52 protein-coding genes (2 of these 52 cut by a window edge) are annotated in these 57,150 nt (G+C 72.1%); 18 read left to right on the top strand and 34 right to left on the bottom strand.

The features are described from left to right. The 3 genes in view from scpA to L2K70_RS14285 are tightly spaced (at most 23 nt apart) and all read left to right on the top strand, a layout consistent with a single transcriptional unit that may run on beyond the window. Positions 1-1,685, top strand: partial view of a methylmalonyl-CoA mutase gene (gene scpA / locus L2K70_RS14295; RefSeq protein WP_236402852.1) — the 3' portion only. 514 nt of this gene lie to the left of the window's left edge; 1,685 of the gene's 2,199 nt are visible here — the last part of the coding sequence; its start codon lies beyond the left edge, outside the window; its stop codon occupies positions 1,683-1,685. Next, positions 1,678-2,700 carry a methylmalonyl Co-A mutase-associated GTPase MeaB gene (meaB, locus tag L2K70_RS14290; RefSeq protein WP_236402851.1) on the top strand — a complete coding sequence of 341 codons (1,023 nt, stop codon included), beginning with the start codon at positions 1,678-1,680 and terminating at the stop codon, positions 2,698-2,700. Before scpA ends, meaB begins: the two co-directional genes overlap by 8 nt. Positions 2,701-2,723: 23 nt before the next feature. Continuing rightward, a complete protein-coding gene (locus tag L2K70_RS14285) occupies positions 2,724-3,914 on the top strand; it encodes an amidohydrolase (RefSeq protein WP_236402850.1) in 1,191 nt (396 codons plus the stop codon). Here L2K70_RS14285 and L2K70_RS21730 read toward each other — a convergent pair. Continuing rightward, positions 3,903-5,042, bottom strand: a complete 1,140-nt coding sequence (locus L2K70_RS21730) for a sensor histidine kinase (protein ID WP_236402849.1) — start codon at positions 5,040-5,042, stop codon at positions 3,903-3,905. The genes L2K70_RS14285 and L2K70_RS21730 overlap by 12 nt on opposite strands. A gap of 115 nt (positions 5,043-5,157) precedes the next feature. Here L2K70_RS21730 and L2K70_RS14275 point away from each other — a divergent pair, with 115 nt between their 5' ends. Next, positions 5,158-5,814 carry a Type 1 glutamine amidotransferase-like domain-containing protein gene (locus L2K70_RS14275; protein ID WP_236402848.1) on the top strand — a complete coding sequence of 219 codons (657 nt, stop codon included), beginning with the start codon at positions 5,158-5,160 and terminating at the stop codon, positions 5,812-5,814. A gap of 4 nt (positions 5,815-5,818) precedes the next feature. Here the strand turns inward: L2K70_RS14275 and L2K70_RS14270 are convergent, their stop codons facing one another. The 4 genes from L2K70_RS14270 to L2K70_RS14255 all read right to left on the bottom strand — a co-directional run bounded on the left by L2K70_RS14270 (position 5,819) and on the right by L2K70_RS14255 (position 11,221). Further along, complete coding sequence (locus L2K70_RS14270; protein ID WP_236402847.1) at positions 5,819-7,123, bottom strand: ABC transporter permease; 1,305 nt, start codon at positions 7,121-7,123, stop codon at positions 5,819-5,821. Then, the gene (locus L2K70_RS14265) at positions 7,120-8,382 is read right to left on the bottom strand and encodes an ABC transporter permease (RefSeq protein ID WP_236402846.1); all 1,263 of its coding nucleotides are present in this window, start codon (positions 8,380-8,382) and stop codon (positions 7,120-7,122) included. The genes L2K70_RS14270 and L2K70_RS14265 overlap by 4 nt, the downstream gene beginning before the upstream one ends. After that, entirely contained in the window at positions 8,379-9,902 is a 1,524-nt protein-coding gene (locus tag L2K70_RS14260) for an ABC transporter ATP-binding protein (RefSeq protein ID WP_236402845.1), read from the bottom strand. Before L2K70_RS14260 ends, L2K70_RS14265 begins: the two co-directional genes overlap by 4 nt. A gap of 191 nt (positions 9,903-10,093) precedes the next feature. Further along, on the bottom strand, positions 10,094-11,221 hold the full coding sequence (locus L2K70_RS14255) for a BMP family lipoprotein (protein ID WP_236402844.1): 1,128 nt from the start codon (positions 11,219-11,221) through the stop codon (positions 10,094-10,096). 168 nt (positions 11,222-11,389) lie between these two features. Here L2K70_RS14255 and L2K70_RS14250 point away from each other — a divergent pair, with 168 nt between their 5' ends. Then, on the top strand, positions 11,390-11,860 hold the full coding sequence (locus tag L2K70_RS14250; RefSeq protein WP_236402843.1) for a cytidine deaminase: 471 nt from the start codon (positions 11,390-11,392) through the stop codon (positions 11,858-11,860). Next, positions 11,860-13,143, top strand: coding sequence for a thymidine phosphorylase (locus tag L2K70_RS14245; RefSeq protein ID WP_236402842.1), 1,284 nt, complete (start codon positions 11,860-11,862; stop codon positions 13,141-13,143). Before L2K70_RS14250 ends, L2K70_RS14245 begins: the two co-directional genes overlap by 1 nt. Positions 13,144-13,150: 7 nt before the next feature. On the opposite strand, the gene L2K70_RS14240 is transcribed toward L2K70_RS14245, so the two are convergent. Then, positions 13,151-13,603, bottom strand: coding sequence for a MaoC family dehydratase (locus L2K70_RS14240; protein ID WP_236402841.1), 453 nt, complete (start codon positions 13,601-13,603; stop codon positions 13,151-13,153). A gap of 38 nt (positions 13,604-13,641) precedes the next feature. Here L2K70_RS14240 and L2K70_RS14235 point away from each other — a divergent pair, with 38 nt between their 5' ends. Next, positions 13,642-14,727 (top strand): adenosine deaminase, encoded by a 1,086-nt coding sequence (locus L2K70_RS14235; protein WP_443689311.1) that lies wholly within the window; start codon positions 13,642-13,644, stop codon positions 14,725-14,727. Here L2K70_RS14235 and L2K70_RS14230 read toward each other — a convergent pair whose 3' ends face one another. Both L2K70_RS14230 and L2K70_RS14225 read right to left on the bottom strand, forming a co-directional pair. Beyond that, entirely contained in the window at positions 14,728-15,243 is a 516-nt protein-coding gene (locus tag L2K70_RS14230; protein WP_236402839.1) for a hypothetical protein, read from the bottom strand. Positions 15,244-15,250: 7 nt separating this feature from the next. Continuing rightward, positions 15,251-15,853: an ATP-binding protein gene (locus tag L2K70_RS14225; RefSeq protein ID WP_236402838.1), complete on the bottom strand. Its 603-nt coding sequence runs from the start codon at positions 15,851-15,853 to the stop codon at positions 15,251-15,253. Between the two features lie 96 nt (positions 15,854-15,949). Here L2K70_RS14225 and L2K70_RS14220 point away from each other — a divergent pair, with 96 nt between their 5' ends. Beyond that, positions 15,950-17,605, top strand: coding sequence for a substrate-binding domain-containing protein (locus L2K70_RS14220; protein WP_236402837.1), 1,656 nt, complete (start codon positions 15,950-15,952; stop codon positions 17,603-17,605). A 62-nt stretch (positions 17,606-17,667) separates the two neighbouring features. Here the strand turns inward: L2K70_RS14220 and L2K70_RS14215 are convergent, their stop codons facing one another. Genes L2K70_RS14215 through deoC form a run of 3 tightly spaced genes read right to left on the bottom strand, consistent with a single transcriptional unit; the run spans position 17,668 to position 20,977 of the window. Further along, entirely contained in the window at positions 17,668-18,528 is an 861-nt protein-coding gene (locus L2K70_RS14215; RefSeq protein WP_236402836.1) for an aldehyde dehydrogenase family protein, read from the bottom strand. Beyond that, positions 18,528-19,979 (bottom strand): aldehyde dehydrogenase family protein, encoded by a 1,452-nt coding sequence (locus L2K70_RS14210; protein ID WP_236402835.1) that lies wholly within the window; start codon positions 19,977-19,979, stop codon positions 18,528-18,530. The genes L2K70_RS14215 and L2K70_RS14210 overlap by 1 nt, the downstream gene beginning before the upstream one ends. An 8-nt stretch (positions 19,980-19,987) precedes the next feature. Next, complete coding sequence (gene deoC, locus L2K70_RS14205) at positions 19,988-20,977, bottom strand: deoxyribose-phosphate aldolase (RefSeq protein WP_236402834.1); 990 nt, start codon at positions 20,975-20,977, stop codon at positions 19,988-19,990. 78 nt (positions 20,978-21,055) lie between these two features. Between deoC and L2K70_RS14200 the strand changes: the two genes are divergently transcribed. After that, positions 21,056-21,679, top strand: coding sequence for a hypothetical protein (locus L2K70_RS14200; protein WP_236402833.1), 624 nt, complete (start codon positions 21,056-21,058; stop codon positions 21,677-21,679). On the opposite strand, the gene yidC is transcribed toward L2K70_RS14200, so the two are convergent. Genes yidC through L2K70_RS14180 form a run of 4 tightly spaced genes read right to left on the bottom strand, consistent with a single transcriptional unit; the run spans position 21,663 to position 25,671 of the window. Further along, positions 21,663-22,457, bottom strand: a complete 795-nt coding sequence (gene yidC / locus L2K70_RS14195) for a membrane protein insertase YidC (protein WP_236402832.1) — start codon at positions 22,455-22,457, stop codon at positions 21,663-21,665. The genes L2K70_RS14200 and yidC overlap by 17 nt on opposite strands. A 53-nt stretch (positions 22,458-22,510) precedes the next feature. Then, a complete protein-coding gene (locus L2K70_RS14190) occupies positions 22,511-22,819 on the bottom strand; it encodes a hypothetical protein (protein ID WP_236402831.1) in 309 nt (102 codons plus the stop codon). A 31-nt stretch (positions 22,820-22,850) separates the two neighbouring features. Then, positions 22,851-24,014, bottom strand: coding sequence for a right-handed parallel beta-helix repeat-containing protein (locus tag L2K70_RS14185; protein ID WP_236402830.1), 1,164 nt, complete (start codon positions 24,012-24,014; stop codon positions 22,851-22,853). Between the two features lies 1 nt (position 24,015). Then, complete coding sequence (locus tag L2K70_RS14180) at positions 24,016-25,671, bottom strand: phospho-sugar mutase (RefSeq protein WP_236402829.1); 1,656 nt, start codon at positions 25,669-25,671, stop codon at positions 24,016-24,018. Between the two features lie 54 nt (positions 25,672-25,725). On the opposite strand from L2K70_RS14180, the gene L2K70_RS14175 reads away from it, so the two are divergent. Then, a complete protein-coding gene (locus L2K70_RS14175; RefSeq protein ID WP_236402828.1) occupies positions 25,726-26,397 on the top strand; it encodes an MOSC domain-containing protein in 672 nt (223 codons plus the stop codon). Here the strand turns inward: L2K70_RS14175 and tpx are convergent. Further along, complete coding sequence (tpx, locus tag L2K70_RS14170) at positions 26,390-26,887, bottom strand: thiol peroxidase (RefSeq protein WP_236402827.1); 498 nt, start codon at positions 26,885-26,887, stop codon at positions 26,390-26,392. The genes L2K70_RS14175 and tpx overlap by 8 nt on opposite strands. 37 nt (positions 26,888-26,924) lie before the next feature. On the opposite strand from tpx, the gene L2K70_RS14165 reads away from it, so the two are divergent. Further along, positions 26,925-28,235: a DUF2252 domain-containing protein gene (locus tag L2K70_RS14165; RefSeq protein ID WP_236402826.1), complete on the top strand. Its 1,311-nt coding sequence runs from the start codon at positions 26,925-26,927 to the stop codon at positions 28,233-28,235. Between the two features lie 15 nt (positions 28,236-28,250). On the opposite strand, the gene L2K70_RS14160 is transcribed toward L2K70_RS14165, so the two are convergent. From L2K70_RS14160 to L2K70_RS14140, 5 genes are read right to left on the bottom strand one after another with little or no spacing between them, the layout of a single operon-like run. Continuing rightward, a complete protein-coding gene (locus L2K70_RS14160) occupies positions 28,251-29,252 on the bottom strand; it encodes an aldo/keto reductase (RefSeq protein ID WP_236402825.1) in 1,002 nt (333 codons plus the stop codon). Between the two features lie 56 nt (positions 29,253-29,308). Continuing rightward, positions 29,309-29,683: a MerR family transcriptional regulator gene (locus tag L2K70_RS14155; protein ID WP_236402824.1), complete on the bottom strand. Its 375-nt coding sequence runs from the start codon at positions 29,681-29,683 to the stop codon at positions 29,309-29,311. A gap of 45 nt (positions 29,684-29,728) precedes the next feature. Beyond that, entirely contained in the window at positions 29,729-30,538 is an 810-nt protein-coding gene (locus L2K70_RS14150; protein ID WP_236402823.1) for an NAD-dependent epimerase/dehydratase family protein, read from the bottom strand. Then, positions 30,538-31,338, bottom strand: a complete 801-nt coding sequence (locus tag L2K70_RS14145; RefSeq protein ID WP_236402822.1) for a purine-nucleoside phosphorylase — start codon at positions 31,336-31,338, stop codon at positions 30,538-30,540. Before L2K70_RS14145 ends, L2K70_RS14150 begins: the two co-directional genes overlap by 1 nt. Positions 31,339-31,392: 54 nt before the next feature. Beyond that, on the bottom strand, positions 31,393-31,845 hold the full coding sequence (locus L2K70_RS14140) for a gamma-glutamylcyclotransferase (protein WP_236402821.1): 453 nt from the start codon (positions 31,843-31,845) through the stop codon (positions 31,393-31,395). Positions 31,846-31,912: 67 nt separating this feature from the next. Between L2K70_RS14140 and lpdA the strand changes: the two genes are divergently transcribed. Together lpdA and L2K70_RS14130 are read left to right on the top strand one after the other, a co-directional pair. Continuing rightward, positions 31,913-33,316: a dihydrolipoyl dehydrogenase gene (gene lpdA / locus L2K70_RS14135; RefSeq protein WP_236402820.1), complete on the top strand. Its 1,404-nt coding sequence runs from the start codon at positions 31,913-31,915 to the stop codon at positions 33,314-33,316. 13 nt (positions 33,317-33,329) lie between these two features. Further along, positions 33,330-34,709 carry an NAD(P)H-quinone dehydrogenase gene (locus L2K70_RS14130; protein WP_236402819.1) on the top strand — a complete coding sequence of 460 codons (1,380 nt, stop codon included), beginning with the start codon at positions 33,330-33,332 and terminating at the stop codon, positions 34,707-34,709. Here L2K70_RS14130 and L2K70_RS14125 read toward each other — a convergent pair. Then, positions 34,645-35,556, bottom strand: a complete 912-nt coding sequence (locus L2K70_RS14125; RefSeq protein ID WP_236402818.1) for a DNA-formamidopyrimidine glycosylase family protein — start codon at positions 35,554-35,556, stop codon at positions 34,645-34,647. The two genes, L2K70_RS14130 and L2K70_RS14125, sit on opposite strands and share 65 nt — an antisense overlap. Positions 35,557-35,594: 38 nt before the next feature. After that, entirely contained in the window at positions 35,595-36,263 is a 669-nt protein-coding gene (locus tag L2K70_RS14120) for a hypothetical protein (RefSeq protein ID WP_236402817.1), read from the bottom strand. Between the two features lie 83 nt (positions 36,264-36,346). Between L2K70_RS14120 and L2K70_RS14115 the strand changes: the two genes are divergently transcribed. Genes L2K70_RS14115 through L2K70_RS14105 form a run of 3 tightly spaced genes read left to right on the top strand, consistent with a single transcriptional unit; the run spans position 36,347 to position 38,927 of the window. After that, the gene (locus L2K70_RS14115) at positions 36,347-37,585 is read left to right on the top strand and encodes a SpoIID/LytB domain-containing protein (RefSeq protein WP_236402816.1); all 1,239 of its coding nucleotides are present in this window, start codon (positions 36,347-36,349) and stop codon (positions 37,583-37,585) included. Beyond that, entirely contained in the window at positions 37,582-38,502 is a 921-nt protein-coding gene (locus L2K70_RS14110; protein WP_236402815.1) for an SGNH/GDSL hydrolase family protein, read from the top strand. The genes L2K70_RS14115 and L2K70_RS14110 overlap by 4 nt, the downstream gene beginning before the upstream one ends. A 29-nt stretch (positions 38,503-38,531) precedes the next feature. Beyond that, positions 38,532-38,927: an NUDIX domain-containing protein gene (locus tag L2K70_RS14105; RefSeq protein WP_236402814.1), complete on the top strand. Its 396-nt coding sequence runs from the start codon at positions 38,532-38,534 to the stop codon at positions 38,925-38,927. Here the strand turns inward: L2K70_RS14105 and L2K70_RS14100 are convergent. Continuing rightward, positions 38,924-42,310: a pyruvate carboxylase gene (locus L2K70_RS14100; protein ID WP_236402813.1), complete on the bottom strand. Its 3,387-nt coding sequence runs from the start codon at positions 42,308-42,310 to the stop codon at positions 38,924-38,926. The genes L2K70_RS14105 and L2K70_RS14100 overlap by 4 nt on opposite strands. A 66-nt stretch (positions 42,311-42,376) precedes the next feature. Continuing rightward, entirely contained in the window at positions 42,377-43,318 is a 942-nt protein-coding gene (locus L2K70_RS14095; RefSeq protein ID WP_236402812.1) for an NAD-dependent epimerase/dehydratase family protein, read from the bottom strand. 131 nt (positions 43,319-43,449) lie between these two features. Between L2K70_RS14095 and L2K70_RS14090 the strand changes: the two genes are divergently transcribed. Further along, positions 43,450-44,148, top strand: a complete 699-nt coding sequence (locus tag L2K70_RS14090; protein ID WP_236402811.1) for a TetR/AcrR family transcriptional regulator — start codon at positions 43,450-43,452, stop codon at positions 44,146-44,148. Between the two features lie 6 nt (positions 44,149-44,154). On the opposite strand, the gene L2K70_RS14085 is transcribed toward L2K70_RS14090, so the two are convergent. The 9 genes from L2K70_RS14085 to L2K70_RS14045 form a co-directional block, all read right to left on the bottom strand. Next, a complete protein-coding gene (locus L2K70_RS14085) occupies positions 44,155-44,535 on the bottom strand; it encodes a DUF6069 family protein (RefSeq protein ID WP_236402810.1) in 381 nt (126 codons plus the stop codon). Further along, complete coding sequence (locus L2K70_RS14080) at positions 44,532-45,536, bottom strand: RNA polymerase subunit sigma-70 (RefSeq protein WP_236402809.1); 1,005 nt, start codon at positions 45,534-45,536, stop codon at positions 44,532-44,534. The genes L2K70_RS14085 and L2K70_RS14080 overlap by 4 nt, the downstream gene beginning before the upstream one ends. Before the next feature lie 65 nt (positions 45,537-45,601). Next, positions 45,602-47,290 carry an FAD-binding dehydrogenase gene (locus L2K70_RS14075; RefSeq protein WP_236402808.1) on the bottom strand — a complete coding sequence of 563 codons (1,689 nt, stop codon included), beginning with the start codon at positions 47,288-47,290 and terminating at the stop codon, positions 45,602-45,604. Then, the gene (locus L2K70_RS21725) at positions 47,287-47,913 is read right to left on the bottom strand and encodes a TetR/AcrR family transcriptional regulator (protein ID WP_236402807.1); all 627 of its coding nucleotides are present in this window, start codon (positions 47,911-47,913) and stop codon (positions 47,287-47,289) included. Before L2K70_RS21725 ends, L2K70_RS14075 begins: the two co-directional genes overlap by 4 nt. Positions 47,914-48,125: 212 nt before the next feature. After that, the gene (locus L2K70_RS14065; RefSeq protein ID WP_236402806.1) at positions 48,126-49,922 is read right to left on the bottom strand and encodes an acetyl/propionyl/methylcrotonyl-CoA carboxylase subunit alpha; all 1,797 of its coding nucleotides are present in this window, start codon (positions 49,920-49,922) and stop codon (positions 48,126-48,128) included. Between the two features lie 56 nt (positions 49,923-49,978). Next, complete coding sequence (locus L2K70_RS14060) at positions 49,979-52,507, bottom strand: AMP-binding protein (RefSeq protein ID WP_236402805.1); 2,529 nt, start codon at positions 52,505-52,507, stop codon at positions 49,979-49,981. Then, positions 52,504-53,559, bottom strand: coding sequence for an ABC transporter ATP-binding protein (locus L2K70_RS14055; protein WP_236402804.1), 1,056 nt, complete (start codon positions 53,557-53,559; stop codon positions 52,504-52,506). The genes L2K70_RS14060 and L2K70_RS14055 overlap by 4 nt, the downstream gene beginning before the upstream one ends. After that, the gene (locus L2K70_RS14050; RefSeq protein ID WP_236402803.1) at positions 53,556-55,097 is read right to left on the bottom strand and encodes an ABC transporter permease; all 1,542 of its coding nucleotides are present in this window, start codon (positions 55,095-55,097) and stop codon (positions 53,556-53,558) included. The genes L2K70_RS14055 and L2K70_RS14050 overlap by 4 nt, the downstream gene beginning before the upstream one ends. 56 nt (positions 55,098-55,153) lie before the next feature. Further along, complete coding sequence (locus tag L2K70_RS14045; protein ID WP_236402802.1) at positions 55,154-56,185, bottom strand: iron ABC transporter substrate-binding protein; 1,032 nt, start codon at positions 56,183-56,185, stop codon at positions 55,154-55,156. A 161-nt stretch (positions 56,186-56,346) separates the two neighbouring features. Here L2K70_RS14045 and L2K70_RS14040 point away from each other — a divergent pair, with 161 nt between their 5' ends. Beyond that, on the top strand, positions 56,347-57,150 hold the 5' portion of the coding sequence (locus L2K70_RS14040; RefSeq protein WP_236402801.1) for an acyl-CoA dehydrogenase family protein. 396 nt of this gene lie beyond the right edge of the window; only the first 804 of its 1,200 coding nucleotides appear in the window; it begins with the start codon at positions 56,347-56,349; the stop codon falls past the right edge of the window.

Raw genomic sequence — 57,150 nt, 5'->3', positions numbered from 1 at the left:
ACATCGCGGCTGCCGAGGAGCAGGGGGTCGCGCCGGAGCAGCTCGCGGGGACCATCCAGAACGACATCCTCAAGGAGTTCATGGTCCGCAACACCTACATCTACCCACCGGCACCGAGCATGCGCATCATCAGCGACATCTTCGCCTACACCTCGCAGAGGATGCCGCGCTTCAACTCCATCTCGATCTCGGGCTACCACATCCAGGAGGCCGGCGCGACGGCCGACCTGGAGCTGGCGTACACGCTCGCCGACGGCGTCGAGTACATCCGCGCGGGCCTCGGGACCGGCATGACCATCGACCAGTTCGCGCCGCGGCTCAGCTTCTTCTGGGCGATCGGGATGAACTTCTTCATGGAGGTCGCCAAGATGCGCGCGGCCCGCGCGCTGTGGGCGCGGCTGGTGGACGACTTCGACCCGCAGAACCCGAAGTCGCGCTCGCTCCGCACGCACAGCCAGACCTCGGGCTGGTCGCTGACCGCGCAGGACGTCTTCAACAACGTCGGCCGCACCTGCATCGAGGCGATGGCGGCCACCCAGGGCCACACGCAGTCGCTGCACACCAACGCCCTCGACGAGGCGATCGCGCTGCCGACCGACTTCTCGGCCCGCATCGCCCGCAACACCCAGCTGCTGCTGCAGCAGGAGAGCGGCACGACGCAGATCATCGACCCGTGGGCGGGCTCCTACTACGTCGAGAAGCTCACCCACGACCTCGCCGAGCGCGCCTGGGCGCACATCCAGGAGGCCGAGCGCGCCGGTGGCATGGCCGCAGCGATCGAGGAGGGCATCCCCAAGATGCGCATCGAGGAGGCCGCCGCCCGCACCCAGGCGCGGATCGACTCCGGGGCCCAGAAGGTGATCGGCGTCAACACCTACCGGCTCGCCGCCGAGGACAGGCTCGACGTGCTCCGCGTCGACAACGACGACGTCTACCGCCAGCAGGTCGCCAAGCTCGAGCGCCTGCGTGCCGAGCGCGACGACGACGACGTACGCCGTGCGCTGGACGCGCTGACCGCGTCGGCCGAGCGCGGCCCGGTGGGCGGCGGCTCCCTCGACGGCAACCTGCTCGCGCTCGCCGTCGACGCGGCGCGCGCCAAGGCGACGGTGGGCGAGATCTCCGACGCGCTGGAGAAGGTCTACGGCCGCCACCAGGCCGTCATCCGTACGATCAGCGGCGTGTACCGCGACGAGGCCACCAGGTCCGGGCCCGCCGCCGAGGGGTCGGCCGTCGCGGCCGTGCTCGCCGCGACCGGGGAGTTCGAGGCGGAGGAGGGACGTCGTCCCCGCATCCTCGTCGCCAAGATGGGCCAGGACGGCCACGACCGCGGCCAGAAGGTCGTGGTCACCGCCTTCGCCGACCTCGGCTTCGACGTCGACGTCGGGCCGCTGTTCTCGACGCCCGAGGAGGTCGCCCAGCAGGCGATCGACGCCGACGTGCACATCGTCGGGGTCTCCTCGCTCGCGGCCGGTCACCTCACGCTCCTGCCCGCCCTCAAGCAGGCGCTCGCCGACCAGGGCCGCCCGGACATCATGGTCGTGATCGGTGGGGTCATCCCGCCCGACGACGTCCCCGTGCTGAAGGAGATGGGCGCAGCCGCGGTCTTCCTGCCGGGAACGGTGATCGCCGAGTCCGCGCTCGACCTGCTGGACCGGCTGCGGGAGGACCACGCGGTCGGTGGCTGAGGTGCGAGCGCAGCGAGCCTCGAAGCCTGACGTCCCCGCCCTGGTGCAGGGCATCAGGGAGGGCCGGCGCGCGGCGGTGGCCCGGGCGATCACCCTCGTCGAGTCGTCACGGGCCGAGCACCGGGCCGCGGCACGCGACCTGCTGACCGAGCTGGCGGACTCGGACCTGCCGCCCGCCACGCGGGTCGGCATCTCGGGCGTGCCGGGGGTCGGGAAGTCCACCTTCATCGAGGCCCTGGGCACCCGCCTCACCGCCGCCGGCCACCGCGTCGGCGTGCTGGCGGTGGACCCCTCGTCGGTGCGCACCGGCGGGTCGGTGCTCGGCGACAAGACCCGGATGGCGTCGCTGTCGGTCGACCCCCGCGCCTTCATCCGGCCCTCACCCTCCGCGGGGACCCTGGGCGGCGTCGCCCGGGCCACCACCCAGGCGATGCTCGTGCTCGAGGCGGCCGGCCACGACGTCGTGCTGGTCGAGACGGTGGGCGTCGGGCAGTCCGAGGTGACGGTCGCGGGGATGGTCGACACCTTCCTGTTCCTCACCCTGGCCCGCACCGGCGACCAGCTGCAGGGCATCAAGAAGGGCATCCTCGAGATCGCCGACGTCGTGGCGGTCAACAAGGCCGACAGCCATGGAGGGGACGACCGCGAGGGGGAGGCGCGCGTGGCCGCCCGCGAGCTCGCCGGGGCGCTGCGCCTGGTCCGCGGCCACGCGGAGTGGGCACCGCCCGTCGTCACCTGCTCGGCGCTGACCGGGACCGGGATCGACGACGTCTGGTCGCGCGTCGGGCAGCACCGCGAGCACCTCGGTGCCGACGGGCTCGCGCACAAGCGGGCGGGGCAGCAGCTCGAGTTCACCTGGGCGCTCGTGCGCGACGAGCTCGCCCAGCGGCTGCGGACCTCGCCTGGCGTGGCCGCGGTGCGCGACGACGTACGACGCGCCGTGCTCGCGGGCGAGCTGCCCGCACCCCTGGCCGCGGACCGGCTGCTTGCGGCGTACGACGGTGACGCCGGTTGAGCAGCGCCTAGACTGGGTCGGTCATGCCGTCATCAACCCACACCACAGCCGTCATCACCGAGGTCGTCGACAAGCACACCGACGACCTCGTTGCTTTGCGACGCGACCTGCACGCCCACCCCGAGCTGAGCTGGGCCGAGCGCCGCACGAGCGACGCGGTGGTGAGCGCGCTCGAGCCCGCCGGATGGTCGATCACGCGCCCCGACGGCGGGGGAGTGCTGGCCGAGATCGGGCACGACGGCCCGCTGGTGGCGCTGCGCGCCGACCTCGACGCGCTGCCCATCGACGACCTGATCTCGGACCCGTGGAAGAGCACGGTGCCCGGCGTCGCGCACGCCTGCGGCCACGACGTCCACACGTCCGGGCTCGTCGGGGCCGGTCTCGCGCTCGCCGAGGTCGCCACCCGTGGCCTGCTGCCGGGCCGGGTGCGGCTGCTGTTCCAGCCGGCCGAGGAGGTCATGCCGGGCGGTGCGCTCCACCTGATCTCGAGCGGGGCGCTCGAGGGTGTCTCGCACGTCTTCGGCCTGCACTGCGACCCCAGCCTCGACGTGGGCCGGCTCGGTCTCCGGGAGGGTCCTCTGACGGGTGCCGCCGACTCCCTGACCGTGCGGCTCATCGGCAAGGGCGGCCACACCTCACGCCCGCACCTGACCGAGGACCTCACCTTCGCGCTCGGCAAGGTGATCACCGAGCTCCCGGCCATCCTCAGCCGTCGCCTCGACCCGCGGGCCGGGGTCAGCGTGGTCTGGGGGATGGTGCGCGCCGGGTCCGCTCCCAACGTGATCCCGCACGGCGGGGTCGCGGCCGGCACGGTCCGGATGCTCGACGCGGTCGCGTGGGCGGACGCGGAGCACCTCATCCGGCAGCTGATCACCGCCATCGTCGCCCCCTACAGCGTCACCGCCGAGGTGACCTACCAGCGCGGCGTGCCCCCGGTGGTCAACCACGCGGTCTCGACCGAGCTGCTCGGCACCGCCCTCGAGCGGGTGCTCGGCCCGCACGGCCACGTGTCCACGACGCAGAGCCTCGGCGGCGAGGACTTCGGCTGGTACCTCGACTCCGTCCCCGGTGCGATGGCGCGCCTCGGCACGCGCACGCCCGGCGGGCCGACGTACGACCTGCACCAGGGCAACCTGCGCATCGACGAGGCCGCCACGCCGATCGCGGCGCGGGTGCTGGCCGAGGCGGCGGTCACCGCCCTGTCAGCCGGCTGACCCGTCCTCCGGGACCGTGCCCAGCGGGACGCCGAACGTGAAGGTGCTGCCTCGGCCGGGGGCCGAGACGACGCCGAGCCGTCCCCGCATGAGCTCCGCGAGCTCGCCGGCGATGGCGAGGCCGAGGCCGTTGCCCTGACGGTCGCCGGCGGCGTGCGGGTCGGCCTGGGTGAAGGGCTCGAACAGGCGGGGGAGGTGGTCGTCGGCGATCCCGATACCGGTGTCCGCGACCTCGACGTCCACCCACACGCCGCCCTCGGCGCCCGCCCTGGACGACGCGCGCACGTCGATGCGCCCGTGCTCGGTGAACTTGACCGCGTTGTGCACCAGGGTCCGCAGCACCTGGGCGATCCTCGGGCCGTCGCCGAGGGCCGACGACGGCACCGCGTCGTCGAGCGTGACGGTGAGCTCGAGGTCCCGGGCCTCCGCGAGCGGCTCCGCCCACGCGACGACGTCCTCGACGAGCTCGCGCACGTCGACACGTCGCCGGGCGAGCACGGTGCGGTGCGCCTCGAGCTCGGAGAAGGTCAGGAGGTCCTGCGCGAGCCGCATCAGGCGCTCGGCGGAGCGGTGCACGATCCGGGCGTAGTGCTCGGGCTCGGCTCCGAGGTCGGTCTCCATCAGCAGGTCCGCGGACCCGATGAGCGCGGCGAGGGGCGTGCGCACCTCGTGGCTCACCGTGGCCAGGAACCGGTTCTTGGCGGCGTTGGCCTCGCGGAGCTCGCGCAGCACCCGCTGCGCCTCGGTCGTGTCCTCGGTGATCCCGTGCACCCCGACCACCTCGCCGTCCACCACGACGGGGATCGCCGTGCAGCGGATGTCGACCACCTCGCCGTCCGCGCGCAGCACCCGGGCGTCGACCACCTGCGGCTCGCCCGCGAGGGCGCGCGCGAACGCGTCCTGCAGGAGGTGCACGTCCTCGGGGTGGATGACCTCGGAGAAGTGCGTCCGGCGCATCTGCTCGAGGTCCAGGCCGGTCATCTCGAGGGCGCGCTCGTTGGCGTCGGTGTAGTAGCCACGGCGGTCGACGGAGTACGACGCGTGGGGGTGGTGGGTGAAGAGCGAGGTGTAGCGCTCGCGAGCCTCGACGAGCGCGATGTCGGGTTCCTCCGAGTGGTCTCCAGGCACGAGGCCAGTAGAGCACGACCGGTCGGGCGGGGCTGTCGAATGCCGACCCTCTCGTCCGTCACCGAGATGACATCATGACCGGGTCCCCGGCGACCCGACAGCAGTGGAGGAACCCGTGAAGCTCCTGCTCACCTCCGGAGGCATCACCAACCCCAGCATCGAGTCGGCCATGGTCGACCTGCTGGGCAAGCCGGTCCGCGACTCGCACGCCCTGTGCGTGCCCACCGCCCAGTGGGGGCACCCGATGTGCGGTCCGCTGGGGGCGCGTCGCTTCGTCGCCGGCGGTCCGGACGACATGACCGGCCTGGCCTGGGCGTCCGTCGGCCTGCTCGAGCTCAGCGCCCTGTCGACGATCGGACGCGAGCGGTGGGAGCCGTGGGTGCGCGAGGCCGACGTGCTGCTCGTCGACGGTGGCGACGCCACGTACCTCGCTCACTGGATGCGCGAGTCAGGGCTCGCCGACCTCCTGCCGTCCCTCGACGGGGTCTGGGTCGGCCTGAGCGCGGGGAGCATGGTGATGACACCGCGGATCGGACCCGACTTCGTCGCGTGGTCGGGCGCTCCCGACGACCGCACGCTCGGGGTCGTCGACTTCTCGATCTTCCCGCACGTCGGCCACCCGATGATGCCGGAGAACACGATGGCCGAGGCCGAGCGGTGGGCCGCCGACCTGGGCCTGCCGTCGTACGCCCTCGACGACGACTCCGCGATCGTCGTCGCCGGCGGGCGCGTCGAGGTGGTCTCCGAGGGGACCTGGAAGCAGCTGCGCTGAGCCGCTACTGCTGCTTGTAGGGAACCCCGTCCGCCGCGGGCGGCCGCGAGCGGCCGACGAGTCCTGCCACGGCGAAGATCGTGATGACGTAGGGGAGCATGAGCATGAACTGGCTCGGCACGGGTGAGCCGAGGACCGACAGCACGCCCTGGAGGTTGGAGGCGAACCCGAAGAGCAGCGCGGCCAGGGTGGCGCGGATCGGGTCCCACTTGCCGAAGATGACCGCGGCCAGGGCGATGTAGCCGGCGCCGCCGGTCATCTCCCGGTTGAACCCGGCGACGGACACGAGGCTGAAGTAGGCGCCGCCGAGGCCGGCGATCGCGCCGGCGAGCAGGATCGTGCGGTAGCGGGTGCGGTTGACCTTGATGCCGACCGTGTCGGCGGCCTTGGGGTGCTCGCCGACCGCGCGGACCCGCAGGCCCCACCGCGTGCGGTAGAGCGCCCACGCGACCAGCGCGACGATGACGTAGAGCACGTAGACCACCGCCGTCTGGCGGAAGAAGATCGGGCCCACCAGCGGGATCTCGCCCAGGACCGGGATCGGCACGCGCGGGAAGCGGTCGGGGGAGTTGAGCGACGCGGCGTTGGGCGTGAGCACCTGGCGGAACATGAAGTTGGTCAGTCCGACCACCAGCACGTTGAGCACGACGCCCACGATCACCTGGTCGACGAAGTAGGTGATGGCGAAGAGCCCCAGGACCAGTGCGACCAGCGCTCCGGCCAGGCCGGCCGCCACGAGGCCGGCCCACGGCGATCCCGTCAGCGAGGCGGTGATCGCGGCCGCGAAGGCGCCGAGGAGGAGCTGGCCGTCGATGGCGATGTTGACCACGCCCGCCCGCTCGCCCAGGACGCCTCCGAGTGCGCCGAAGACCAGCGGGACGGCCAGTGCGATGGCACCGCCGAGCAGGCTGACCACGAGGATCCGGCCGTCGGCGGCCGCCCAGCTCAGGAACCCGACCATCCACGCCGCGGCGAACCCGACGGGGATCCACATCGGCTGGGCCACGTGCGCCAGCATCCGCCGCACGGCCTCGGCCGTCAGGGCCAGGCACACCACGATCATCAGCCAGGCGGTCGCGGCGGACGGTACGACGATGTCGGGCAGGCCGGCGAAGTCGGTGTCGGTCGCCAGGCGGAAGGTCGTGTCGCCGGACCGACCCGCGGTCAGCAGCACGATCGCCAGGCCGACGGCCAGGACGCCGAGGATGATCGGCAGCTTGCGCGAGCCCGATCGCTTGGTGGGCACCACCACGGTGTCGGGGGCCAGGCCGCCGCTCTCGGGGGTGGGCTGGTCGGTCGCGGTGCTCACTTGGCCTCCTGGGCGGGGAGCCGGAAGATCGCTCGCACCAGCGGCGGCGCGGCGAGGAAGAGGACGATCAGCGACTGGACCACCAGGACCAGGTCGACCGAGATGTTTTCTTGCGCCTGCATCGTGAACCCGCCGGCCTTGAAGGCGCCGAACAGGAGCCCCGCCGCGAGGATGCCGAGGGGGCGGGAGCGGCCCAGGAGGGCCACCGTGATCGCGTCGAAGCCGATACCGGCGTCGATGTCGGTGGAGACGCCGCTGGTCACCGTGCCGAGCACCTGGTTGACGCCTGCGAGGCCGAGCAGCGCGCCGGCGATGAGCATCACCACGGTGTAGATCCAGCCGACGTTGATGCCCGAGGCGCGGGCCGCGTGCGGGTTCTCGCCGACTGCCCGGATCCGGTAGCCGAGGGTCGAGCGGTTGATCACCCACCACACGACGCCCACGGCGACGAGCGCCAGCACGAAGCCGAGGTGGAGGTTGAACTGGTCGCCCAGCACCCGGGGCAGGATCGCGGACTCCTGCATCGGCGGCGACTTGGGGTTGACCGAGCCGGGGGTCGCGAGCAGCCAGTCCTTGGTCAGCGCCCAGAACACGAGGTAGTAGCCGACGTAGTTGAGCATGATCGTCACGATCACCTCGTGGGCGCCGGTGCGAGCCTTGAGCAGGCCGGCGATGCCACCCCACAGGGCGCCGAACACCATGCCGACGACGATCGCGAGCGGCAGGTGGATGATCGTCGGGAGGCCCTCGAAGCGGAACCCGACCCACGCGGCAGCGCCTCCGCCGATGATCATCTGGCCGCGACCACCGATGTTGAACATCGCGGCACGGAAGGCGATGCCGACGCCGAGGCCACCCAGGATCAGCGGCCCGGCGTACTTCAGCGTCTCGGTGAGGGGACGCCACTGCCTGGCCGGGTCGTCGACGAGGTTGTTGAAGATCGCGCCGCGGAACATCGCGTTGTAGGCGCCGGAGACGGCCTCCCACACGGCGTTGAAGAAGTCGGACGGGCGTGCGGTGACGTAGCCGGCCGTCTCGCGCACGGTCTCGTCGGTCGCGGCGATCATCACCGAGCCCACGAGGACCGCGAGCACGACGGCGAGCACACCGGCGAGGGCGTTGCCCGACGCGATCTCCCTCAGCAGCGACCGCGACCTCGAGTCGTCCGTCGTCTCCGCGTCCTGCGGGCGCTCCTCGGTGACGGTGTCGCCTGCGTCAACCGGCTTCTCGTCGGGCCGGGGCTTGTCTGCGTCGCTCACGCGACCACGTCCTTCACGTCGTCAGGGCGTTCGCCGGTCATCATGAGCCCGAGGGTCTCGCGCGGGGTGTCCGCCGGCACGATGCCGACGACCTGGCCCCGGTAGAGCACCATGATGCGGTCGGCGAGCGCGACCACCTCGTCGAGCTCGGTCGACACCACGAGCACCGGGATGCCGCTGTCGCGGGTCGCGACGATCTGCTTGTGGATGAACTCGATGGAGCCCACGTCCACGCCGCGGGTCGGCTGTGCGGCGACGAGCAGGCGCAGGTCGCGCGAGAGCTCGCGCGCCACCACGACCTTCTGCTGGTTGCCGCCGGACAGGTTGCCGGCCAGCGAGTCGATGTCGCGGGCGCGGACGTCGTACTCCTGCAGCTTCTTCTGCGCGAACTCGCGCAGGGCGCCGATGCGCAGGCTCCCGTTCCGCACGAACGGCGACTTGAAGCTGCGGTTGAGCATCAGGTTCTCGGCGATGGTGAAGTTGGGCACCAGGCCGTCGACCTGTCGGTCCTCGGGGATGAAGCCGACACCGGAGTCGAGGATCCGCCGGGTCGACCTCCCGACGAGCTCGACGCCGTCGAGGACGATCGAGCCGCTGACGTCGTCCTGCAGGCCCAGGAGGGCCTCGGTGAGCTCGGTCTGGCCGTTGCCCTGCACGCCCGCGACGGCGAGCACCTCGCCCGCGCGGATCGTGAAGCTGATGCCGTCGACCTGGGTCACGCCGGCCGCGTCGACGACGCGGAGGTCCTTGACCACGAGGGCGTCGGCGCCGAGCGTGGGCTCCTCCTTGTGCACGACCAGCTCGACCGGGCGCCCCACCATCATCGAGGCGAGCTCGGCGTTGCTGGCCTTGGGGTCGGCCTCGCCGACGATCCTGCCGTGGCGCACGACGGTGATGCGGTCGGCGACCTCGCGGACCTCGCGGAGCTTGTGGGTGATGAAGACGATGGCCTTCCCCGCCTCGCGGAGCTGCCGCATGATGTCCATCAGCTCGTCGGTCTCCTGCGGGGTGAGCACCGCCGTGGGCTCGTCGAAGACGAGAAGCTCGGCGTCGCGGGAGAGGGCCTTGATGATCTCGACCCGTTGCTGCACGCCCACCGGAAGGTCCTCGACGACCGCGTCGGGCTTCACGTGGAAGCCGAAGCGGTCGGAGATCTCCGTGACGCGCGCGCGGGCGGCCTGGACGTCGAGCGAGCCGGCGAAACCGGTCGACTCGTTGCCGAGCATGACGTTCTCGGCGACCGTGAAGACGGGGATGAGCATGAAGTGCTGGTGGACCATGCCGATGCCGGCGGCCATCGCGTCGCCCGGGCCGGAGAAGTGCTGGACGACGCCATCGAGCTCGATCTCGCCCTCGTCGGCCTTGTAGAGCCCGTAGAGCACGTTCATCAGCGTCGACTTGCCGGCGCCGTTCTCGCCGAGCAGGCAGTGGATCTCGCCCGGCTCGACGGTGAGGGAGATCGAGTCGTTGGCCACCACGCTGCCGAAGCGCTTGGTGATGCCTCGCAGGACGAGTCTCATGGCATCGCATCCTAGGGGTCGGAACGGGCGTGCTGGCCGCGGGGAAGGCTAGCCGCTGGAGCGCCCCGGGTCTGGGGTCAGATGTGCCAAACCTGGGTCGGGTCGTGTGGCACAAGCAGAGGGAGGCCGACGGACCGTCGGCCTCCCTCGCGGTGGAGCAGTGGTGCTGGCTGGCTACTACTCGGGGTGGATCAGCCCAGGTAGGAGTTCACCTTGATCGAGCCGTCGATGATGCCGGCCTTGATCGTGTCGAGCTCGCCCTGCAGGTCGGGGCTGACCTTGTCCTCGAAGTTGTGGAACGGGGCGATGCCCACGCCGTCGTTCTCGAGCGTGCCGACGTAGGGCGTGTAGTCGATGTCGCCCGCGCCCGCGGACATGATCGCCTCGTAGGTCGAGACCTTCATGTTCTTGAGGACCGAGGTGAAGATGACGTCCTGGGTGCTCGGGTCGGTCTCGAACACGTCGGCGTCGGCGCCGAGCATGACCACGTCCTTGCCGGAGTCCTCGATGGCCGTGACGGCGCCCTGGTAGATCGGGCCACCGACGGGCAGGATCACGTCGGCGTCCTGGTCGATGAGCTGCTTGGCGGTGTTGGTCGCCGCCTCGTTGGCCTCGAAGCCACCGGTGAAGGAGCCGTCCTTGCCGTCCCAGCCGACGACCTTGATGTCCTTCTTCTTCTCCTTGGCGTAGTACTCCGCGCCCTGCTTGAAGCCGTCCATGAAGATGGTGACGGTCGGGAACGGCATGCCGCCGTAGGTGCCCACGACGCCCGTCTTGCTGTAGTCAGCAGCCGCGTAGCCGGCCAGGAACGCGGCCTGGGCGGTGTTGTAGAGGAGGGGCTTGATGTTGTCCTCGTCGGCCTTGCCGTCGAAGGTCGCGCCGTCGTCGCCGCCGTCGGCGGAGTCGTCGATCAGGACGAACTCGATGTCGGGGTTGGCCGCAGCGGCCTCCTTGGTCGCCGCGGCGAGGGCGAAGCCGACGGTCACGATGGTGTTGCAGCCCTGGCTGACCAGGCTCTCGATGTTCGGGGCGTACTCGTTCTCGCTGTTGGACTCGACCGACTTGAAGTCGGTGCCGAGCTCGTCGGCGGCCTGCTGGACGCCCTCGTAGCTGAGCTGGTTGAACGACTTGTCGTCGAAGCCGCCCGCGTCGGAGACGATGCAGGGCAGGTAGTCCTCGACGGCGGGCGAGGACGAGCTCGAGCTGTTGTCGCTCCCGGTGTTGGTGTCTTCCTCGGGCGCGTCACCACACGCGGCCAGGGTCGCGGCAGCCAGGAGCGCCACGAGGCCGCTCGAGACGACCTTCCTCGTCTTCAACACAATGCCTCCAAATTCGTGCACCCCGGGGGTCGGGGTCAGCGTTCGGGCGTCATATTGCCTCCCCGCTGCCCGCAGGTCACGCAGTTACAGACCACCGAAATACGTCTGTGACATAAAACCTGCGGGACATCTTTCGGCGAAACCTGCCAAAGACCCTCGGTTCGCGTCATGCGCCATAGTTGCGCCGTGGATCAGAAGGACTGGGACCAGCTCAAGCAGGCCGCCGTCGAGGTGATGGGCCGCGCCTACGCGCCCTACTCGCGCTACCCCGTGGGGGCCGCGGCCCTGACCGACGACGGCCGCACGATCGTCGGCTGCAACGTCGAGAACGCGGCCTACGGCGTCGTCCTGTGCGCCGAGTGCGGGCTGGTGTCCCAGCTGCACGCGACCGGCGGCGGACGGCTGACCCACTTCGTGTGCGTGAACGGCGACGGCGACGTGATCATGCCCTGCGGCCGCTGCCGCCAGCTCCTGTTCGAGCACGGCGGGCGCGACCTCGAGCTGTGGACCGTCTCCGGCGTCCGCCCGATGTCCGAGGTGCTCCCGGACGCCTTCGGGCCCGACGACCTTGCGGTCATCGCCTCCACCACCCCCGCCCAGACCACCATGGACCGGACCGACCAGGACGGAGCCAGCTGATGGCCGCCCACGACGCCGTCGAGGTGATCCTCGCCAAGCGCGACAAGCACGAGCTCAGCGACAGCCAGATCGACTGGGTGATCGACGCCTACACCCGCGGCGAGGTCGCCGACGAGCAGATGTCGGCCCTGGCGATGGCGATCCTGCTCAACGGGATGAACCGCAGCGAGATCGCGCGCTGGACCGCCGCGATGATCGCCTCCGGTGAGCGGATGGACTTCTCGACGCTCTCGCGCCCGACCGCGGACAAGCACTCGACCGGCGGCGTCGGCGACAAGATCACGCTCCCGCTCGCGCCGCTCGTCGCGGCCTGCGGGGTCGCGGTGCCGCAGCTCTCCGGTCGCGGCCTCGGCCACACGGGTGGCACGCTCGACAAGCTCGAGTCGGTCCCCGGCTGGCGGGCCGCGCTCAGCAACGAGGAGATGTTCGGCATCCTCGAGGACGTCGGCGCGGTCATCTGCGCCGCCGGCGACGGCCTCGCGCCGGCCGACAAGAAGCTCTACGCCCTGCGGGACGTGACCGGGACCGTCGAGGCGATCCCGCTGATCGCCAGCTCGATCATGAGCAAGAAGATCGCCGAGGGCACCGGCGCGCTGGTGCTGGACGTGAAGGTCGGCAGCGGTGCCTTCATGAAGGACCTCGCGACGGCGCGAGAGCTCGCCGAGACGATGGTCGCGCTCGGCACCGACGCCGGCGTGCACACCGTCGCGCTGCTCACCGACATGGCCACCCCGCTCGGCCTCACGGCCGGCAACGCCATCGAGGTGCAGGAGTCGGTCGACGTGCTCGCCGGCGGTGGGCCGGCCGACGTGGTCGAGCTCACGCTGGCCCTGGCGCGCGAGATGCTCGCCGGCGCCGGTCGCGACGACGTCGATCCCGCGGACAAGCTCGCCGACGGCTCGGCGATGGACGCCTGGAAGAGGATGATCCGCGCCCAGGGCGGCGACCCCGACGCGGCGCTGCCCGAGGCGAAGGAGTCGCACGTCGTCGCCGCACCGGCCAGCGGCACGCTGACCCGGCTCGACGCGATGGCCGTCGGCATGGCGGCCTGGCGCCTCGGTGCCGGCCGGGCGCGCAAGGAGGACCCGGTGCAGGCCGGGGCCGGCGTCGTCTGGCACGCGCGACCGGGCGACGAGGTCACCGAGGGCGAGCCGCTCTTCACCCTGCTCACCGACGAGCCGGAGCGCTTCGAGCGCGCCCTCGCCTCGCTCGAGGGTGGGTACGACATCGGGGACGGCTCGTCGTACTCGCCCGGGGAGATCGTGCTCGACCGGGTCGGCTAGGAGACCCCTACGACAGGAGCAGCACCACGTGCTCGGCCACGCAGGCGGGCTTGTCGTGGCCCTCGATCTCGACGGTGTGCTCGACGATGAGCTGCAGGCCGGTCGGCAGCTCGCGCACCTCGCCGAAGCGGACGTGCGAGCGCAGCCGGCTGTCGACGGGTACCGGGTTGGGGAAGCGGACCTTCTCGAGGCCGTAGTTGAGCCGCGCGCCGGGCGTCTCGAGCTGGAAGACCTGCGAGGCGAAGCGGGGGAGCAGGCTCAGGGTCAGGAAGCCGTGCGCGATGGTGGTGCCGAAGGGCCCGGCCGCCGCCTTCTCGACGTCCACGTGGATCCACTGGTGGTCGAGCGTCGCCTCGGCGAACGCATCGATGCGGGCCTGGTCGATCTCGAGCCACTCGCTGGTGCCGATCTCCTGACCGGCGGCCGCGGCGACGTCCTCGAGGGTGGTGAAGGTGCGCATGGGGCCGAACATAGACCAGGGGCGGGGAGTGCTTGGATGTGCCGGTGAGCACTCCCACCCGTGACCAGGTCCACCGCGCCCCCAAGGTGCTGCTCCACGACCACCTGGACGGCGGTCTCCGCCCGCAGACGATCGTCGAGCTGGCCGCGGAGATCGGACACGAGCTCCCGGCCCCGGATGCGGAGTCGCTGGAGCGCTGGTTCACCGAGTCGGCCGACTCCGGGTCGCTCGTGCGCTACCTCGAGACCTTCGACCACACCGTGGCGGTCATGCAGAACGGTCCGGCCATCGCGCGGGTCGCGCGCGAGTGCGTCGAGGACCTCGCCGCGGACGGAGTCGTCTACGCCGAGGTGCGCTACGCGCCCGAGCAGCACGTCACCGGCGGCCTGACGCTCGACGAGGTGGTCGCAGCGGTGCAGGAGGGCTTCGAGGCCGGGGTGGCCGCGAGCGGCGGCAGGATCGTCGTACGGCAGCTGCTGACCGCGATGCGGCACCAGGCCCGGTCGATGGAGATCGCCGAGCTGGCCGTCGCGTGGCGCGACCGGGGCGTGGCCGGCTTCGACATCGCCGGCGCGGAGGCGGGCTTCCCGCCGACCCGCCACCTCGACGCGTTCGAGTACCTCCAGCGGGAGAACTCGCACTTCACGATCCACGCGGGCGAGGCCTTCGGGCTGCCGTCGATCTGGGAGGCGATCCAGTGGTGCGGGGCGGACCGCCTCGGCCACGGCGTGCGGATCATCGACGACGTCACGGTCCACGACGACGGGTCGGTGGAGCTCGGCCGGCTCGCCGCCTACGTCCGCGACATGCGGATCCCGCTCGAGATGTGCCCGCGCTCCAACATCCAGACCGGCGCCGCGGAGTCGATCGCCGCGCACCCGATCGGGCTGCTGACCGAGCTGCGGTTCCGGGTCACCGTCAACACCGACAACCGGCTGATGAGCGGGACGTCGATGACCGAGGAGATGCACGGCCTGGTCGAGGCGTTCGACTACTCGCTGGAGGACCTGCGCTGGTTCACCATCAACGCGATGAAGTCGGCGTTCCTGCCCTTCGACGAGCGGCTGGCGATCATCGACGAGGTCGTGAAGCCGGGCTACGCCGCGCTCATCGACGAAGCGTGATCAGCGAGGGCTGACCACGAGCCACGGCCGGTCCCAGCCGGCCAGGCGCAGGTTGCCGGCCTCCCACCGCGGGCGCACGACCTCCTGGGTGGTGCCCGACGCCGGCTCGTAGGTGCGGGCTCGGCCGTCCTCGACGGCCGTCACCAGCACGACGTGGCGCGGCAGGAGCCGGTCGCCGACGAAGACCGCGGCCGGCCGGCCCGGGGCGACGTGCTCGAGGTGCGGCCAGACCCGCCTGCCCAGCCGCACCGCGCGGACGTCGTACGGCGTCCCGGTGAGGATGCGCAGCTCGCGGGCCACCGCCCACGGCGGCGTGCCGAGCGCGCGTGGCCACGGCACCTGCCACCCGCCCGCGGTGTCGGCGAGCGAGGTCACCCTGCGGTGCAGGGTCGCGACCTCGTGGGCGAAGGTCGCCTGGTCGCCGACCAGCCCGGCGTAGCGCGGGTGCACGAGGCGGCGCGCCATGACGAGCGCGGCGGCACCGCAGGAGCGGCGGTCGGGCTGCCTCAGGCGCACGGACGGGTCACCGGACCGTCGACGCCGTCAGCTCGGCGTAGGCCTGGTCGCCGGTGGCCCGGCGGCAGCCTGCCCGCAGGGCGTGCCCGACGACCCGCTGCTGGTCGCGCATCAGGGCCAGGCCGCGGCGAACCAGCACCAGCGGGGGCTTGCGGTGCTCGCGCAGGTCGCGGGTGAGCCGGCGCCAGAAGGTGACGAGCGGGTGCTGGGTGATGCAGTAGGCCGCCGCGAGCAGGCCCTCCTCGCGGCAGGTGGTCACCACCTCGGGGGCGAAGATGCCCTCCGCGACGAAGAGGGAGCTGCCGTCGAGGTCGACGGGTCGGTGGCCGACGCGACCGTTCCGGGAGATCTCGTAGACCGGCACGTCGCAGCGGCCCGTGAGGCAGAGCGCGCGGATCGCGGCGAGGGCGTCCTCCTCGTGCCACGAGGCCGGGTCGTCCCAGTCGACCAGGCCGGCATTGGCGCCGACGGTGATGCGGGGGAGCGACGGGTCGTCACCGTCCTTGTAGAAGTCGTCGAGCCGGAGGACGGGGAGGCCGAGCCGCTCAGCGAGCCGGGACTTCCCGGCCCCGCTGGGACCGGCCAGGACGACCACCTGGGCAGCGCTCACGTGTTTCCATCTCATTTCGTCGTTCGGCCACGGCGGTAACGCCTGGACACTAGTCTCGCCCGGACCCCTGATCGAATTTCCTTGTGGGAGGAATTCATGAGTCTGGACGACTCCGCCGTGCCCGGAACCGGGCAGCCAGCGCCTCGCAAGCGAAACGTCCCGCTCGTCGCGGGGCTGGTCCTCGTCGTCGCGCTCGGGCTCGTCGCCGCCTTCACCTTCCTCGGTGGTGACGAGACGCCGGCCCAGGCCGACTGCGTCTCCGAGAAGGTCACCCTGACCACTGCGCCGGTGATGGAGGACCTCGTCCAACAGGCCGTCGAGGACGTCAACGCCGACGAGCCGTGCATCGACATCGTGGTCACCTCGGGCACCGTGAAGGACGTCGTCGCCTCGCTCGCCGACCCCAACGCGAAGCTGCCCGAGATCTGGATCCCCGACAGCCCGACGTGGAAGGGCCAGCTGACCGCGGCCGGATGGACCGGCACCCCGATCGCCCAGGTCCTCGCCCAGACCCCGGTCGGCCTCATCGGCGGTCCCGCGGCCAAGGCGCCCCAGTCGTGGGCCTCCGTCCTCGACGGCGGCAACCTGGCGATGGCCGACCCCAGCGCCGAGGGCGCCTCCGCCCTCGCCCTGCTCGCGCCCTACGCCGAGATGAAGCAGACCGGCGAGACCCCGGAGTCGATCGAGGAGAAGACGGTCCCCGTCGCGCAGACGTACGGCGAGCGCGCGGTGGCCGGCAGCGCCAACGAGACCGACCTGTCGACGATCTCCGCGTCCAGCACCCAGCTGGTCCCCGCGACCGAGGCCGCCTACCTCGCGGCCCGTCGCAGCAACGACCAGCTGAACCTGGTCGCGCCCACGACCGGCGTGCCGATGCTGCGCTACCCGCTCATCGACGTGAACCGCGGCAGCGGCGACATCCTCGCCACGGGCGGCGACCTGTCGGCCCGCGTGGGTCGCGCGCTGACCCGCTGGTTCACCTCCAGCGCCGGCGTCGAGGCGATCGCGGCCGCCGAGCTGCGCGGCCCCGACGGGGCGCCGCTGCCCAACGAGATCGGGCTCGGCGATACCAAGGTGCTCCCGACGGTGGCGCAGAAGACCACCGACGAGACGCTCCGCCAGTGGCGCGTGCTGTCGGTGCCGTCGAGCATCCTGGCCGTCGTCGACCTCTCGGGCTCGATGAAGACCGCCATCGGCGACACCACTCGCATCAAGCTCGCCGTGCAGGCCTCCGAGCTCGCGCTCGACGCGTTCCCGGCCCAGGCCCGCATCGGGATCTGGGGCTTCTCGAAGAACCGCGGCCAGGACGGCGCCTCGTGGGAGGAGTACGCCACCCTCGACCGGCTCGACGCGCCCGACGGCAGCGGCGGCACGCACGGAGACGTCGTACGGGCGGAGGCGGCCCAGCTCGTCGACCGCGTCCGCGGCGGCACGGGCGTCATGGACACCACGCTGGCGGCCTACAAGTACGCGCAGCAGAAGTGGGACCCGGCCTGGTTCAACTCGGTCGTGATCTTCACCGACGGCGCCTCCGACGACACCAGCTCGCTGTCGCTGGACTCGCTGGTCAACCAGCTCAAGACGCTGCGCGACCCGGCCAAGCCGGTCAAGGTGATCATCATCGGGCTCTCGCAGGAGTCCGACACCGGTGAGCTCGACGAGATCGCGACCGCCACGGGCGGCCAGAAGTACGTCGTCAACGACCCCAACGAGATCCTCGGGATCCTGGCGCAGGCCCTGCTCAACCGCTGACGCCCGAACGACGAAGGCCCCCGGAGGATCTCCGGGGGCCTTCGCCATGTGCTGGGCCGCGCTCAGACGCCGATCGGGTGCCAGACGGTCTTGGTCTCCAGGAACCGCGTCATCCGGTCGAGGCCGGGCTCGGCGAGCCAGTCGGTGCCGGGGGCCGGCCGGCGGACGCGCTTGAGGTTGTCGGCCGAGGCGGCCTCGAGGTCGGCGGCGAGCTGGGCGTCCTCGACGCCGGTCAGGTCGATGCCGTTGACGTCCATGTGCGAGGCCAGCCACGGGGCGATCTCCGCGACGGAGCCAGTGAGCACGTTGACGACGCCGCCGGGCAGGTCGCTGGTGGCCATCACCTCGCCGAGCGTGATCGCGGTCAGCGGGTGCTGCTCGCTGGCGATGACGACCACCGTGTTGCCGGTGATGATGAGCGGCGCCACGACGCTGACCAGGCCCAGGAGGGGACCGCGCGGTGCGACGACGGCGATGACGCCGCTGGGCTCCGGGGTCGACAGGTTGAAGTAGGGGCCGGCGACCGGGTTGGCGTTGCCGACGACCTGGGTGATCTTGTCCGCCCAGCCGGCGTACCACACGAGGCGGTCGATCGCGGCGTCGACGTAGGAGCGCGCCTTCGCGGGCGTGATGCCCTCGCTCGCGCGGAGCTCGGCCTCGAACTGGTCGCGGCGGCCCTCGAGGACCTCGGCGATGCGGTAGACGACCTGTGCACGGTTGTACGCCGTCCTGCCGGACCAGCCACCGAAGGCGGCGCGCGCGGCGACGACGGCGTCCCGGGCGTCCTTGCGGGAGGCCTGCGCGGCGTTGGCCAGCAGGCGCCCCTTGGCGTCGTTGACGACGTAGGAGCGACCGGACTCCGAGCGGGGGAACTGGCCGCCGATGTAGAGCTTGTAGGTCTTGCGGACGTCGATGCGGGACATCAGGCGGTCCCTCCGTTCTCGTCGGTCTTCAGGTAGGCCTCGAGCCCGTGGCGGCCGCCCTCGCGGCCGTAGCCGGACTCCTTGTAGCCGCCGAAGGGCGAGGTCGGGTCGAACTTGTTGAAGGTGTTGGCCCACACCACGCCCGCGCGGAGGCGGTTGGCCATCGAGAGGATCCGCGACCCCTTGTCGGTCCACACGCCGGCCGACAGGCCGAACGGGGTGTTGTTGGCCTTCTCGACCGCCTCCGAGGGCGTGCGGAAGGTCAGCACGGACAGGACGGGGCCGAAGATCTCCTCGCGGGCGATGCGGTGTGCCTGCGAGACGCCGGTGAAGACGGTCGGGGCGAACCAGTAGCCGTTGGAGGGGAGCTCGCACGGGGCAGACCAGCGCTCGGCGCCCTCGGCCTCACCGATCTCCGACAGCTCACGGATCTTGGCGAGCTGCTCGGCGGAGTTGATCGCGCCGACGTCGGTGTTCTTGTCGAGCGGGTCGCCGACGCGCAGCGTGGCCATCCGCCGCTTGAGGCGCGTCATCACCTCGTCGGCCACGGACTCCTGCACGAGCAGGCGCGAGCCGGCGCAGCAGACGTGGCCCTGGTTGAAGAAGATGCCGTTGACGATGCCCTCGACGGCCTGGTCGAGCGGGGCGTCGTCGAAGACGATGTTGGCAGCCTTGCCGCCGAGCTCGAGGGTGACCTTCTTGTCGGTCCCGGCGACCGCGCGGGCGATCGCCTTGCCGACCTCGGTCGAGCCGGTGAAGGCCACCTTGTCGACGTCGGGGTGCGAGACGATCGCGCGACCGGTGTCCCCGGCGCCCGTGACGATGTTGACCACCCCGGGCGGGAGGTCGGCCTGCTGGCAGATCTCGGCGAAGAGGAGCGCGGTCAGCGGGGTGGTCTCGGCGGGCTTCAGCACGACGGTGTTGCCGCAGGCCAGCGCCGGGGCGATCTTCCACGCCAGCATCAGCAGCGGGAAGTTCCACGGGATGACCTGGCCGGCGACGCCGAGCGGGGTGTCCCCGTAGCCGGAGTACTTCAGCTTGTCGGCCCAGCCGGCGTAGTAGAAGAAGTGCGCCGCGACGATCGGGACGTCGACGTCGCGCGACTCCTTGATCGGCTTGCCGTTGTCGATCGACTCCAGCACGGCGAGCTCGCGGCCGCGCTCCTGGATGATGCGCGCGATGCGGTAGAGGTACTTGGCACGCTCGGCGCCGGACATCCGCGACCAGACGCGGGTGTAGGCGCGGCGGGCGGCCCTGACGGCCGCGTCGACGTCGGCGTCGCTCGCCTCGGCGACCTCGGCGAGCACCTCCTCGGTGGCCGGGTTGACGGTCTTGAAGGCCGTGCCGCCGCCGTCGACGAACTCACCGTCGATGAACAGGCCGTAGGACGGCTTGATGTCGACGATCGCGCGGGACTCCGGCGCGGGGGCGTACTCGAACACGTTGCTCATCAGGTGCCTCAGTCCAGCGTGAAGTAGTCGGGACCGGAGTAGCGACCGGTCGTCATCTTGGTCCGCTGCATCAGCAGGTCGTTGAGCAGCGTGGACGCGCCGAAGCGGAACCAGTCCGGGTCGAGCCAGTCCTCGCCGCAGATCTCGTTGACCATCACCAGGTACTTGATGGCGTCCTTGGTGGTCTTGATGCCGCCCGCGGGCTTCACGCCCACCATCTGGCCGGTCTGCTCGCGGAAGTCGCGCACGGCCTCCAGCATGATCAGGGTGACGGGCAGGGTCGCCGCGGGCTGCACCTTGCCGGTCGAGGTCTTGATGAAGTGGCCGCCCGCCATCATCGCCAGCCAGCTGGCGCGACGGACGTTGTCGTAGGTCTGCAGCTCGCCGGTCTCGAAGATCACCTTGAGGTGCGCGTCCCCACATGCCTCGCGGACCTGGGCGATCTCCTCGAAGACCTCGAGGTAGCGGCCCGACAGGAAGGCGCCACGGTCGATGACCATGTCGATCTCGTCGGCACCGGCCTCGACGGCGTCACGCGTGTCGGCCAGCTTGATGTCCATCGCGGCGCGGCCGCTGGGGAAGGCGGTGGCCACGGCGGCGACGTGGACGCCGCTGTCGCCCAGGGTCTGCCTGGCCGTGGCGACCATGTCGGGGTAGACGCAGACGGCCGCGGTCGCCGGGCACGTCGGGTCGGCCGGGTCGGGACGCATGGCCTTGGACGCGAGCGCGCGGACCTTGCCGTGGGTGTCCTGGCCCTCGAGGGTCGTGAGGTCGACCATCCGGATCGCGAGGTCGATGGCGAAGGCCTTCGCCGTCGTCTTGATCGAGCGGGTGCCGAGACCGGCGGCGCGTGCCTCGCAGCCGACCTGGTCGACCCCGGGGAGGCCGTGGAGGAAGCGGCGGAGCGAGGAGTCGGAGCGCACGACGTCGTCGAACATCTGGTGCGTCACTGCGTGCTCCGAGGGGGCGCTCGCCGTCGAGCTGGGAGTCGGTGTCACCGACCCAGCATAGAGTTGGCGCGGAACGGCCCGGGAATCCGCAGAGGGCCAAACCCTGCCCAAATCGACGAGGACCACATGGCATCCCTGCAGGACGACCACGACGAAGTGGTCGAGCGTTTCGAGCCCACCAGCGGCCGGGTCTCCGGCTGGATGACCGTGGTCCTCACCGCGGTCCTGGCGGTGGCCGGCGTGGCCTACGCCGACGAGGGGTTCCCGCTCTGGGTGGCCGCGGCCGGTGTCCTCGTCGGGGTGCTGGCCTGGGCGGTGATGCTGCGACCCGCGCTGTGGGTGACGACCGAGCACCTCGTGATGCAGAACCTCGGCGAGACCCTCCACATCCGGCTGGCGGCGATCGAGGAGATGGCCGTGCGCCAGGTCCTGGTCGTCCGGGCCGCCGACCGCCGGTTCGTGTCCACGGTCGTGGGCCGCACCTGGCGCAAGGCGTTGACCTCGCGCCACCGACCGGGCGGGCTCGCCGGCGATGCGGCGCTGGCGCCCACCGAGGGCATGCACTACGCCGACTTCGTCGAGAACCGCCTCTACGACCTGGTCGACACGGCGCGCAGGCGCGCCGAGATCCGTCCGGGGTCGCCGGAGCAGCTCGCCCTGCCCGGCGCCGTACGACGCGAGCCGGCGTGGGTTCCGCTCGGCCTGATCTCCGCCGCCCTCCTCCTGCTGGTGCTCAGCCTCGTCCTCTGAGCGCGGCGGCGGTCCCGGGCGTCGGCCACCACCGGGCGATGACGAACGACTGGCCGAGCGTCCAGGTCGAGCTGCACACCCAGTAGACGAGCAGGGCGACCGGCACGACGCCGCCCGCCACGAGCAGCCCGGCCGCCGACAGGGCCGGCATCATCCGCTGCGCGGTCACCATCGCCTCCGGCAGCCCGTCGACCACGGTGTTGGGCGCCACGACGTAGCGCTGGGTGACGTAGGACAGCAGGGCCGCCGTCAGCGCCAGCCCGGCGACGACGGCGAGGTGGGCCGGCCCGACCCCGAGGTAGCCGCGGCCGGCCAGCGAGACGCCGAGCACGGAGGCCGCGCCGAAGGACGAGACGAGCTCGGGGCCCATCGCCCCGACGGCGGTGCCGGACGCCACGTCCGCGACGAGGTGGTAGAGCGCCAGCCACACCGGCAGCTGGACGAGCACGGGCAGGCAGCCCAGGCGACCGACCCCGTGCTCGGCGGAGATCGTGCGGCGCTCCTCCATCTGCCGACGGATGCTGTCCGCGTCCGTGCGGCCGCGGTAGCGGTCGGCGACCTGCCTGAGGTGCGGCCTGGCACGCGCGGCGGCGTGCGCCTGCCGGACGCCGTGCACCACGAACGGCAGCAGGGCCAGGCGGACGAGGACGACGAGTGTGGCGATGCCGACCACCCACGCCAGGGCGGAGTCGGCCGGGGCGCCGACGGCGGTCAGGCCGTCGTGGGTGGTCGCGAGGATGGTGGACAGGACGTGCTTCACGGGGTCGAGCAAGGACATGGGTGTCTCCTGGGACGAAGGTGGGTGGGCCTGACGTCGCGCGGGGCGACGGGTCAGGCGCGTCCAGGAGCGCGCGGGCGCACGGGGTGGCGCACCGTGTCGGTGCACCGTCCGGCGAGCACGAGGGGCACCGCCGCGGAGCGGCGCGGAGGCCACAGGGAGTGGACCCGGGTGCCCGGTACGGCGAGCAGGCTCTGCACGCCTGCAAGGCCCGCGGCCGCGGAGACAGCGGCGAGCACGACGACGGCCTGGGTCGCCATCGTCGGCGCGACCGCGACGGCGGTCAGCGCCGAGGCGACACCGAGCAGCGCCACGACGAGGGCGAACCGCCCCCGCGCCACTGCATCCCGGCTGCCTGCCATGGATCGAGCGTAGCCCTCGGCCGGTGCGACGTCAGGGGAGCTCGAAGGCTCCGAGGTCGACCCGACCGGAGGTGGGGCGGCGCACCTGGCCCGCGGGGGCGACGTACTGCCAGCGGGCGCGCCAGCGCCTCGGGACCCTCACGCCCCGGTCGAGGGCGGGCGAGGACGAGGTCAGGCGGAAGTCGTCGCGACCCGGTGCGACGAAGCCGTCGAGGCCGACGCGGCGGTCGGCCCGCGCGTCGGCCGGGCCGCTGGTGAGGTCTCCGGGGCCGACGAGGAGGTTGTTGCGCAGGTGTGCGGACGACCCGGCTGCGAGGGCGACGAACGTCCCCGAGGTGCGGCGGTTGACGAAGGTGTTGTTGACGACCCAGAGGGTACGGCTCGGGTTGCTGAGGCCCTCGGCGCCGTAGGAGACCAGCGCGGGGTTCTCCGAGCGCGGACCCTGGACGACGACGTTGCCCGCGACCAGCGACAGGCCACCGTCGGGCAGGTCGATCGAGTAGCTCGCGGTCGCCTCGCCGTCGGCGAACCGGTTGCCGACGAGGGTGTTCCGGGCTGCCCGCGACTTCAGCTCGTGGCCGGTGTCTGCCTCGGCGAACCAGCTGCCGGTGACCGTGAGCGAGCGCACGGCGCCGACGTAGAGGTTGTGCGAGTAGCCGTCGCCGAAGCCGTTGCGGAAGAACCTCGAGCGCCTGATCACGACGTCGCTGCCCGCGTCGGCGCCGGTGAGGATGCCGTTCTCGTTGTCGTGGAACCAGCTCCGGGTGACCGTCAGGTCGGTGCCCTCCTGGCGGATGCCCGCGCCGTTGCGGTCCGGCACGGAGGCTCCGCTGAGCTCGATCCGGTCAACCGTCGTGCGGTCCCCGGCGATGACCCAGATGGCCTTGCCCTGCGCGTCGCGGCCGTCGGCGCGCACGTGGGCGCGGCCTCCGTCGCCGCGCAGCGTCAGGTCGTCCTGCGTCCAGGTGGCGACGTCGCCGCGGTAGGTGCCCGGGTCGATCAGCACCGTGTCGCCGTCGCGGGCGACGGCCGCCGCGGCGCTGGGCACCTCCAGCTCGCGCCCGGGACCCACCCGCCAGGTGCGCGGGGCCTGCGCGTGCGCGCCCGCCCTGACGTCGTACGACGACGAGGCGGGCGCGGCGACCAGGAGACCGCTGGTCAGCACCAGCACGGGTGCGAGCAGCAGCGAGCGCACGTCAGCCGCCGAAGACCGCGCCCCGCAGGTCGGCGGTGATCGCGTCGAGCCGGCCGACGGCGGAGATGCGGGCGGCGTCGACGTCACCTCCGTCCGGGCTGGCGTCGACGGGGATGACGACCTCGAGGTAGCACTTCACCTTGGGCTCGGTGCCGCTCGGGCGGACGATCACCCGGGCGCCCTCGGCGAGGGTGTAGCGCAGGCCGTCCGTCGGGGGCAGCTCGGCCGACCCCTCGGAGAGGTCCTCGACCTTCTCGACGGCGAGGCCGCCCAGCGTGGTCGGCGGCGTGGTGCGCACGCGGTCCATGGTGGCGGGGATCTGCGCGAGGTCGTCGAAGCGCACCGACAGCTGGTCGGTGGCGTGCAGGCCGTGCTCGCGGGCGATGTCGTCGAGGATGTCGGTGAGCCCGCGGCCCTCCGCCTTCGCCGCCGCGGCGAGCTCGCAGACCAGCAGGAGCGCCGAGACGCCGTCCTTGTCGCGGACGTTGTCGGGGTCGCAGCAGTAGCCCAGGGCCTCCTCGTAGCCGAAGGCCAGGCCCTTGACGCGGCCGATCCACTTGAAGCCGGTCAGGGTCTCCTCGTGCGGCTGGCCGGCGGCCGTCGCCATCTTGCCGAGCAGGCTCGAGGACACGATCGAGTTGGCGTAGACACCGCTCCGGCCGCGGGCCAGGAGATGGTGGGCGAGCAGTGCGCCGACCTCGTCGCCGCGCAGCATCCGCCAACCGTGCGCCTCAGGGACCGCCACGGCGCAACGGTCGGCGTCCGGGTCGTTGGCGACCACGAGATCGGCCTTCTTCTCCGCGGCGAGCGCCATCGCGAGGTCCATCGCACCCGGCTCCTCCGGGTTGGGGAAGGACACGGTGGGGAAGTCGGGGTCGGGCTGCTCCTGCTGCTCCACGACGTGCGGTGCGTCGAAACCGGCGGTCTCGAGGACCTGCGCGACCGTCGTGCCTCCGACGCCGTGGAGCGGCGTGTAGACGATGCTGAGGTCGCGCGGGCCGTCCTCGGCCAGGCCCGCGACGGTGTCGAGGTAGCGGTCGACGATCTCCTCGCCGACGGGCGTGCCGGCGCCGCCGCGCGGCAGGTCGGAGAGCCGGCCCACGGCTGCGATCCGGTCCGCGATCTCGCTGTCGGCCGGCGGCACGATCTGGCTGCCGTCGCCGAGGTAGACCTTGTAGCCGTTGTCCTCCGGCGGGTTGTGGCTGGCCGTGACCATCACGCCGGCGACACAGCCGAGCTCGCGGATCGCGAAGGCGAGGAGGGGCGTGGGCAGCGTGCGGGGCATGACGAGCGCCTTGAACCCGGCGCCGGTCATGATCTCGGCCGTGTCGCGCGCGAAGGCATCGGAGTTGTGCCGGGCGTCGTAGCCGATCACGACGGACCCGCCGCGGTGGCCGGTGTCGAGGAGGTACGCCGCCAGGCCGGCGGCCGCGCGGGTCACCACGACCCGGTTCATCCGGTTGGGGCCGGCACCCAGCGCGCCTCGCAGTCCCGCCGTACCGAACTCGAGGGTGCCGGCGAAGCGGTCGGCCAGGTCGGTCTCCTCGCCGCGCTCGGCGGCCGCGACGACTGCCTCCAGCTCGGCCCTGGTCCGGTCGTCGGGGTCCTCGGCGACCCACGCGCGGGCCTCGTCGATCAGCTGCTGCGGTGCGGTCATGTGCGGAGGCTATATCCGCGGGCGCCCACCCGGCTCCCGGGCTACCGTGTGCGCGTGCCCACCGTCGTCCGCTCCGTCAACGCCGGCGTCGCCGAGGTGGTGCCGGGGATGAAGCGGCCCAGCGGGATCCGCAAGCGCCCGGTCGAGCGGATCGAGGTGCGCGACCCGGGACCGAAGCGGGGCGGCCTCGGCAGCGGGGTCGTCGGCGACGCGATCATCAGTCGCAAGCACCACGGTGGCGAGACGCAGGCGGTGTACGCCGTCGCCCGCGAGGAGCTCGACTGGTGGGGCGAGCACCTCGGGCGTGAGCTCGGCGACGGGATGTTCGGCGAGAACCTCACCACGGTCGGCGTGGGCGTCGACGAGGCCGAGGTCGGCGAGCAGTGGCGGGTGGGGGAGACCCTGCTCGAGGTCCGCGGGCCGCGCGTGCCGTGCGTGACGTTCGCCAAGCACATGGGCGAGCGGGCGTGGGTACGACGCTTCACCGAACGCGGGCGGACGGGCGCCTACCTCGCCGTCCGCGAGCCAGGCGTGATCCGGCCGGGCGACCCGGTCGAGGTGGTGCACCGGCCCGGGCACGGGCTGACGGTGCCGATGTTCTTCCGCGCCGCGATGGGCGACCGGGATCTCGCCAGGGTCCTCCTCGACGCCCGGGTCCTGCCGTCCGTCGAGCACGACTGGCTCGCCCGGCTGTCCGGACGAGCCAGCCAGGGCTCGGTCAGCTGAGCGCGGCCACTGCGGCGTCGTAGTCGGGCTCGGTGCCGATGGAGTCGGTGAGCTGGGTGTGCAGAACGGTCCGGTCGGTGTCGAGGACGACGACCGCGCGCGCGAGCATGCCCTGCCAGCCGCCGTCGGCCATCTCGACGCCGTAGTCGCGCCCGAACGAGGAGCGGAAGGCCGAGCCGACCTCGACGTCCTCGATGCCCTCGGCGCCGCAGAACCGGGCCTGCGCGAGCGGCAGGTCGACCGAGACGTTGACGACGGCCGTGTTGTCGAGGCCGGCGGCGAGCTCGTTGAACTTCCGCACGCTCGCCTGGCACACGCCGGTGTCGATGCTGGGGAAGATGTTAAGCACGACGCGCTTGCCCTCGGCGTCGGCGTCGGTCAGGGGCTGGAACTTCAGCCCGACGAGGTCCCATCCGGGAGCCTGCGAGCCGACCGTGGGGAGCTCGCCGACGGTGCTGACGGTGGTGTCACCGAACTGTGTGGTTGCCATGGACCCCAACCTAGACCGCACACCTAGAGTGCGGCGCATGGCCTCCAGCAACCGGACCGACGTGATCATCGACGTGCTGCGCGACGCCTTCGCGCCGCTGATGCGGGCCGACCCGGCCGCGTTCCGGGCGAAGTACCGCAAGATGGCGCGCGACCCGCATGCCTTCTACCGCGGCAGCGCGTGCCTGTTCTTCAACGACGTGACGCAGGAGACCGACGACTGGGCCGCCCACGGCTCGGAGCGGATCTGGATCCACGGCGACCTGCACGTCGAGAACTTCGGGACCTACCTCAACTCCGACGGCCGGCTGGTCTTCGACATCAACGACTTCGACGAGGCCTACCTCGGCCGGTTCACCTGGGACCTCCAGCGGTTCGCGGCCAGCCTGGCGCTGGTGGGGTGGCAGAAGGCGCTGCCCGAGGACGCGATCCGCAAGCTGATCGGCCGCTACGTCCGCTCCTACCTGGCCCAGGTCAACCACTACGTCGCCTCGGACTCCGACGACGACTTCGAGATCACCCTCGACACGGCCGAGGGGCCGGTACTGACCGCGTTGGTCGCCGCGCGGCAGATGCGTCGCGCCGACCTCCTCGACGGCATGACGCTCATGCGGGACGGGAAGCGGCGGTTCACCGAGGACGGCACCACACGCCGCCTGGGTCGTGACGAGCGGGCCGAGGTGGTGAACGCGTTCCGCGGCTACCTCGACACGATCCCGCAGTCCAAGCGCTTCGACCGCGACCTGTTCTACGAGCTGCGCGACGTGGTGGGGAAGTCCGGCTTCGGCATCGGCAGCGCCGGCCTCCCGGCGTACAACGTGCTCGTCGAGGGCTACAGCCAGGCCCTCGACAACGACGTCGTGCTGAGCATGAAGCAGGCCAACATCCCGGCCCTGAGCCGGTTCGTGGACACCAGCGAGGTCGACGCCTACTTCGAGCACGAGGGCCACCGCACGGTCGTCAGCCAGCGCGCGCTGCAGGTGCACACCGACCCGCTGCTCGGGCACACGAGCATCGACGGCGTCGGCTACGTGATCGCCGAGGTCTCGCCCTACGAGGTCGACCTCGACTGGACGGAGATCAACGAGCCCGAGGACATGCGCTCGGTCGTCGACCTCCTCGGCCGGGCGACCGCGAAGATCCACTGCGCCTCCGACGAGGACAGCCAGCAGGACCTCGTCGACTTCGACGTCGAGGCGGCGATCTCGCGGTCGCTCGAGGGCCGGCGCAACGACTTCGTCCAGTGGCTGTGCGACTGGGGGATCGCGTACGCCGTCCGCGTCCGCGAGGACCACGCGCTGTTCGTCGACGCCTTCCGCGAGGGCCACGTGGGGATCGCCGCCACGTGACCCTCGCGTGACGCCTCAGGCGTCGATGGTGGACATGTCGCCGTAGCGCTCGCCGACCACGGCGTCACGCGGCACGGCCTGCTCGAGCGCGGCGAGGTCGTCCTCGGTGAGCTCCACGCCGACCGCGCCGACGTTCTCCTCGAGGTACTTCACGCGCTTGGTGCCGGGGATCGGAGCGACGTCCTGGCCCTGGGCGAGCACCCAGGCGAGCGCGAGCTGGCCGGGGGTGCAGTCCTTCTGCGCCGCGAGCTCCTTCACCTTCTCGACCAGGGAGAGGTTGGCGTCGAGGGCCTCGCCCTCGAACCGCGGGAAGCGCCCCGCCGCGCGGGAGTCGCCGGCCTCCAGCGTCTCCCTGGAGACGGCGCCGGTGAGGATGCCGCGCCCCAGCGGGGAGTACGGGACGAGGCCGATGCCCAGCTCGCGCAGCACCGGCAGCACCTGGTCCTCGAGGTCGCGGGTGAAGAGCGAGTACTCCGACTGCAGGGCCGTGATCGGGTGGACCTCGTGGGCCCGGCGGATGGTCTCCGCGCCAGCCTCGGAGAGGCCGAGGTGGCGCACCTTCCCGGCCTCGACGAGCTCCTTCATCGCCCCGACCGTCTCCTCGATCGGCACCGACCTGTCGACGCGGTGCTGGTAGTAGAGGTCGATGTGGTCGACCCCGAGGCGCTGCAGCGAGGCGTCGCACGCGGCGCGGACGTAGTCGGGAGAGCCGTTGATGCCGACCCAGGACCCGTCGGGGTTGCGCTCGTTGCCGAACTTGGTCGCCAGCTGCACCTCGTCGCGACGACCTGCGATCGCGCGGCCGACGAGCTGCTCGTTGGTGAACGGGCCGTACATGTCGGCGGTGTCGAGGAAGGTGACGCCGAGGTCGAGGGCGCGGTGGATGGTGTCGATGCCGGACTGCTCGTCAGGGGTGCCGTAGAACTCCGACATCCCCATGCAGCCGAGGCCGAGGGTGCTCACGGTGAGCGAGGAGGTGGTGCCGAGCGTGCGCTGTCCGATGTCTGCTGTGGTCATGGCTCCAGCGAACTCCTTCGAGTGCGCTCCAAGTCAAGCCTGCCCAGGACGACCTGTCAGGAGGCAGGCCGAACCGTGTGCTCGTAGAGCGCGATCTTGTGGTCGATCGCCCGCAGGTGCGAGGTCACCTCGGCCAGCTGCTGCTCGACGACCTGGCGGTGGGCGAGGAGCAGGTCGAGCCGCTCCGCCTCGTTGCCGTCGCCCTCGCGGACCAGCGCGGCGTAGCGCCGTACGTCACGGATGGGCATTCCGGTGGCCCGTAGCCGCGTGACCATCTGGATCCACCGCAGGTCCTCGTCGGTGTAGCGACGGTGTCCCGACGACGCCCGCTCCACCGATCGCAGCATCAGCCCGTCACGCTCGTAGTAGCGGAGGGTGTGCGCGGTCAGGCCGGTCTGCTCGGCGGCCTCGGCGATGCTCAGGCTGGTCACCGCACCAGTGTCCGACTTGGAGTGCGCTCCAAGTCAAGGTGCGCCTCAGGACCCGAGCGCGGGGCGGTGGAAGCGGGGGAGCGTGAACGGCCCGCCGGCGAACTCGGCCTCGGCCTCGTCGTCGGGGCCGGGCTCGACCTCGTCGGCGAAGTCCTCGGCGTCGTCCTGCGGCTCGTACCCCAGCCGCCGTCCGGGCTCGAGGTCCCACCAGCCGCGGGTGTTGGCGCTGATGCCGTAGAGCACCGCGAAGCCGGGAGCCGGGGCGGTGAGGGCCGCTTCGACCATCCGGACGCCGTCGTCGTACGACAGCCAGGTGGAGAGCCCGCGGACGCTGGCCGGCCGGTCCAGGAACGAGCCGATCCGGCAGGCGACCGCGTCGATGCCGTGGCGGTCGGCGAAGAGCTGCAGCAGCGCCTCCGCGGCGACCTTCGCGACCCCGTAGTAGGTGTCGGGGCGGGGGAGGGCGTGCTCGGTGAGGTCGCCGTCGGCGCGGGGCGTGCGCCCGACGGCGTGGTTGGAGGAGGCGTAGACGATGCGGTGCACGCGGTGGGCGACCATCGCGTCGAGCAGGGCTGCCGTGGTGATCACGTGCGAGGTGAGCTCGTCGGGCAGCGACGCCTCGTCCGGCACGCCCGCGAGGTGGACCACCGCGTCCAGGCTGCCCCCGGTGGAGAGAGAGGCGAAGACCGCCTCCACCGCGTCGCCGTCGGCGCAGTCGGCCTCGTGCCAGGGAAAGGGGGTGCCCTCGGGCGCCGGCACGAGGTCGAGCCCGACGACGTCGTGGCCGAGTCCGGCCAGTCCGACGGTGACGACGCGGCCGAGGCTCCCGGCGGCCCCGGTGACGAGGACGCGCATCAGATGCGGCTGACGACCTGGCTGAGCAGGCCGCCCATCCGGCTCGCGGCGGCCTTGCCGGCCTCGAGGACCTCCTCGTGGTTGAGCGGCTCACCGCTCAGGCCCGCCGCCAGGTTGGTGACCAGGCTGATGCCGAGGATCTCCATGCCGGCCTCGCGGGCGGCGATCGCCTCGAGGGTGGTGCTCATGCCGACGAGGTGGCCGCCCATGATGCCGGCCATCCGGACCTCGGCGGGCGTCTCGTAGTGCGGGCCGGGGAACTGCACGTAGACGCCCTCGTCGAGGCTGCCGTCCACCTCCTTGCACAGCGCGCGCAGGCGCGGGCTGTAGAGGTCGGTGAGGTCGACGAAGTTCGCGCCGACGATGGGGCTGGTGCCGGTCAGGTTGATGTGGTCGGAGATCAGCACCGGCTGACCGGGCTGCCAACCCTCCTTGAGGCCTCCGCACCCGTTGGTGAGCACGATGGCCGAGCACCCGGCAGCGGCCGCCGTACGGATCGGGTGCACGACCGCGGCGACGCCCTTGCCCTCGTAGAAGTGGGTGCGCGAGAGGAAGACCAGGAGGTTCTTCTCACCGCTCCTGATCGAGCGGATCTTGCCGCTGTGCCCGGCGACCGCGGCGGCGCTGAACCCGGGCAGGTCGGTGGTGTCGATCTCGGCGGTCGCCTCGCCCAGCGCGTCCACGGCCGGCAGCCAGCCCGAACCCAGCACCAGGGCGATGTCGTGGCGCTCCACCCCGGTCAGCGCGGCGAGCTTCGCGGCGGCGGCCTGGGCGTTGTCGTACGGGTTCGTCTCGCTCATGGGCCGCACTCTAGGGCCAGCGGGGCGCCGTGCCGCGGGCGGCCGGGAGTGCCCTCAGAGGCCGGTGGAGCGGCAGGCCCGGCTCCGGAGGGCGTGGACGTAGTCCTCCGGGGCACCGGCCGCCTCGGCGGCGTCGGCGAGGACGCCGAGGTAGGACGCCGAGGGCAGCCCGCCCTCGTAGGCGTCGAGGACGTAGGCCCACACGACCATCGGCCCCGTCATCGTCTGCACGCGCACCTTGGTCTTGCGGTAGAGCCCGCTGTCGGCGGCCTCCCAGCCGTCGAGCGCCCGCTCGTCCTCGGGGGTGACGTCGTAGACCGCGACGAAGACCTGCTCGAAGGGGTCCTGGACGATCGTCGACAGCGCGCCGTCCCAGCCGTGCTCCTCGCCTCCGAACGTCAGCCGCCAGCCCGTCAGCCAGCCCGTGGACTGCAGGATCGAGTGAGGGCAGCGCTCGCTCATCCGGGCGGGATCGAGGTTCGTCCCGTAGGCGGCGTACAGCGTCACGGGGAGCAGGGTATCGAGCCGCGACCTCGGGTGTGGCGCCTGCACACGCGACAACTAGGCTGGGGCCGTGACCGACACGCACTTCGACACCCTCGTCCTCGGCGCCGGCCCCGGTGGCTACGTCGCCGCGATCCGCGCAGCCCAGCTCGGCCAGAAGGTGGCCGTGGTGGAGGAGAAGTACTGGGGAGGTGTCTGCCTCAACGTCGGCTGCATCCCGTCGAAGGCGCTGCTGAAGAACGCCGAGCTGGCCCACACGCTCCAGCACGAGAAGGCGAAGTTCGGCATCGAGGGCGACGTCACGATGTCGTTCGGCCCGACCCACAAGCGCAGCCGTGACGTGTCCGCCGGCATCGTCAAGGGCGTCCACTTCCTGATGAAGAAGAACAAGATCACCGAGATCGACGGCTGGGGCACCCTCACCAGCGCCAAGGGGATCGACGTCAGGGGCAAGGACGGCGGCACGACGTCGTACTCCTTCGACAACCTGATCATCGCCTCCGGGGCGACCGTCCGCCTGGTGCCGGGCGTCGAGCTCAGCGAGAACGTCGTCACCTACGAGGAGCAGATCCTCACCGACGAGCTGCCGAGCTCGATCGTCATCGGCGGGTCCGGCGCGATCGGTGTCGAGTTCGCCTACGTGATGGCCAACTTCGGGGTCGACGTCACGATCGTGGAGTTCCTCGACCGGATGGTCCCGACCGAGGACCACGACATCTCCAAGGAGCTGCTCAAGCACTACAAGAAGCTCGGCGTGAAGGTGCTGACCTCGACCGCGGTCAAGAGGGTCGAGGACACCGGCTCCGGCGTGAAGGTCACGATCGCGCCCGCTGCCGGTGGCGACGAGCAGGTGCTCGAGGCCGACAAGTTCCTCGCCGCCTTCGGCTTCGCCCCGCGCGTGAAGGGCTTCGGCCTCGAGAACGTCGGCGTCAACGTGTCCGAGCGCGGCGCGATCGAGATCGACGACTACGGCCGCACCAACGTCGACGGCGTCTACGCCATCGGCGACTGCACCGGCAAGATGATGCTCGCCCACGTCGCCGAGGCGATGGGCATCGTCGCGGCCGAGACGATCAACGGCGCCGAGACGATGCCGGTGGACTACGACTTCGTGCCGCGCGCGACCTACTGCATGCCGCAGATCGGGTCCTTCGGCTACAGCGAGGCGCAGGCCAGGGAGAAGGGCTACGACGTCAAGACGGCGACGTTCCCCTTCACCGCCAACGGCAAGGCGATGGGCCTCGGCGAGGCCGTCGGCTTCGTCAAGGTCGTTGCCGACGCCGAGCACAACGAGATCATCGGCGCCCACATGATCGGCCCCGACGTGACCGAGCTGCTCCCGGTGCTGACCCTGGCGCAGAAGTGGGACCTCACCGCCGACGAGGTGGCCCGCAACGTCTTCGCGCACCCGACGCTGGGTGAGGCCGTCAAGGAGGCCGTCCACGGCATCGCCGGCCACATGATCAACCTCTGAGGGGCGCGGCCACATGGCTGACCACATCGTCATCATCGGCGGCGGGCCGGGTGGCTACGAGGCCGCGCACGTCGCGGCCCAGCTCGGCGCCGAGGTGACCGTCGTCGACACCGACGGTGTCGGCGGCTCGGCCGTCCTCACCGACTGCGTGCCGAGCAAGACGCTGATCGCGACGGCCGAGCTGATGGCCGACATGACCACGGCGCAGGAGCTGGGGGTCAACTTCCACGACCACGAGGGCGACGCGGCGACCGCGATCGCCGTCGACCTGGGCCGGGTCAACGCCCGCGTCAAGCAGCTCGCCGCCGACCAGTCGGCCGACATCGCGGCCCGGCTCGACCGCGACGGCGTACGCGTCGTCACCGGTCGCGGCCGCCTCGGGCCGGACCTGACGGTGGAGGTCGGTGACGAGACGCTCCGGGCCGACGCGATCATCGTCGCCACCGGCGCCGCGCCGCGCACGCTGCCCAGCGCGCAGCCCGACGGCGAGCGGATCCTCACCTGGGAGCAGGTCTACGACCTGACCGAGGTGCCGGAGAAGCTCATCGTCGTGGGATCGGGCGTCACCGGCGCCGAGTTCGCCAGCGCCTACCTCTCGCTCGGCATCGACGTCACCCTCGTCAGCAGCCGCGACCGCGTGCTGCCCGGCGAGGACGCGGACGCCTCCGCGGTGCTCGAGGACGTGCTGACCCGGCGCGGGATGAACGTGCTCGGGCAGTCCCGCATGCAGTCGGTGACACGCGACGGCGACACCGTCACGGTGACGCTCACGGACGGTCGTAGGGTCTCGGGCAGCCACTGCATCCTCGCCCTCGGCTCCGTGCCCAACACCGCCGACCTCGGCCTCGAGGCGGCCGGCGTCGCCACCGACGAGGGCGGCTTCATCACCGTCGACCGCGTCTCGCGCACCTCGGCGCGCGGGATCTATGCAGCCGGCGACTGCACGGGTGTGCTGATGCTCGCCTCGGTGGCCGCCATGCAGGGCCGGATCGCGATGTGGCACTTCCTCGGCGACGCGGTCGCGCCGCTCGACCTCAAGAAGGTCTCCTCCAACGTCTTCACCGCACCCGAGATCGCGACGGTCGGCTGGTCCCAGAAGGCCGTCGACGCCGGCGAGATCGATGCCCAGGCCGTGATGCTCCCGCTCGCCGGCAACGCCCGCGCCAAGATGCAGGGTGTCCGCGACGGCTTCGTGAAGCTCTTCTGCCGACCCGGCACGGGCATCGTCGTCGGCGGCGTGGTCGTCGGGCCGCGCGCGTCCGAGCTCATCCACCCGGTGTCGATCGCGGTGGCCGAGTCGCTGACGGCCGACCAGCTCGCCCAGGCGTTCACCGTCTACCCCTCGATGAGCGGCTCGATCGCCGAGGCCGCCCGCCGGCTGCACCGGGTCTGACCCGCGCTCCCGGCACTCCCACCCGGGCCTCCGGACCGGGTCCCGGCTGGCACGCGGGGCACCACCACGTCCGCCGGTTCTGGGCGTCGCCGGGCACCTCGGCCGTCACGCTGATCGGGCCGCGGCACCGCCGGCAGCCCTGCCGCTGCCGGCCGGTCACCCAGTGGTCGTCGCCGCGCACGGGCGAGCCGGTGGTGACCTGGTAGGCGCCGTCGACGGTGGCGGAGTGGTGCAGCATCGTCGCGCCGCGCTCGACGAGGCGCTCGACGTCCACGTCGCCGATCGGGGTCCACGGGCTGACACCGGTGAGGAAGGCGAGCTCGTTGACCCACAGGTTGCCGAACCCGGCGACCGCGCGCTGGTCGAGCAGCGCCGAGACGAACGGGCGCGCCGGGTCGGCCGCGAGGCGTCGTACGGCCTCCGCGGGGTCCCAGTCGTCGCGCAGCGGGTCGGGGCCGAGGTGGCCGACGAGGTCGACCTCGCGGTCGGTCGGCACGAGGTCGAGGTCGTGGAGCCGGATCCCGTGGACCACCCGGTCGTCGTCGAGGGTGAGGAGGAGCCGCACGTGGGGCTGCAGCTTGGCCGGCAGCCGCTTGCCCGGTGCGAGCGTCGACCAGGACCCGTCCATCTTGAGGTGGCTGTGCAGCGTGGCGGCCGGGGAGTCGGCGGTCGCGGAGAACCGGGTCAGCAGGTGCTTGCCGTGGGTGTCGTGACCGAGCACCTCTCGTCCCGAGACGTCGCGGGTGGCGAGGCGGGGCGTGCGGAAGTCGGACCGCGCGACCGTGTGCCCGACGAGCTGGCGGTCGAGACGGCGCGCGAGCTTCCAGACGCTGTCTCCCTCGGGCACGCCTCCAGTGTCACAGGCGGGTGCGACAGCCCTCGTCCTCAGACGCCGAAGCCGCCTCGGTCGGCGCTGCCGCCGAGGGTCTGGTTCAGGTAGGCCTGGGCGAGGTTCTGCTGGCCGTGCACGCCGTGGCCGTTCCCCTTGGCGAGCTGGGCTCCGGCGTCGATCGCGCCCTGCACGCTCCCGGCGAGGTGCCACGGCACCCAGCGGTCGCCGATGCGCACCATCCGCACGAGCGGCTCCTCGCCCGCGGCGAGGCGTCGGGCGTCCGCGGCGCAGATCCCGATCACGCGCGGCGTTCCGCCGGGCGGCGTCCACTCGACGTCCTGCATCGACGGTCCGTGCTGGGGGTCGAAGAAGCACGGCTCGCGGCGCTGGGGCAGCGGCTCGCCGTCTCGGATCGCGAGGACGGCGGCGCGGTGGTAGCGGGCGTCGGCCACGACCTGCTCGACGGCGATGACGTCCTCCGCCGTCTCACTCGCCGCGAGGAGGGCCTTGGCCTGGTCGTAGTGGGTGAGCGCGCGGCGGTAGTGATCGACAGCATCGGGGTCGAGGTCGTCGGCGAGGGTGTCGACGTGGAGCTCGGCGACCTGCTCCCCGAGGGCGGTGACGTCCTCGTCCATCAGCTTGCGCGCCGTGCGCCAACGGTCCTTCGCGGCGAGCTCCTCCTCGCGGCGCCTGCGCCGTCCCCCGAACAGACCCCCGGACATGGAGGAAGTCTGGCACGTCGTTCGGTGAGCGGTTGTACGCTCATGGACTCAGTTCCGCCACGTCTCGGGGGAGATCTCAGACCATGCGCCGTACCCGCCCCACCAGGCTCCTCCTCGCGCTCGTCGCGAGCGTGCTCGCGCTGCCTGTGCTCGCTCCCGGCGGAGCAGTGGCTGCGGAGCCGCGGCGCAAGGCCGAGACCTGGTCGACGCCGGGCAGCGTCGCGATCACGATCACCGGGCACGGCTTCGGGCACGGCAAGGGCCTGTCGCAGTACGGCGCCCTCGGTGCCGCCAAGCAGGGCCTGACCTGGCAGCAGATCGACGAGTTCTACTACCCGGGCACGACCTGGGGCCGGATCGGCGGCAAGATCCGCGTCCTCATCACCGCCGACACCGGCCGGGACGTCCAGGTGACCGCCCAGCCGGGCCTGAAGGTCGGCAGCCTCACGAGGCAGCGGACCTGGCGGCTGCCGGCCAACGCAGCGAGGAAGTGGCGCCTCATCGGTGCCGGGAGCGACACGACCGTCCAGTACACCAAGGGCGGCGGCTGGCGGACGTGGCGCACGGTGCCCGGCGAGGCCGAGTTCGTCTCCGCCACCGGTGTGCTCACCCTCGTCACGCCGGCGGGCCGCCGTGACTACCGCGGCACGCTCCAGTCGGTCGCCCCACGCCAGAGCACCAGGCGCGAGACCGTCAACCGGCTCGGCCTGGAGGCCTACCTCCGCGGCGTCGTCCCGCGTGAGGTTCCTGCGACGTGGGCGCCCGCCGCGGTGAGCGCCCAGTCGGTCGCGGCCCGCACGTACGCCGCCTTCGAGCGCTCGCACCCGCCGGCCCCGCACTACGACCTGTGCGACACCAGCAGCTGCCAGGTCTACGGCGGTGTCGACGACGAGCACCCGGCGGCCACGGCGGCGATCAAGGCCACAGCCAAGCAGGGCCTGTTCTACGGCGGGCGCCCGGCCTTCACGCAGTTCTCCGCCAGCAACGGCGGATACTCTGCGGCCGGCTCCATGCCCTACCTCGTGGCCCAGCCCGACCCGTACGACGGCGTGGCCAACCCGGCGTACTCCACCTGGACCAGGGCGATCGACGACACCCAGATCGAGGCGAAGTGGCCGTCGATCGGCGACCTCACCAGCATCGAGGTGACCACCCGTGACGGCAACGGCGACTGGGGCGGCCGCGTCGTCGACGTCGCCTTCGTCGGGACGACCGGGACGGCGCGCACGGACGGTGACACGGTCCGCGACACGTTCACGCTGCCCTCCGACTGGTTCACCTTCTCGGTCACGCCGCGGCAGAAGGGTCAGCTGAGAGAGTGAGGCCCTCCCTCCTGGTCGCCTCGCTGGCCATCGTCGTGTCCGGCTGCAGCGCCGGTGGGACGAGCGGCGGCGACGCCCTGCCCGACCCGGTCGTCGACACCGAGGTCACCAGCGACATCGACTACGTCGCGATGGGGGACTCGTTCTCCGCCGGTCCGTTCATCGGCACCATGCGCACCGACCCGCAGGGGTGCGCCCGGTCGAAGGACAACTACCCGGCCTTCCTCGCCGACTGGCTCGACGTGGCGAGCTACACCGACGTCACCTGCTCGGCGGCCACGACCGCCGACCTCTACGCGCCGATGACGCTGTTCGACGGCGGCACGGCACCGCCGCAGATCGACGCCGTCTCGTCCGACACGGACCTGGTGACCCTCGGGATCGGCGGCAACGACTTCGCGATCTACGACGGCCTGATCCGCTGCCAGCAGCCCGGCGCAGCCTGCCCGGTCGACCAGCTCGGTGCCGACGCGAGGAAGGTCGCCGGACGCATCGCGCAGGCCGTCCGCCGCATCACGACGATCGCACCCGACGCCGACGTCCTGGTCGTCGGCTACCCGGACATCCTCCCCACCGAGGGCACCTGCAAGGCGATCGGCACGTCGCCCGAGGTGCTCGGTCCGGTCACCGAGGTGGCGGGCCTCCTCAACGCCTCGCTGCGCAGGGGCGCCGAGGCTGCCGGAGCGTCGTACGTCGACATGGAGGCGGTCTCGGGCGGCCACGACGTGTGCGCCAAGGGCCGTGCCTGGGTCAACGGCCCGCGCTTCCGCGCCGGCATCGCGGCACCCTTCCACCCGAAGATCAACGGCATGCGCGCCATCGCGACCGAGGTCTACCGGCAGGTGACGGGTGAGGACCCCGAGGTCACGGAGTACGCCGAGCCGGACCCCGACGTCGTGGTGCTCAACCAGGGCTGACTGTCGGAGCCCCGTGCTGGGATCGGGGCATGGTGAGGGTGGTCGTCGGCGCGCTGGTCGAGGACGGGCGGGTGCTGCTCGTCCATCGCCGGCCCGACAAGCACGCCTTCCCCGACACGTGGGACCTGCCCGGGGGAGTGCGGGAGGATGGCGAGACCGAGCTGGAGGCGCTCGTGCGGGAGCTGCGCGAGGAGCTCGGCGTCGAGGCCGACGTGGACTCGGTGGTGCACCTGTGCCGGGTCGAGGTGACGCCGGTGCGCGCGCCCGTGTCGCTCAGCGCCTGGTTGGTGCACGGCTGGCGGGGCACCCCTGCCAACCTCGCGCCCGAGGAGCACGACGACCTCCGGTGGTCCCGCGCCGACGACCTGCCGCCACTGGCGCACCCCGACGTGCGCGGCGCCCTGGTCCGGGCGGTGCCGGGCTAGCCGATCACCAGCACCAGGTCGCCGCCCTCGACTCCCTGGGTGGAACGGACCGCGACCCGCGAGACGGTGCCGGCGACGGGGGCGGTGATCGAGGCCTCCATCTTCATCGCCTCGATCGTCGCGACGGTCTGACCGGCCTCGACGGTGTCGCCCTCGGCGACCGTCACGGTCACCGCGCCGTCGTACGGCGCCGCGACGTGGCCGCTGTTCTTCGGGTCGGCCTTCTCGGCGGAGGTGACCTCGGCGGACACGCTGCGATCGCGCACCTGCACCGGGCGGAGCTGGCCGTCGATGGTGGCCATCACGTTGCGGAAGCCGCGCTCGTCGGGCTCGCTGATCGCCTCGAGCCCGTAGAGCACGGTCTTGCCCTCGCGCAGCTCCACCGGGTGCTCGCCGCCGCGACGCAGGCCGTAGAGGTAGTCGGTGGTCGGCAGGACGGAGAGGTCGCCGTAGGCCTCGCGCGACTCGACGAACGCCGCGGTCGGGCCGGGGAAGAGCAGCTCGTTGAGCGTCGTACGACGGTCGTCCGCCAAGCCTTGCTGCTGCTCGGGCGTCAGGCTCTCCGTCGGCTGCTTCCAGGTGCGTCCGGCGAGCGCCTTGGTGCGGAACGGCTCGGGCCAGCCGCCCGGCGGGTCGCCGAGCTCGCCGTTGAGGAAGCCGATCACCGAGTCCGGGACGTCGTACGACGCCGGGTCGGCCTCGAACTCCGCCGGGTCGGCGCCCGCGGCGACGAGGGCGAGCGCGAGGTCGCCGACGACCTTCGACGACGGCGTCACCTTGACGACGTTGCCGAGGATGTCGTTGGCGGCGGCGTACATGTCCTCGACCTGCTCGAACTTCTCGCCGAGGCCGAGAGCGATCGCCTGCTGGCGCAGGTTGGACAGCTGGCCGCCGGGGATCTCGTGGCGGTAGACGCGGCCGGTCGGCGAGGGCAGGCCGGACTCGAAGGGCGCGTAGACCCGGCGGGTGGCCTCCCAGTAGGGCTCGAGCGCGTTGACCGCCGCCAGCGACAGACCGGTCTCCCGCTCGGAGTGGTCGGTGGCCGAGACGAGCGCCGACAGGGCGGGCTGGGACGTGGTGCCGGCCATCGACGCGCAGGCCGCGTCGACCGCGTCGACCCCCGCCTCGATCGCCGCGACGAGGGTGGCGAGCTGGCCACCCGGGGTGTCGTGGGTGTGCAGGTGGACGGGGAGGTCGAAGTGCTCGCGCAGCGCGGTGACGAGGGTGCGGGCGGCCGGCGCGCGGAGCAGGCCGGCCATGTCCTTGATCGCCAGCACGTGGGCACCGGCGTCGACGATCTGCTCGGCGAGGCGCAGGTAGTAGTCGAGGGTGTAGAGCCGCTCGTCCGGGGACGACAGGTCGCCGGTGTAGCAGAGCGCGACCTCCGCGACGGACGTGCCGGTGGCACGCACCGCGTCGATCGCCGGGCGCATCTGCGAGACGTCGTTGAGCGCATCGAAGATACGGAAGACGTCGATGCCGGTCTCGGCGGCCTCGTGCACGAAGGCCTCGGTGACCTCCGTCGGGTACGGCGTGTAGCCGACCGTGTTGCGGCCGCGGAGCAGCATCTGGAGGCCGATGTTGGGGATCGCCTCGCGCAGCGCGGCGAGCCGCTCCCAGGGGTCCTCGGCGAGGAACCTCAGCGCGACGTCGTACGTCGCCCCGCCCCAGCACTCGACCGACCACAGCTCGGGCGTGGTGCGCGCGACGTGCTCCGCGACGGCCAGCAGGTCGCGCGAGCGCACTCGGGTGGCGAGCAGCGACTGGTGTGCGTCGCGGAAGGTGGTGTCGGTGACCGCGACCCGGTCCTGGGCGCGCAGGCGCCGGGCGAACTCCTCGGGTCCGACCTCGCGCAGCAGCTGCCGGGTGCCGGCGGGCACGGGCTGCGAGCGGTCCAGCGCGGGCAGCTTGCTCACGGGCGACACGGACACCGGCGCCGCGCCGTGGGGCTGGTTGACGGTGACGTCGGCGAGGTAGGTCAGCAGCCGTGACGCCCGGTCGCCGCCGACCTGGGCCTTGAGGAGCTGCGGGTGGTCCTCGATGAACGACGTGGTGACCCCGCCGGCGGCGAAGTCCGGGTCGGCCAGCACGGACTGGAGGAAGCCCACATTGGTGGAGACGCCGCGGATGCGGAACTCCAGCAGCGCACGGCGGGCCTTCTGCACCGCCGCCTCGAAGGTGCGACCGCGACAGGTGAGCTTGGCGAGCATCGAGTCGAAGTGGGGGCTGATCTCGGCGCCGGCGTAGGTCGTGCCGCCGTCGAGGCGCACCCCCGGTCCACCGGGGGAGCGGTAGGTCGTGATCTTGCCGGTGTCGGGGCGGAAGCCGTTGGCGGGGTCCTCCGTGGTGATCCGGCACTGCAGCGCGAAGCCACGCGGCTGCACGGAGTCCTGGGTGAGCCCGAGGTCGGCGAGGGTCGCGCCCGCGGCGATGAGCATCTGCGACTGCACCAGGTCCACCGCCGTGATCTCCTCGGTCACGGTGTGCTCGACCTGGATCCGCGGGTTCATCTCGATGAAGACGTAGCGGCCGTCGGGGCCGAGCAGGAACTCGACCGTGCCGGCGTTCTTGTAGCCGATCTCGCGCGCGAACCGGACGGCGTCCGCGCACATCCGGTCCCGGATGTCGGTGTCGAGGTTGGGCGCCGGCGCGATCTCGACGACCTTCTGGTGGCGACGCTGCACCGAGCAGTCGCGCTCGTAGAGGTGGATGACCCCACCCTCGGAGCCGGTGCCGTCGGACAGCACCTGCACCTCGATGTGGCGCGGGTCGACCACCGCCTGCTCGATGAAGACGGTGGGGTCACCGAAGGCGCCCTCGGCCTCGCGCATGCAGGTCTCGATCGCCTCGCGCAGCCCCGCACGGTCGTCGACCCGACGCATGCCGCGACCTCCGCCACCGGCGACCGCCTTCACGAAGAGGGGCGCCTCGATCTGCTCGGCCGCGGCCACCAGCTCGTCGACGTCGGTCGACGGCGGCACCGACTGGAGGACCGGTACGCCGGCGGCCTTGGCGGCGGCGATCGCGCGCGCCTTGTTGCCGGTGAGCGTGAGCACCTCGGCGCTCGGGCCGATGAAGGTGATCCCGGCGGCGGCGCAGGCCTCGGCCAGCGCGGGGTTCTCGGACAGGAAGCCGTATCCCGGGTAGACCGCGTCGGCGCCGCAGCGCACGGCGACCTCGACGATCGCCTCGGGGTCGAGGTAGGCGCGCACGGGGTGGCCGACCTCGCCGATCTCGTAGGCCTCCTCGGCCTTCATCCGGTGCTCGGACCAGCGGTCCTCGTGGGGGAAGACGGCCACCGTCCGCGAGCCGATCTCGCGCGCGGCTCGGAGGGCCCGGACTGCGATCTCACCACGGTTGGCGATGAGGACCTTGGAGAACATGGGCCGAACGCTATCGAGGGACGGGTGTGACGTGGGTTACTCGTCCGTACCCCGGGCAGGACGGGGTCAGGCCGCGGCGCTCTCCAGGGCGCGCCACCAGGCGACGGTGGCGGCGAGACCGACCTCGATCGGGGTCGGCGACAGCCCCAGCCGGCGCTCGCTCGCCGACGAGTCGAGGACGAAGGGGTCGGTGAACATGTACGACGTCTCCGCGAGCTCGCGCATCTCCCGCGACACCGCACCGGACGCACGCAGCACCCACGCCGGGATCGACGAGGTGCGCGGCACGGGAACACCGCCTGCCCGGGCGACGAGCTCGACCAGTCGGCGCTGGGTGACCGGCTCCGCGGTCGGGGCGTGGAGGAACGAGTTCCACAGCTCGGGACGGGCCGCCGCCTCGATCATCGCGGCGGCCAGGTCGGGGACGTAGGTGAACGAATGCGGCTGGTCGAGGCTGCCCAGCACTCGCATCGTCCGACCCGCGAGCACCGTGGGGACCATGCGCTCGCCGGCGTGGGCGTTGCGGACCAGCGGGCCGTAGAAGTCCGAGGCGGCAACGCTGACCGTCGGGGTGGACGACTCGTCGCGCAGCGCGAGGAGCTCGGTGCGGACGCCGGGCTTGCCGGTGGTCGCAGCGCGCGGCAGGTCCTCCGTGATGGGTCCGTCGACGGGGCCGTAGGCGTAGAGGCTCTCGGGGAAGACCACCACCGCGCCGACGCGACCGGCGGCCCCGAGCACCGCACGCTCGGCGCGGGGGAGCTCGGCACGCCAGACCCGGGCGTCGTACGCCGACCCGTGGATGCAGTGGTGCACCGCGACCGCCCCGTCGAACGCCTCGGCCAGCGCGTCGGGGCGGGAGACGTCGACGCGACGGCGGTCGACGAGCGGGTGGACGGGGCCGCTGCCCGACCGGGTCAGCAGCCGGACCTGGTGGCCGGCCTCGGCGAGCTGCAGGGCGACGGTCGAGCCGACGGGTCCGGCTCCGGTGACGACGTGGACGGTCTGCATGGTGTTCTCCTCTGTGTGTCGAAGAAGAGAGCGGTGCTCTCGTTTGGCCCATCTTGCATCGATAGCGCGACGAAAGCAAGAGCGGTGCTCTCTTTCGGCATCGTTGCTCACTGATGTGGCACCATGAGGCGATGGAACCGTCCACCCCACGCGCCCGGGCACGCGAGCAGACGATGCGTGACATCGTGCGCATCGGCCGCGAGCACCTCGCCACCGACGGCGCCGCTGCCCTGTCGCTACGGGCGGTCGCCCGTGACCTCGGGCTGGTCTCCTCGGCGGTCTACCGCTATGTCGCGAGCCGCGACGAGCTGCTGACGTTGTTGGTCGTCGACGGCTACGACGAGCTCGGCGACGAGGTCGACCGCGTGCTCGCCCGCGCCGACGCCGACGACTTCCGAGGCCGGATGATGGCGATCGGCCGGGCGACCCGCGCCTGGGCGCTGGCCGAGCCGGCGACGTACGCCCTGCTGTTCGGCAGTCCCGTGCCCGGCTACGAGGCACCGGCCGAGCGCACCACCGGTCCCGGCACGCGGGTCGTCCGACGGCTCGTCGAGGTCTGGGAGGACGCGTGGCGGGCGGGCGCCGTCGACCTCGACGACGCGCCGCTCACGCCGCGTCGGCTCTCCCGCGACCTGGCGCGGCTCCGCCGGGAGATGGGGCTGACCGCGCCCGACAGGCTCATCGCTCGGGGGCTCCTCGCCTGGGCGGCGCTGTTCGGGTGCGTGTCCTTCGAGGTGTTCGGGCAGTACGGCCGCGACACCCTCTCGGACCCCGCCGACCTGTTCGAGCAGCACCTGGCCGCGCTCGTCGAGGCCGTCGGGCTGCGCTGAGCCGCCTCAGCCGCGCGGGTGACGGAGACCCCGCGCCAGCACCGGGACAGCGACCGCGGCCGCGACCAAGTGGAGCGCGACGAGCGTGCCGACCGCGGCGCCGTCGGCTCCCCAGAGGACCGGAGGCACCAGCGAGAGTGCGGTCAGTCCGGCAGCCGTGACGAGGAACCTGTCGGCCGGTCGCGCGCTCCACCGCTGGAAGCCGAGCGCCATCGCGACCCCGACCAGGGTGAACCCCGCAGTCATCACGGCCACGCCGGAGACCGGGATCGTCTCGTCGCTCCCGTCGACCGCGAGGTCGACGCCGGCCGCCCGGGCAACCCCGGCGACGACGGCCGCGGCCCCAGTCGCCCCGGCGACGGCCAGCAGGCCCGTCCGGGGGCTCATCTGCCGGCCTCCGGTCCGTCAGCCTCCAGGCGGCCCGGCAGGCCCAGGGACGGGAACCGGTCGCTGTCGAAGATCGTGACCTCGGTGACCTGCCCGCCGCTGATCCTCAGCACGTCGAGGGTCAGCGGGAGGTACGCGTCCGAGTCGTCCCTCCAGAGGTAGTAGGCGACGGCGGGCTGCCGGTTCGCCGAGGTCGGCACAGGGCGCAGCCCGGTCATCTGCGTGTAGCCGTCGCCGACCCAGTCGGCGATGACCGCGTCGCGCCCGACTGTCAGGCCGTGCGACGGCGGCATGGCGAACCGCACGTCGTCGCGGAGCATGGAGGCGATCGCGTCGATGTCGGTGGCGACGCTCGCCTCGGTGAAGCGTCGTACGAGCTCGCGGTTGTCCGCGTCGTCGTCGCCGCCGGTCCAGTCCTGCCGCTCGGCGGGCAGGTGCTCGCGCATCCCGGCGCGGGCGCGCTGGAGTGCGCTGTTGACCGAGTTCACCGAGTCGCCGAGCAGGTCCGCCACGTCCTTGGCCGGCCAGCCGACGACGTCGCGCAGGATCAGCGCGGCACGAGGGCGGGGGGCGAGGTGCTGCACCGCGACGACGTACGCCAGCTCGATGGTCTCCCGGGCCAGCGCGGCGGTCTCAGGCTCGTCGACGTCGTCGGCCGTGAGCTCGTCGAGCAGCCGGTCGGGGTAGGGCTGCAGCCACAGCACCTCGCCGCCCGTCGCCGGCTCCGGGCGCCGCCTGGCGAGCATGTCCAGACACGCGTTGGTGGCGATCCGGTAGAGCCAGGCGCGGAACGTCGAGCGTCCCTCGAAGGTCTCGCGCCGGCGCCACGCGCGGAGGAAGGTCTCCTGCGCCGCGTCCTCGGCGTCGTCGAACGACCCGAGCATCCGGTAGCAGTGCACGTGCAGCTCGCGCCGGTGCCGCTCGACCAGGGCCGTGAACTCGGCCTCGCCCATCGCTCCCGGGTCGGTCACGTCCGTCTCCCCGCTCATCGTCGCGCTCATCGCCATCCTCCGTCGTGGGGTGTTCGTCTGGAGGTATGACGGCGGGGAGCCGCAGAACTCATCACTCAGCGGGCGAGCGCCCTCCCGACGGCGCGGCCGGAGAAGATGCAGCCGCCGAGGAAGGTGCCCTCGAGCGCGTTGTAGCCGTGGACGCCGCCGCCACCGAAGCCGGCGACCTCGCCCGCGGCGTAGAGACCGGGGACGCGGCTGCCGTCGGCGGCCACGCACTGGCCGTCGAGGTCGGTCTCGAGCCCGCCGAGCGTCTTGCGGGACAGGATGTTGAGGCGTACGGCGATGAGCGGGCCGTGGGCAGGGTCGAGCACCTTGTGCGGCTTGGCGACGCGGATCAGCTTGTCCGTCCGGCTGCGACGCGCGTTGTGGATCACCATCACCTGGACGTCCTTGCTGAACGCGTTGTCGACCTCGCGGTCACGCGCCTCGATCTGGTGGCGCAGCACGGCCGGGTCGAGCTTCGGGCCGCGGGCCAGCTCGTTCATGCCGGCGACCAGCTCGTCGAGGTCGTCGGCCACGACGAAGTCGACGCCGTGCTCCTTGAAGGCCTCGACCGGTCCGGGTGCGCCCTTGGCGAGGCGGCTCTGCGCGAGGAACTTCAGGTCCTTGCCCGTGATGTCGGGGTTCTGCTCGGAGCCGGAGAGCGCGAACTCCTTCTCGATCATCGACTGGGTCAGCACGAACCACGAGTAGTCGTGGCCGGCCGCGAGGATCTGCTTCATCGCGCCGATCGAGTCGGCGCCCGGGACGCCGGACATGCCTTCCAGCCGCTTGCCGGTGGCGTCGAACCACATCGACGACGGGCCGGGCAGGATCCGGATCGCGTGGTCGGGCCAGACCGGGTCCCAGTTGTGGATGCCCTCCACGTAGGCCCACATCCGGTCCTTGTTGACCATCGTGGCACCGGCCGACTCGGCGATGCCCTGCATCCGGCCGTCGACATGGGCGGGCACCCCGGAGATCAGGTGCTCGGGCGCGGGCCCGACGCGGTCGGTCGGCCAGCTGCGGCGCATCAGCTCGTGGTTGTGGCCGATGCCGCCGCTCGTCACGGCGACTGCGGCGGCGCGGTGCTCGAACTCGCCCGCGACGTCACGGCTCGACTTCACGCCCCGTGCGGAGTCGTCGTCGGTCAGCACGGTGCCGCGCACGCCCACGACCGCGCCGCCCTCGACGACCAGCTCGTCGACCTGGTGGCGGAAGGCGAACCGTACGAGCCCAGCGGCCTCGGCGCGCTGCACCGGCTCGGCGAAGATCCGGACGACCTCCGGTCCCGTGCCCCACGTCAGGTGGAAGCGCGGGACCGAGTTGCCGTGACCGGTGGCCCGGCCGTCGCCGCGCTCGGCCCAGCCGACGAACGGCAGCGACCTGAGCCCGAGGTCGTGCAGGTAGGCGCGCTTCTCGCGGTGGGCGAAGTCGACGTACGCCTTTGCCCACTGCTGCGGCCAGAAGTCACCACCGCGACCGGGTCCGTCGGTGCCGTCGCCGAGCCGGTCGAACTGTGCGGAGCCCAGCCAGTCCTGCCAGGCGAGCTCGGGAGAGTCCTTGATGCCCATCCGACGTTGCTCGGGGCTGTCGACGAAGAGCAGGCCGCCCAGCGACCACCACGCCTGGCCGCCGAGGTTGTGGCGGTTCTCCTGGTCCAGGACCAGCACCCGCTTGCCGGCGAGCGCCAGCTCGTGGGTGGCGACGAGGCCGGCCAGACCGGCGCCGACGACGATGACGTCGGGGGTGAAGTCGTTCACGGGTGCTCCTGCGGGTAGTGGCTGACGATCATCTCGGCGAGCAGGCGCAGCGCCCGCTCGACGGTGCGGCCGGGAGCGGCCGCCGGGTCGGGGTCGAGGGCGGAGAAGGCGAGCCCGTCGAGCATGTTGACGACGATGCTGAGCACGGCAGCGAGGTCGTGGTCGCGGAGCCGGTCGCCCCACAGGTCGGCGGCCGCACCGAGCATCTGAGCCTGCAGGGACTCGCGGGCCGGTACGAGGGCCGCGCGGAGGTCGGCGTCGGACCGGGCGGCGACGAGCAGCTCGCGCCAGGTCTGGTTCGCGGGGGAGAGCACGATCGTGCGGAGCCGACCGAGCACGGCAACGACGTCGTCGACGGTGTCGACGTCAGCGCCGGCGGTCGCTCGGAATGCGTCGACGTTGCGCGTCGCGACGTGCTCGGCGGTGGCGACGAGCAGCGCCTGCCGGGTGGGGAAGTGGCGGAACAACGCCCCCTGGCTGACGCCCGCCTCCGCGCAGACGGCGGCCGTCGACGTGGCGGCGTACCCCCGCTCGGCGAGGCAGCGCACGGTGCCGTCGAGCAGCGCGGCGATCGTGCCCTCACGGCGTTCGGCCTGGGTGCGGCGCTCGCGGGTGGTGGTCACACCCGCCACAATCACATAAAAAGTGAGCGCTCGCTATCTATGTGAGCGAGGTCATGAGCGGTGGTGGAGTCACCTTCTGCTGGTCTGGAATGTGGCCTCACCACCGCTGGCCGGCGTGTCGGGCCTCGACACGACGCGAGCGGTGGCCCACCCACATGATCCGTCTGCGGAATGTGGGTGGACCACCGCTCGGCGGAGGTCTCGTGAACGGGTCAGTCGGTGATCTCGCAGATCACCGCGCCGTTGGTGACCGTGGCGCCGACCTCGGCCTGCAGGCCGGTGACCGTGCCGGCCTTGTGGGCCTTGAGGGGCTGCTCCATCTTCATCGCCTCCATGACGACGATGACGTCGCCCTCCGCGACCGTGGCGCCCTCCTCGACCGCGACCTTGACGATCGTGCCCTGCATCGGGGACGTGACGGCGTCGCCGGACGCGGCGGCGCCGGCCTTCTTCGCCGCGCGCTTGGCCTTCTTGGCCCCACCCGCGCCGGCCGCTCCGCCGGCGGAGAGACCACCGAGACCCGCGGGCAGCACGACCTCGAGGCGCCTGCCGCCGACCTCGACGGTGACCTTCTGCCGCTCGCCGTTGCCCCCAAATCCAGCACCGTCCGCCTCCGCGGAGTCGCCGGCGTAGGGCTCGATCCGGTTGTCGAACTCGGTCTCGATCCACTGGGTGTAGACCGTGAACTCGCCCTCGCCCGACGGGGTCGACGGACCGACGTAGGCCGGGTCGGAGACGACCGCGCGGTGGAACGGGATGACCGTCGGCATGCCGTCCACGACGAACTCGTCGAGGGCGCGGCGCGAGCGCTCGAGCGCCTGGGTGCGCGTCGTACCGGTGACGATGAGCTTGGCGATGAGGGAGTCGAACGAGCCCGGGACGGTCTCGCCGTTCTCGTAGCCACCGTCGAGCCGGACGCCGGGGCCCGAGGGCGGCGACCAGGCCGACAGGGTGCCGGGGGCGGGCATGAAGTTGCGGCCGCCGTCCTCGGCGTTGATGCGGTACTCGATGGAGTGGCCGCGGATCTCCGGGTCGCCGTAGCCGAGCTCCTCGCCGGCGGCGATCCGGAACATCTCGCGCACCAGGTCGATGCCGGTGACCTCCTCGGAGACGCAGTGCTCCACCTGGAGGCGGGTGTTGACCTCGAGGAACGAGATGGTGCCGTCCTGCGCGACGAGGAACTCGCACGTGCCGGCGCCGTAGTAGCCGGCCTCCTTGAGGATCCGCTTGGACGACTCGTAGAGCTCGTCGAGCTGCTCCTGGGACAGGAACGGCGCCGGGGCCTCCTCGACGAGCTTCTGGTTGCGTCGCTGCAGCGAGCAGTCGCGGGTGCTCACGACGACGACGTTGCCGTGCTGGTCGGCCAGGCACTGGGTCTCGACGTGGCGCGGCTTGTCGAGGAACTTCTCCACCAGGCACTCGCCGCGACCGAACGCGGTGACCGCCTCGCGGACAGCCGACTCGTAGGCGTCGGGGATCTCCTCCAGCGTGCGGGCGACCTTGAGGCCGCGACCGCCGCCGCCGAAGACGGCCTTGATCGCCACCGGGAGGCCGTTGGCCCTCGCGAACTCGACGACCTCGTCGGCGTCCTTCACCGGGTCCTTGGTGCCCGGCGCGAGCGGGGCCTTGGCCTTGTCGGCGATGTGCTTGGCCTTGGCCTTGTCGCCGAGCGCCTCGATCGCCGCCGGCGGCGGGCCGATCCAGATCAGCCCGGCGTCGAGGACCGCCTGGGCGAAGTCGGCGTTCTCCGCGAGGAACCCGTAGCCCGGGTGCACCGAGTCCGCACCGGACTTCTCGGCGACCGCGATGATCTTCGCGATGTCGAGGTAGGAGTCGGCGGGCGTCGCGCCGCCGAGCGAGTGCGCCTCGTCGGCCAGCCGGACGTGCAGCGCGTCGCGGTCGGGCTCGGCGTAGACCGCGACGGAGCCGATGCCGGCGTCCTTGCAGGCGCGGATGACGCGGACGGCGATCTCGCCGCGGTTGGCGATCAGGACCTTCTTCAAGCTCACGCGGACTCCTGGGTCAGTGGCCGGGTCGCCGGCCGCGGAAAGCACCGCCCGGCAGGCTACCGCGACCCGAGCACGGCGCGTCCGACGGCCTTGTGCAGGGGTCGCACGACGCGCCCGTAGGCGATGCCGACCGCGATCGACGCGGCGAGAGCGAGCCACTGGTGGCCGGCATCCTCGAGCGGTGGGTAGACCTGCCAGTGGGTGAGGTAGATGAACAGGCTGGCACCGGCGAGGACGCCCGCCGCGCGCGCGGCCCACGCGGGGACGCGCACGGTGGGCAGCCACAGCATGAGCAGGAAGCCGCCGAGCACGATCGCCTCACGGTGCGGCTGGCCGAAGAACCCGATCGTCAGGGCCGCCGCCAGCGCGGAGACGAGCCACCGGCGACGGGTGGTGTCGGCGCGGGCGCCGAGCCAGCCGAGCACGAAGAAGAAGGCGACCACCAGCGTCGTGTAGCGCTGCGTCGGCCCGGCGCGGAGGCCGACCTCGGCGAATCGCGCCACGGCCGCGACGGCGAGGAGGGTGAGCGCGAAGCGGAACGGCGTACGGCGTTCGAGACGGTGCAGGGCGGGCACACAGGTGAGCGCGAGCGCAGCCGCCGTGATCCACACCAGCGACTCGAGGAACCACAGCTGCCACTGGTCGTCCCACTCGGTGTCGTTGACGAGCTCGCGCACGAACAGGGCGGTCGTCAGGTCGTAGCTGCCGAGCACGAGGGCGACGGCCCCCACCCACAGGACCGACGGGACGAGGAGCTGCGCGAGGCCCGACAGGCCGTGCCGCAGGCGGTCCCGGGCACCGCCCGGGCTCGAGAGCTGGAAGCGGGCGAAGTTGTAGCCGGCCAGCGCGAGCAGCAGGTGGGCGCCGCCCTCGAGGTGGAGGAGGTCGACGTGGCTGGTGACGACGAAGAGGATCGCGAGCGCCCGCAGGGCGACGGTCGTGTCGAGGCGTGCCCAGCGGCGTGGTTCGTCCCCACCCTCGGTCGCCGTCGTCGACGCGAGCAGCTCGAGCTCGCCGATGTTGAGCGTGTGCCACCCGGCGGGTGCCGCCCCACCCAGGACGTCGGCGAGCCGGGTCGCGAGCTCGACGTAGGACAGCGAGTCACCGCCCAGACCGACGAACGAGTCGGAGTCGCGCGCGTCGGGTCGGCCGAGCACCCGCGTGAAGGCGGCGCGCACCGAGCCGTCGGGGCCCGCGGACGGGGTCTCGGCCTCGTCGGCGAGCAGGGCCAGTGCCGCGTAGTCGGCCTTGCCGCTGCCGGTCAGCGGCACCTGCGGCAGCACCGTGACCTGCACGGCGTGCGCGGGCAGCCCGCACTGGTCGGCGGTCAGGGCCCGCGCGGCCGCGGTCCCGCGACCCGAGCCGAGGAAGACGTGCACCGCCCGGTCGGTGGCGACGACCCGCGCCCGGCGGTCCACCTCGGCCTGGAGGTGGCGCTCGAGCGCGTCGAGGTCGAGCCGGAGGCCGAACACCTTGCCGCGGCGGTTGAGCCGGCCGACGACCTCGAAGAGGCCGTCGACCTCGCGGGCCAGGTCGCCGGTGCGCAGCTCGTCGACCTCGCGGCCGCGACCCAGGTCGGCGGGGGAGTGGGCGTAGCCGAGCATGACGTTCGGGCCGGAGTAGACGAGCTCGCCCACTCCGGCCCTCTCGTCCACACCCTCGTCGAGGCGTAGCCGTCCCCCCGGAATGGCTACACCGATCGATCCGGGGTGGTCTGTGGTGAGGTGCGGCGGCAGGTACGCCATCCGCGCGGTGGCCTCGGTGGCGCCGTACATCACGACGAGGTCCCACCCGCGGCTGCGGCCCAGGCTGCTCCAGCGTCGTACGGCGTCCGGGGCGAGGCGGCCGCCCGCCTGGGTCACCTGCCGCAGGGTCGGCAGGTCGCGCTCCTCGAAGCCGCTCGTCGCGAGCAGGTCGAAGGTGTGTGGGACGCCCGCGAGCGTGGTCGCCCCGGCGCGTGCGGCGAGGTCCCAGAAGCACTCGTCGACGACGCTCAGGTCGGTCAGCACCACGCTCGCGCCGGCGACGAGGTGCGAGTGGAGGACCGAGAGGCCGTAGCAGTAGTGCAGCGGCAGCGCGGTGATCGCCCGGTCGGCCGGTGTCAGCGCCAGGTAGTCGGCGATGGCGGCGGCGTTGCTGGCGACGTTGTCGCGCGAGAGCCGGACCAGCTTGGGCGAGCCCGTCGTGCCCGACGTGCTGAGGAGCAGGGCGAGGTCAGGGTGGAGGTCGTGCGCCGACGTCGTGCGGCGTACGTCGTCGGGGGAGCCTGCCGCGCAGACGACGTCCGGGTCGTAGGCGGCGACGATCGCATCACGCTGCGCGGCGCGGTCGTCCGGGACGACGAGCGCCACGTGACCGTGCTGCAGGGCGGCGAGGTAGGCGACGACCGCGTCGAGGTCGTTGGCGCCCTCGACGAGCACGAGCCTGCGGTCGGACCCCCACGAGCGTGCACGCTCGGCGACGAGGCCGGCGAGGTCCTCGTGGCTGAGGATCCGGTCGCCGGTGACGACGGCGGGCGCGTCGGCGAAGCGCGCGTGGTCGAGGACCGGCGGCGCGAGCACCGGCCGCTGGGGGGTCAGGGTCACGGCGTCCCCGCGGGACGGTAGGCGCGCACCAGGCCGGTGACGCGCAGGTGCACCGTGTCGCCGGCGGCCGGGTGGCGCACGCCGGACATGCGCGACAGCACGGACGTGCCGTCGTCGAGTCGCACCTGCACGGCGCAGTCGTGGCCGTAGTAGCTGACCTCCTCGACGGTGCCCCGCACGCCGACGGCCTTGCCGGGCTCGTCGCGCGCCAGGTCGACGAAGACCTGCTCGGGGCGGATCATCAGCGAGACCTCGCCCTCGGTCGGCTCGGTGAGCACGACCTCGCCGAGCGCGCAGGTGGCCCGCGCCTCGGACGCGGTGCCCGGGAGGACGACGGCGCGACCGACGAACTCGGCGACCTGTGGGTCGCTCGGCGAGAGGTAGACCTCGCTCGGGGCGGCGGACTGCACGAGCCGGCCGCCGCGCATGACCGCGACCTCGTCGGCGAGCGACAGCGCCTCATTCTGGTCGTGCGTCACCAGCACGCCGGTGGTGTTGCTGGCCTCGAGCGCACGTCGTACGGCCCGCGAGGTGCTGTCACGCAGGCTCGCGTCGAGCGAGGAGAACGGCTCGTCGAGCAGCACCACGGCGGGCTTCGGCGCCAGCGAGCGGGCCAGCGCGACCCGCTGCTGCTGCCCGCCGGACAGCTCGTCGGGGCGCCTGCTGCGGAAGTCGGCCGGCAGCTCGACGAGGTCGAGCATCTCGGCCACCCGGTCGGAGCCGCGGGCGCCCTTGTCGAGGCCGAACGCGATGTTGGCCGCGACGTCGAGGTGCGGGAACAGCGCGCCCTCCTGCGGGACGTAGCCGACCCGGCGCGTCTGCGGCGGCATCGGGCGTACGCCGTCCCCGGCGACGACCGTGTCCCCGAACGCGATGGTGCCGGACTCGGGCAGGAGGAAGCCGGCGATCAGGCGCAGCAGCGTCGTCTTGCCGCAGCCCGACGGGCCGAGGACGGTCGTGAACGAGCCGTTCGGGACGTGCAGGCTGACGTCGTCGACCGCGACGGTCGCACCGAAGCGCTTGGTCACCCCGGTGATGGTCAGCGAGCTCATGCCGGAACCTCCTGGGTCTGCGCGGCGGGGCCGTCGGTGCGCATCAGCAGCACGGTGGCGGGGATCGAGACGAGGACGAGCAGCAGGGCGTAGGGCGCGGCCGCGCCGTAGCGCAGCTCCGACGAGGCCGCCCAGAACTCGGTCGCCAGGGTCCGGGTGCCGATCGGGGAGAGCATCAGCGTCGCGGTGAGCTCGGTGGAGATCGCCAGGAAGACCAGCGCGGCGCCGGCGCCCAGGCTCGGCGCGATCAGCGGCAGCGTCACCCGGCGGGCCGTGGCCAGCGGTCCCACACCGAGGCTGTGCGCGACGTCGTCGAGCACCGCCGGCGCCTGCTCCAGCCCGGCGCGCACGGTCACGACGGCACGCGGCAGGAAGAGGATGGCGTAGGCCGCCACGAGGAGGGTCGCGGTCTGGTAGACCGCCGGCACCAGGCGCAGCGAGGCCACGACCAGGGCGAGGCCGACGACGATGCCGGGCAGCGCGTTGGCGACGTAGGTGCTGCGCTCGATGAGAGTCGAGGCCCACCCGCGGTGGCGCACGGCCAGCCACACGACGGGCACGGCTGCGAGCGTGGTGACGACCGCCCCGGCCAGGGCGAGGACGACGGTCGCGACGAGGGCGCGGGTGAGGTCGTCGACGGGGAACTGGGTCGACGTACCGACGACGAGCCACTTCACGAGCGAGTAGGCCGGCACCCCGAGCGCGAGGACGACGACCACGACGAGCGCGCCGAGGGCGGGCGCGCGCCACGATCCAAGCGAGAGCGGTACGACGCTGCGCGCGGCGCCGCGGCCGACGCGGGCGTACCGCCGGTCCCCGCGCAGGCGCAGGTCGGCGAGCAGCAGCACCAGGCACAGCAGCACGAGGACACCGGCCATGGCGGTCGCGGCCGCGCCGTTGAAGGTCGAGCCGTACTGGTCGTAGATCGCGGTGGTGAAGGTCGGGAAGCGCAGCAGCGACAGCGCGCCGAACTCGGCGAGCAGGTGGAGGCCCACGAGCAGCGCACCACCGAGAAGAGCCGGGCGCAGCTGCGGGAGCACGACGCTGCGGAAGGTGCGGACCCGCGAGTGGCCGAGCGACCACGCCGACTCCTCCAGCGCCGGGTCGAGGCGACGGAGCATGGCGACGACCGGCAGGTAGACGAGCGGGTAGTAGCTCAGCGTGACCACGCCGAACGCGCCGGCGAAGCCGTGCACGCTGCGGTCGAGCGAGACCCAGGCGTAGCCGTTGACGAACGCCGGCACGGCCAGCGGCGCGACGAGGAGGCCGTGCCAGTAGCGGCGGCCCGGCAGGTCGGTGCGCTCGACGAGGAACGCCAGCGCTACGCCGAGCACGGCGGTCGCGGCCATGCACGCGGCCGCCAGCGTGATGGTGTTGCGCAGGAGCTCGGCGATGCGGGGGCGTGCGACGAGGTGCCAGAGGTCGACCGGCCCGATGACGACGACGTACGTCCCGACGTAGGCCAGCGGGACCAGCGCGAGCAGCGCGACGGCCGCTCCCGCCGCCAGCAGGAGCGGTGGCGTGCGCCGCCCGGTCACCGACCTCGAGGTCGACCGGGTGTGCGGCTCCGCGGCCGTGCTCGTGGGGGTGGTGGTCAGAGCAGCCCTGCCTCAGTCATCAGGTCGGTGACCTGGGGACCGTTGAGGCTCGACACGTCGACCGTCGGAGGCTGGAGCTCGTCGAACGGCTTGACCTCGGGGTTGAGCTTCGCCTCGGGGTTGAGCGGGTACTCGAGGGCGTACGACTCGGCCATCGCCTGCTGCGCCTCGGTGCCGGTGAGCCAGGTGATGAACTCCTCGGCCGCGTCCTTGTGCTCGCTGCTCGCGAGCATGCCGGCACCGGAGATGCTGAGGAACGCGCCCGGGTCCTGGTTGCCGAAGAAGTGCAGCGCCGAGCTGTCGGAGTCGGAGCCGTTCTCCTGGCGGTCGCGGTACCAGTAGTAGCTGTAGGCGATGCCGGCATCGACCTCACCGGAGTCGACCGACTGCATGACGACGAGGTTGTTCTGCACGATGACGCCGTTGTCCTTGAGGCCCTTCAGCCACGCCGCGGTGGCGTCCTCGCCCTCGATCGCGAGGACGGCCGAGACGATCGCCTGGAAGTCGGCGCCGGTGGGCGAGAACGCCACGCGGCCCTTCCACTCGGGCTTGGCGAAGTCCATCAGCGAGGCGGGCATGTCCGCCTCGGTCATCGAGTCGGTGTTGTACATCGCGACGGTCGAGCGGGCGAGGAAGCCGGTCCACGTCTTGTCGTCCGGGACGTACTGGTCCGGGATGGTCGCGTAGGACGACGCGGGCAGCTCGGCGAAGAGGCCGGCGTTGTCGACGATGCTCATGGCCGGGGAGTTCTCGGTCAGGAACACGTCGGCGGGGGAGTCCTTGCCCTCCTCGACGATCTGGTTGGCCATCTCGAGGTCCTTGCCGTTGCGCAGCTCGACGTCGAGGCCGGACTCCTCCTCGAAGATCGGGACGATCTCGTCGAGCAGCTGCTCGTGCTGCGCGTTGTAGATCACCAGGTCCGGGGAGCCGAAGACGCCGCAGCCCGTCAGGGTCGACGCGGGCAGGAGGGTCGCGGCGAGCGCGACGGGCAGGCCATGACGGAGGGGGCGGCGGGGGCGGGTCGTCACGAGGCAGTCCTTACTTTGCTTAGGCTCGCCTAACTCTAGACCCGTCCGAGGTGGTCGCGACAATCGAGTACCTCACACTGTCCGGCCGCTCCTGGCCTCTCCCGGCCGTCCCCGCGGGCCAGAGGTTAGCGATCGCTAACCTGTGGCGCTAGTCTCAGTGCATGACCTTCGAGCTGTCCCCCGAGCACGAGCAGTTCCGCCGCAGCGTCCGCGACTTCGCCGAGAAGGAGATCGCGCCGCACGCCGCGCAGTGGGACCGCGAGCACCACTTCCCGACCGACGTCGTGCAGAAGATGGGCGAGCTCGGGCTCATGGGCCTCACCGCCCCCGAGGAGTTCGGCGGCTCGGGCATGGCCGGCGAGGACGGCGGCTTCACGTCGCTGTGCCTGGCGATCGAGGAGATCGGTCGCGTCGACCAGTCGATGGGCATCACGCTCGAGGCCGCCGTCGGCCTCGGCATCAACCCGATCCTCACGTTCGGCACCGCGGAGCAGAAGGAGACGTGGCTGCCGGCCCTCGTGGCCGGTGAGTCGATCGCGGGCTTCGGGCTCACCGAGCCGGGCGCCGGGTCGGACGCCGGGGCGACGAGGACGAAGGCGGTCCTCGACGACGGCGAGTGGGTCGTCAACGGTGCCAAGCAGTTCATCACCAACTCGGGCTCGTCGATCACCTCCCTCGTCACCGTCACCGCCCGCACCGGCGAGCGGGAGGACGGGCGTCCGGAGATCTCGACGATCATCGTCCCGTCCGGCACGCCCGGCTTCACCGCCGAGAAGGCCTACGACAAGCTCGGCTGGCACGCCTCCGACACGCACCCGCTCTCGTTCGAGGACGCGCGCGTCCCCGAGGCCAACCTGCTCGGCGAGCGGGGACGCGGCTACGCCCAGTTCCTCGCGACCCTCGACGACGGGCGGGTCGCGATCGCCGCCCTCGCGGTCGGCTGCATCCAGGCGTGCCTCGACATG

It is taken from the genome of Nocardioides potassii, from assembly GCF_021648885.1.
Taxonomy (GTDB): Bacteria; Actinomycetota; Actinomycetes; order Propionibacteriales; family Nocardioidaceae; genus Nocardioides; species Nocardioides potassii.
The sequence above is the reverse complement of the archived record's forward strand: the minus strand, read 5'-3'. Positions and strand labels throughout refer to the sequence as shown.

Excerpts from the sequence above, each read along its gene's own strand:
- L2K70_RS14285 (WP_236402850.1), top strand. The coding sequence starts at position 2,724 with ATGCCGTCATCAACCCACACCACAGCCGTCATCACCGAGGTCGTCGAC.
- L2K70_RS14260 (WP_236402845.1), bottom strand. The coding sequence starts at position 9,902 with ATGAGACTCGTCCTGCGAGGCATCACCAAGCGCTTCGGCAGCGTGGTG.
- L2K70_RS14250 (WP_236402843.1), top strand. The coding sequence starts at position 11,390 with ATGCGCCATAGTTGCGCCGTGGATCAGAAGGACTGGGACCAGCTCAAG.
- L2K70_RS14245 (WP_236402842.1), top strand. The coding sequence starts at position 11,860 with ATGGCCGCCCACGACGCCGTCGAGGTGATCCTCGCCAAGCGCGACAAG.
- L2K70_RS14240 (WP_236402841.1), bottom strand. The coding sequence starts at position 13,603 with ATGCGCACCTTCACCACCCTCGAGGACGTCGCCGCGGCCGCCGGTCAG.
- L2K70_RS14220 (WP_236402837.1), top strand. The coding sequence starts at position 15,950 with ATGAGTCTGGACGACTCCGCCGTGCCCGGAACCGGGCAGCCAGCGCCT.
- L2K70_RS14215 (WP_236402836.1), bottom strand. The coding sequence starts at position 18,528 with ATGTCCCGCATCGACGTCCGCAAGACCTACAAGCTCTACATCGGCGGC.
- L2K70_RS14210 (WP_236402835.1), bottom strand. The coding sequence starts at position 19,979 with ATGAGCAACGTGTTCGAGTACGCCCCCGCGCCGGAGTCCCGCGCGATC.
- L2K70_RS14200 (WP_236402833.1), top strand. The coding sequence starts at position 21,056 with ATGGCATCCCTGCAGGACGACCACGACGAAGTGGTCGAGCGTTTCGAG.
- yidC (WP_236402832.1), bottom strand. The coding sequence starts at position 22,457 with ATGTCCTTGCTCGACCCCGTGAAGCACGTCCTGTCCACCATCCTCGCG.
- L2K70_RS14190 (WP_236402831.1), bottom strand. The coding sequence starts at position 22,819 with ATGGCAGGCAGCCGGGATGCAGTGGCGCGGGGGCGGTTCGCCCTCGTC.
- L2K70_RS14180 (WP_236402829.1), bottom strand. The coding sequence starts at position 25,671 with ATGACCGCACCGCAGCAGCTGATCGACGAGGCCCGCGCGTGGGTCGCC.
- tpx (WP_236402827.1), bottom strand. The coding sequence starts at position 26,887 with ATGGCAACCACACAGTTCGGTGACACCACCGTCAGCACCGTCGGCGAG.
- L2K70_RS14165 (WP_236402826.1), top strand. The coding sequence starts at position 26,925 with ATGGCCTCCAGCAACCGGACCGACGTGATCATCGACGTGCTGCGCGAC.
- L2K70_RS14160 (WP_236402825.1), bottom strand. The coding sequence starts at position 29,252 with ATGACCACAGCAGACATCGGACAGCGCACGCTCGGCACCACCTCCTCG.
- L2K70_RS14150 (WP_236402823.1), bottom strand. The coding sequence starts at position 30,538 with ATGCGCGTCCTCGTCACCGGGGCCGCCGGGAGCCTCGGCCGCGTCGTC.
- L2K70_RS14145 (WP_236402822.1), bottom strand. The coding sequence starts at position 31,338 with ATGAGCGAGACGAACCCGTACGACAACGCCCAGGCCGCCGCCGCGAAG.
- L2K70_RS14130 (WP_236402819.1), top strand. The coding sequence starts at position 33,330 with ATGGCTGACCACATCGTCATCATCGGCGGCGGGCCGGGTGGCTACGAG.
- L2K70_RS14120 (WP_236402817.1), bottom strand. The coding sequence starts at position 36,263 with ATGTCCGGGGGTCTGTTCGGGGGACGGCGCAGGCGCCGCGAGGAGGAG.
- L2K70_RS14115 (WP_236402816.1), top strand. The coding sequence starts at position 36,347 with ATGCGCCGTACCCGCCCCACCAGGCTCCTCCTCGCGCTCGTCGCGAGC.
- L2K70_RS14105 (WP_236402814.1), top strand. The coding sequence starts at position 38,532 with ATGGTGAGGGTGGTCGTCGGCGCGCTGGTCGAGGACGGGCGGGTGCTG.
- L2K70_RS14100 (WP_236402813.1), bottom strand. The coding sequence starts at position 42,310 with ATGTTCTCCAAGGTCCTCATCGCCAACCGTGGTGAGATCGCAGTCCGG.
- L2K70_RS14095 (WP_236402812.1), bottom strand. The coding sequence starts at position 43,318 with ATGCAGACCGTCCACGTCGTCACCGGAGCCGGACCCGTCGGCTCGACC.
- L2K70_RS14090 (WP_236402811.1), top strand. The coding sequence starts at position 43,450 with ATGGAACCGTCCACCCCACGCGCCCGGGCACGCGAGCAGACGATGCGT.
- L2K70_RS14085 (WP_236402810.1), bottom strand. The coding sequence starts at position 44,535 with ATGAGCCCCCGGACGGGCCTGCTGGCCGTCGCCGGGGCGACTGGGGCC.
- L2K70_RS14080 (WP_236402809.1), bottom strand. The coding sequence starts at position 45,536 with ATGAGCGCGACGATGAGCGGGGAGACGGACGTGACCGACCCGGGAGCG.
- L2K70_RS14055 (WP_236402804.1), bottom strand. The coding sequence starts at position 53,559 with ATGAGCTCGCTGACCATCACCGGGGTGACCAAGCGCTTCGGTGCGACC.